The organism is Trueperella sp. LYQ143 (assembly GCF_046599595.1).
Taxonomy (GTDB): Bacteria; Actinomycetota; Actinomycetes; order Actinomycetales; family Actinomycetaceae; genus Trueperella.
Genome location: NZ_JBKIWR010000013.1, coordinates 57,672 through 105,031, shown reverse-complemented (window position 1 = coordinate 105,031; position 47,360 = coordinate 57,672). Strand labels below are relative to the sequence as shown.

At 54.3% G+C, this 47,360-nt stretch carries 45 protein-coding genes (1 of these 45 only partly in view); 7 read left to right on the top strand and 38 right to left on the bottom strand.

The features are described 5' to 3' along the window. Nucleotides 1–468: 468 nt before the first annotated feature. Both tyrS and argH read right to left on the bottom strand, forming a co-directional pair. Entirely contained in the window at nt 469–1,773 is a 1,305-nt protein-coding gene (tyrS, locus tag ACLHIL_RS06195; protein WP_411297089.1) for a tyrosine--tRNA ligase, read from the bottom strand. A gap of 198 nt (nt 1,774–1,971) precedes the next feature. Next, the gene (gene argH / locus ACLHIL_RS06190; protein WP_411297088.1) at nt 1,972–3,420 is read right to left on the bottom strand and encodes an argininosuccinate lyase; all 1,449 of its coding nucleotides are present in this window, start codon (nt 3,418–3,420) and stop codon (nt 1,972–1,974) included. Nucleotides 3,421–3,645: 225 nt separating this feature from the next. Between argH and argF the strand changes: the two genes are divergently transcribed. Then, nucleotides 3,646–4,668 carry an ornithine carbamoyltransferase gene (gene argF, locus ACLHIL_RS06185; protein ID WP_411297087.1) on the top strand — a complete coding sequence of 341 codons (1,023 nt, stop codon included), beginning with the start codon at nt 3,646–3,648 and terminating at the stop codon, nt 4,666–4,668. 5 nt (nt 4,669–4,673) lie between these two features. Continuing rightward, nucleotides 4,674–5,912 (top strand): MFS transporter, encoded by a 1,239-nt coding sequence (locus ACLHIL_RS06180; RefSeq protein ID WP_411297086.1) that lies wholly within the window; start codon nt 4,674–4,676, stop codon nt 5,910–5,912. Here ACLHIL_RS06180 and ACLHIL_RS06175 read toward each other — a convergent pair. The 9 genes from ACLHIL_RS06175 to pheS all read right to left on the bottom strand — a co-directional run bounded on the left by ACLHIL_RS06175 (nt 5,884) and on the right by pheS (nt 16,662). Next, on the bottom strand, nt 5,884–6,621 hold the full coding sequence (locus ACLHIL_RS06175) for a nitroreductase family protein (protein ID WP_411297085.1): 738 nt from the start codon (nt 6,619–6,621) through the stop codon (nt 5,884–5,886). The two genes, ACLHIL_RS06180 and ACLHIL_RS06175, sit on opposite strands and share 29 nt — an antisense overlap. Before the next feature lie 2 nt (nt 6,622–6,623). Further along, nucleotides 6,624–7,859 carry an argininosuccinate synthase gene (locus tag ACLHIL_RS06170; protein ID WP_411297084.1) on the bottom strand — a complete coding sequence of 412 codons (1,236 nt, stop codon included), beginning with the start codon at nt 7,857–7,859 and terminating at the stop codon, nt 6,624–6,626. Further along, nucleotides 7,852–8,385, bottom strand: a complete 534-nt coding sequence (locus ACLHIL_RS06165; RefSeq protein ID WP_411297083.1) for an arginine repressor — start codon at nt 8,383–8,385, stop codon at nt 7,852–7,854. The genes ACLHIL_RS06170 and ACLHIL_RS06165 overlap by 8 nt, the downstream gene beginning before the upstream one ends. Next, nucleotides 8,376–9,662 carry an acetylornithine transaminase gene (locus ACLHIL_RS06160; protein WP_411297082.1) on the bottom strand — a complete coding sequence of 429 codons (1,287 nt, stop codon included), beginning with the start codon at nt 9,660–9,662 and terminating at the stop codon, nt 8,376–8,378. Before ACLHIL_RS06160 ends, ACLHIL_RS06165 begins: the two co-directional genes overlap by 10 nt. Then, nucleotides 9,659–10,669, bottom strand: a complete 1,011-nt coding sequence (gene argB / locus ACLHIL_RS06155; RefSeq protein ID WP_411297081.1) for an acetylglutamate kinase — start codon at nt 10,667–10,669, stop codon at nt 9,659–9,661. The genes ACLHIL_RS06160 and argB overlap by 4 nt, the downstream gene beginning before the upstream one ends. Next, nucleotides 10,666–11,826 (bottom strand): bifunctional glutamate N-acetyltransferase/amino-acid acetyltransferase ArgJ, encoded by a 1,161-nt coding sequence (gene argJ / locus ACLHIL_RS06150; RefSeq protein ID WP_411297091.1) that lies wholly within the window; start codon nt 11,824–11,826, stop codon nt 10,666–10,668. Before argJ ends, argB begins: the two co-directional genes overlap by 4 nt. 38 nt (nt 11,827–11,864) lie before the next feature. Beyond that, nucleotides 11,865–12,911, bottom strand: coding sequence for an N-acetyl-gamma-glutamyl-phosphate reductase (gene argC, locus ACLHIL_RS06145; RefSeq protein ID WP_411297080.1), 1,047 nt, complete (start codon nt 12,909–12,911; stop codon nt 11,865–11,867). 82 nt (nt 12,912–12,993) lie between these two features. Then, complete coding sequence (gene pheT / locus ACLHIL_RS06140; RefSeq protein ID WP_411297079.1) at nt 12,994–15,576, bottom strand: phenylalanine--tRNA ligase subunit beta; 2,583 nt, start codon at nt 15,574–15,576, stop codon at nt 12,994–12,996. After that, entirely contained in the window at nt 15,577–16,662 is a 1,086-nt protein-coding gene (pheS, locus tag ACLHIL_RS06135; RefSeq protein WP_411297078.1) for a phenylalanine--tRNA ligase subunit alpha, read from the bottom strand. It lies immediately after the preceding gene. Nucleotides 16,663–16,761: 99 nt separating this feature from the next. Here pheS and ACLHIL_RS06130 point away from each other — a divergent pair, with 99 nt between their 5' ends. Then, nucleotides 16,762–17,604, top strand: coding sequence for a PfkB family carbohydrate kinase (locus ACLHIL_RS06130; protein ID WP_411297077.1), 843 nt, complete (start codon nt 16,762–16,764; stop codon nt 17,602–17,604). Nucleotides 17,605–17,672: 68 nt separating this feature from the next. Beyond that, nucleotides 17,673–18,098 carry a hypothetical protein gene (locus ACLHIL_RS06125; RefSeq protein WP_411297076.1) on the top strand — a complete coding sequence of 142 codons (426 nt, stop codon included), beginning with the start codon at nt 17,673–17,675 and terminating at the stop codon, nt 18,096–18,098. Nucleotides 18,099–18,586: 488 nt separating this feature from the next. Here the strand turns inward: ACLHIL_RS06125 and ACLHIL_RS06120 are convergent, their stop codons facing one another. The 27 genes from ACLHIL_RS06120 to hrcA all read right to left on the bottom strand — a co-directional run bounded on the left by ACLHIL_RS06120 (nt 18,587) and on the right by hrcA (nt 44,410). Continuing rightward, nucleotides 18,587–19,684 (bottom strand): NADH:flavin oxidoreductase/NADH oxidase, encoded by a 1,098-nt coding sequence (locus ACLHIL_RS06120; RefSeq protein WP_411297075.1) that lies wholly within the window; start codon nt 19,682–19,684, stop codon nt 18,587–18,589. Nucleotides 19,685–19,783: 99 nt separating this feature from the next. Next, nucleotides 19,784–21,445, bottom strand: a complete 1,662-nt coding sequence (locus ACLHIL_RS06115) for an NAD(P)-binding protein (RefSeq protein ID WP_411297074.1) — start codon at nt 21,443–21,445, stop codon at nt 19,784–19,786. Further along, nucleotides 21,445–22,599: a thiamine pyrophosphate-dependent enzyme gene (locus ACLHIL_RS06110; protein WP_411297073.1), complete on the bottom strand. Its 1,155-nt coding sequence runs from the start codon at nt 22,597–22,599 to the stop codon at nt 21,445–21,447. Before ACLHIL_RS06110 ends, ACLHIL_RS06115 begins: the two co-directional genes overlap by 1 nt. Nucleotides 22,600–22,601: 2 nt before the next feature. Beyond that, nucleotides 22,602–23,861 (bottom strand): pyruvate ferredoxin oxidoreductase, encoded by a 1,260-nt coding sequence (porA, locus tag ACLHIL_RS06105; RefSeq protein ID WP_411297072.1) that lies wholly within the window; start codon nt 23,859–23,861, stop codon nt 22,602–22,604. Further along, nucleotides 23,845–24,432 (bottom strand): 2-oxoacid:acceptor oxidoreductase family protein, encoded by a 588-nt coding sequence (locus tag ACLHIL_RS06100; RefSeq protein WP_411297071.1) that lies wholly within the window; start codon nt 24,430–24,432, stop codon nt 23,845–23,847. Before ACLHIL_RS06100 ends, porA begins: the two co-directional genes overlap by 17 nt. Before the next feature lie 281 nt (nt 24,433–24,713). After that, nucleotides 24,714–25,637 (bottom strand): TrmH family RNA methyltransferase, encoded by a 924-nt coding sequence (locus ACLHIL_RS06095; RefSeq protein WP_411297070.1) that lies wholly within the window; start codon nt 25,635–25,637, stop codon nt 24,714–24,716. Between the two features lie 29 nt (nt 25,638–25,666). Next, nucleotides 25,667–26,242 (bottom strand): dTDP-4-dehydrorhamnose 3,5-epimerase family protein, encoded by a 576-nt coding sequence (locus ACLHIL_RS06090; protein WP_411297069.1) that lies wholly within the window; start codon nt 26,240–26,242, stop codon nt 25,667–25,669. 189 nt (nt 26,243–26,431) lie between these two features. After that, the gene (gene rplT, locus ACLHIL_RS06085) at nt 26,432–26,812 is read right to left on the bottom strand and encodes a 50S ribosomal protein L20 (RefSeq protein WP_411297068.1); all 381 of its coding nucleotides are present in this window, start codon (nt 26,810–26,812) and stop codon (nt 26,432–26,434) included. Between the two features lie 18 nt (nt 26,813–26,830). Next, nucleotides 26,831–27,025: a 50S ribosomal protein L35 gene (gene rpmI, locus ACLHIL_RS06080; RefSeq protein ID WP_411297067.1), complete on the bottom strand. Its 195-nt coding sequence runs from the start codon at nt 27,023–27,025 to the stop codon at nt 26,831–26,833. Between the two features lie 57 nt (nt 27,026–27,082). After that, complete coding sequence (infC, locus tag ACLHIL_RS06075; protein WP_411297066.1) at nt 27,083–27,748, bottom strand: translation initiation factor IF-3; 666 nt, start codon at nt 27,746–27,748, stop codon at nt 27,083–27,085. A gap of 258 nt (nt 27,749–28,006) precedes the next feature. Next, complete coding sequence (locus ACLHIL_RS06070) at nt 28,007–28,738, bottom strand: SseB family protein (RefSeq protein WP_411297065.1); 732 nt, start codon at nt 28,736–28,738, stop codon at nt 28,007–28,009. A gap of 87 nt (nt 28,739–28,825) precedes the next feature. Next, nucleotides 28,826–29,590, bottom strand: coding sequence for a bifunctional 1-(5-phosphoribosyl)-5-((5-phosphoribosylamino)methylideneamino)imidazole-4-carboxamide isomerase/phosphoribosylanthranilate isomerase PriA (gene priA / locus ACLHIL_RS06065; protein WP_411297064.1), 765 nt, complete (start codon nt 29,588–29,590; stop codon nt 28,826–28,828). Beyond that, complete coding sequence (locus ACLHIL_RS06060) at nt 29,587–30,387, bottom strand: hypothetical protein (protein ID WP_411297063.1); 801 nt, start codon at nt 30,385–30,387, stop codon at nt 29,587–29,589. The genes priA and ACLHIL_RS06060 overlap by 4 nt, the downstream gene beginning before the upstream one ends. Continuing rightward, nucleotides 30,384–30,983 (bottom strand): imidazoleglycerol-phosphate dehydratase HisB, encoded by a 600-nt coding sequence (hisB, locus tag ACLHIL_RS06055; protein WP_411297062.1) that lies wholly within the window; start codon nt 30,981–30,983, stop codon nt 30,384–30,386. The genes ACLHIL_RS06060 and hisB overlap by 4 nt, the downstream gene beginning before the upstream one ends. Beyond that, the gene (locus ACLHIL_RS06050) at nt 30,980–32,083 is read right to left on the bottom strand and encodes a histidinol-phosphate transaminase (RefSeq protein WP_411297061.1); all 1,104 of its coding nucleotides are present in this window, start codon (nt 32,081–32,083) and stop codon (nt 30,980–30,982) included. The genes hisB and ACLHIL_RS06050 overlap by 4 nt, the downstream gene beginning before the upstream one ends. Next, nucleotides 32,080–33,456 carry a histidinol dehydrogenase gene (gene hisD / locus ACLHIL_RS06045; protein ID WP_411297060.1) on the bottom strand — a complete coding sequence of 459 codons (1,377 nt, stop codon included), beginning with the start codon at nt 33,454–33,456 and terminating at the stop codon, nt 32,080–32,082. Before hisD ends, ACLHIL_RS06050 begins: the two co-directional genes overlap by 4 nt. 262 nt (nt 33,457–33,718) lie before the next feature. Further along, nucleotides 33,719–34,456, bottom strand: a complete 738-nt coding sequence (gene uppS / locus ACLHIL_RS06040; RefSeq protein WP_411297059.1) for a polyprenyl diphosphate synthase — start codon at nt 34,454–34,456, stop codon at nt 33,719–33,721. After that, nucleotides 34,456–35,190, bottom strand: coding sequence for a DNA repair protein RecO (recO, locus tag ACLHIL_RS06035; RefSeq protein WP_411297058.1), 735 nt, complete (start codon nt 35,188–35,190; stop codon nt 34,456–34,458). The genes uppS and recO overlap by 1 nt, the downstream gene beginning before the upstream one ends. Before the next feature lie 309 nt (nt 35,191–35,499). After that, a complete protein-coding gene (gene leuA, locus ACLHIL_RS06030; RefSeq protein WP_411297090.1) occupies nt 35,500–37,227 on the bottom strand; it encodes a 2-isopropylmalate synthase in 1,728 nt (575 codons plus the stop codon). Between the two features lie 197 nt (nt 37,228–37,424). Then, entirely contained in the window at nt 37,425–37,637 is a 213-nt protein-coding gene (locus tag ACLHIL_RS06025) for a hypothetical protein (protein ID WP_411297057.1), read from the bottom strand. A gap of 70 nt (nt 37,638–37,707) precedes the next feature. Next, nucleotides 37,708–38,658, bottom strand: a complete 951-nt coding sequence (gene era, locus ACLHIL_RS06020; RefSeq protein ID WP_411297056.1) for a GTPase Era — start codon at nt 38,656–38,658, stop codon at nt 37,708–37,710. Next, nucleotides 38,651–39,919 (bottom strand): hemolysin family protein, encoded by a 1,269-nt coding sequence (locus ACLHIL_RS06015; RefSeq protein ID WP_411297055.1) that lies wholly within the window; start codon nt 39,917–39,919, stop codon nt 38,651–38,653. The genes era and ACLHIL_RS06015 overlap by 8 nt, the downstream gene beginning before the upstream one ends. After that, entirely contained in the window at nt 39,916–40,428 is a 513-nt protein-coding gene (gene ybeY, locus ACLHIL_RS06010; protein WP_411297054.1) for an rRNA maturation RNase YbeY, read from the bottom strand. The genes ACLHIL_RS06015 and ybeY overlap by 4 nt, the downstream gene beginning before the upstream one ends. Nucleotides 40,429–40,430: 2 nt before the next feature. Next, nucleotides 40,431–41,381 carry a PhoH family protein gene (locus ACLHIL_RS06005; protein ID WP_411297053.1) on the bottom strand — a complete coding sequence of 317 codons (951 nt, stop codon included), beginning with the start codon at nt 41,379–41,381 and terminating at the stop codon, nt 40,431–40,433. Nucleotides 41,382–41,391: 10 nt separating this feature from the next. Next, nucleotides 41,392–42,141 (bottom strand): 16S rRNA (uracil(1498)-N(3))-methyltransferase, encoded by a 750-nt coding sequence (locus ACLHIL_RS06000; RefSeq protein WP_411297052.1) that lies wholly within the window; start codon nt 42,139–42,141, stop codon nt 41,392–41,394. Next, nucleotides 42,138–43,271: a molecular chaperone DnaJ gene (gene dnaJ / locus ACLHIL_RS05995; protein WP_411297051.1), complete on the bottom strand. Its 1,134-nt coding sequence runs from the start codon at nt 43,269–43,271 to the stop codon at nt 42,138–42,140. The genes ACLHIL_RS06000 and dnaJ overlap by 4 nt, the downstream gene beginning before the upstream one ends. 122 nt (nt 43,272–43,393) lie before the next feature. After that, on the bottom strand, nt 43,394–44,410 hold the full coding sequence (gene hrcA / locus ACLHIL_RS05990; RefSeq protein ID WP_411297050.1) for a heat-inducible transcriptional repressor HrcA: 1,017 nt from the start codon (nt 44,408–44,410) through the stop codon (nt 43,394–43,396). A gap of 45 nt (nt 44,411–44,455) precedes the next feature. Between hrcA and ACLHIL_RS05985 the strand changes: the two genes are divergently transcribed. The 3 genes from ACLHIL_RS05985 to ACLHIL_RS05975 form a co-directional block, all read left to right on the top strand. Continuing rightward, nucleotides 44,456–45,547 (top strand): DUF3097 family protein, encoded by a 1,092-nt coding sequence (locus ACLHIL_RS05985; RefSeq protein WP_411297049.1) that lies wholly within the window; start codon nt 44,456–44,458, stop codon nt 45,545–45,547. 656 nt (nt 45,548–46,203) lie between these two features. Further along, on the top strand, nt 46,204–46,968 hold the full coding sequence (locus tag ACLHIL_RS05980) for a glucose 1-dehydrogenase (protein WP_411297048.1): 765 nt from the start codon (nt 46,204–46,206) through the stop codon (nt 46,966–46,968). A 29-nt stretch (nt 46,969–46,997) separates the two neighbouring features. Further along, nucleotides 46,998–47,360, top strand: the 5' portion of a protein-coding gene (locus tag ACLHIL_RS05975; RefSeq protein WP_411297047.1) for an L-idonate 5-dehydrogenase. 663 nt of this gene lie beyond the right edge of the window; 363 of the gene's 1,026 nt are visible here — the first part of the coding sequence; it begins with the start codon at nt 46,998–47,000; the stop codon falls past the right edge of the window.

Here is a 47,360-nt window from a genome sequence, read left to right as displayed (position 1 = left end):
GTCCTGAGCCAGGATCAAACTCTCCACAAAAAACCAGAGAGCAAACCAGCTCAAAAAACCAGAAACATCTGGCACAAAAACCCAGCCAGCACCAAACAAAACATCCAGCACCAACCAGAAAACAAAACATAAAAAACTAGCACACTATTGAGATATCAAACAACACATCTGCATCCGAAGAACTGCCCCGAGGACCGAACTCCGAAGAGACCATGGACTTTCTAGTTTAGCGTCCATATCACCGCTTGCCAACACTCACGTGTTTTGCGCGCAACTATCACCCAAGAGGTTCATCTTTGGATTTCGTCGCACCAGCGGCAACAGATAAATACTTTATGCGATTAGCTATCCAAGGTCAAACTCTGCTGTAGTGTTGCTGGTCACAGCCACTTTTTGGCTATATAGTGCGACTTTTTAATCACCACAGTAAACCCGCAACAATGCAGCAAAGCCTTACATCACGAAAACCTACGCCGTTACTTCCGTACCCGAAGCCTCACCTACCGCTGTGTTCCCCGATATGGTGACAACAGCGAGATTCTTGCGCCCCTTGCGCAACAAAACGTAGCGATCAGCTAACACATCAGAAGGCTGCAATACCCGTTCTTCGTCCTCAACGACCACATTGTTGATGTAAACCCCGCCAGAAGCAATGGTTCGCCGTGCAGCACCGCGCCCCTTTTCCAAACCAAGAGCCACCAAGACATCCACAACCGGCATACCTAATTCGCCACAAGCCGCCGGTAACTCCGCAATCGCATCGGCCAAGGTTTGCCCATCCAGCTCCCGTGGCTCCGCTTTACCAAACAGTACCTGCGAAGCCTGCTGCACCCGCTGCGCCGCCTGCTCCCCATGAACCCACGTCGTTACGGCTGTCGCCAAAGCTCGCTGCGCCTGACGTGCATGCGGCCGCTCAATGACTTCCTGCTCTAGCTCCTCAATTTCTTCCCGAGAAAGGAATGTAAAGACCTTGAGCATAGAGATAACGTCTTCATCGGCTGTGTTCAGCCAGAACTGGTAGAACTTGTACGGGCTGAGCATCTGGGGATTAAGCCAGACTGCTCCCCCTTCCGTCTTTCCAAATTTCGTTCCATCAGATTTGGTAATCAACGGATTAGTCAAAACACTGACCGAAGCACCCTCAACCTTATGGATCAGATCCATTCCGCCAACAAGATTTCCCCACTGATCATTACCGCCGGTCTCCAAACGACAGTTATACCGACGAAACAGCTCGAGATAATCATTAGCCTGAATAATCTGATAAGAAAACTCGGTAAACGAGATGCCATCTTCGGAGGCGAGTCGCCGCGCCACAATATCCTTCGAAAGCATCGTGCCCATCCGGAAGTGACGACCCAGATCTCGCAGAAGATCAATCGCCGACAGCTCACCCGTCCAGTCCAAATTATTGACGGTACGTGCCGCATTCTCACCCGAAAAATCCAACAATCCCTCAAGCTGCTCGCGAAGCGCCTGCGTCCACTTCGCGACTTGCTCTTTGGGATTCAGGCTACGCTCTCCACTTTCACGCGGATCTCCGATAAGCCCTGTTGCTCCGCCGACTAACACCAAAGGGTGATGCCCTGCCATCTGTAAATGCCGCATAACTTTCACCGCGACCAAATGCCCATGATGGAGGGAAGGACCCGTCGGATCAAAACCGCAATAGAACGTCACTGGACCCGAATCAAGCATCTGACGTAACTGCTCAATATCCGAGTGTTGCGCGATTAGCCCACGCCACCGCAACTCTTCCAGAACATCAACCACGGTAGATCCTTTCAATATCCAACATTCCGTTGAGTAGAACGTTTCACTATGACGTTAACATCAGCCATACAATCGCCGGCATGCCGGCCACTAGATGAAATATAACAGTATCCCGCACGCCACATCCACATCCGCGAAATAGCTACAGCGCAATAGCTCGCCGTGCTGATGGCGTGAAATCCTTACAGGTTACCTCCACTACTGAGCCACAATTCGCGAATCAGTAAACTGGCGCCCCTGCCTACATTTCTCCGCCAAATATGCGCGCTGTGCTGCCACCTGTTGCGGAGCCGTGCCGCCACGGGCGCAACGAGCTCGAACGGATCCCTCCACCGTCAGCACCTCTCGGACACCGGCAGTGAGCCGCGGATCAATGGCAGCAAAATCCTCATCGGATAACTCCCACAGCTCGATACCGCGCTGTTCGCACTGCGCAACACACGCCCCAGAGATCTCATGTGCCTGGCGGAATGGCACTCCCTGACGTACTAGCCACTCGGCAATATCCGTCGCGAGAGAAAAGCCTTGCGGAGCCAGCTCAGCCAAGCGCTCATAGTTGAGCCGCATCGTCGCAATCATGCCGCTAACTGCCGGAAGCAGCACGTCTAAGGTGTCGATCTGATCGAATACTGGCTCTTTATCTTCTTGCAAATCGCGATCATAGGCCAACGGTAAGCCCTTCAACATCGCCAATAGCCCAGTTAAATCCCCAATTAAACGCCCAGCTTTACCTCGCGCTAACTCCGCAACATCCGGGTTCTTTTTCTGCGGCATGATTGACGAACCAGTGGAAAAGGCATCGTCGAGAGTGACAAAAGAAAATTCCTTCGTATTCCAGATAATAATTTCTTCACTCAACCGCGACAGGTCAATCCCAATTTGCGCAAAGACGTAGGCACATTCGGCAACTACATCCCGGGCTGCCGTCGCATCAATAGAATTCCATGCAGCCTGCGCAAAACCTAAATCTGCAGCAATTGCTTCTGGATCCATTCCTAAGGTATTACCTGCTAAAGCACCCGACCCATACGGGCTGACGGCTAATCGCCGATCTGCATCCACTAGCCGCTGGACATCACGGATTAGCGGCCAGGCATGAGCTAGCAAATGATGAGCAACTAATACTGGCTGTGCATGTTGCAAATGGGTTCTCCCCGGCATGATCGCCTCGCCTGCGCTCTGTGCCTGACCGACCAGCGCATCTACTAAATCCAGAACCTTTGCCCCGATAATTCGTAGCTGATCACGCAGGTACATGCGAATGAGCGTGGCAATCTGATCGTTGCGTGAGCGTCCAGCACGCAATTTTCCACCAAGATATGCCCCAGCGCGTTCTATGAGGCCGCGTTCGAGAGCAGTGTGTACATCCTCGTCCTGCGGATCAGGCGCAAACCTTCCACTAGCCACATCCTCATCTAATACTTCAAGCGCGTGCAACATCTGCGCAAGCTCATCTTCGCTTAGCAAACCGGCGCTATGTAAGGCACGCGCATGTGCCCGAGAACCGGCAATATCATAGCGAGCTAAACGCCAGTCAAAATGCGTAGACCGCGACAGCTCCCGCAAAGCCTCTGCTGGCGCTCCAGAAAATCGACCACCCCACAGTGCCAACGGAGCTTCACCCGATACGTTCTCCATCTTCGCCATGACGAGACACCCTTCATCGTCGCTAGTGCACACATAAACAATGGCACATATATCTTCCTGGCTATGATTGTGCCAAAGCTGAAACCCCGCTTCCAAGCTCACGGCAGAAGCCAGAGGGATACATGAGAAAAAGCACGTATCTCGCGACGTCCGCTGGCAGTAAACTTCCTCATTCATGGCACAAGATCATCCCAATACCGCAGATCAGAGGATTACGATAAAGATATGAGTAATCTGTATGGTCGATCTGTCATTAAAGAAGCTGACTTCACTACCGATGAGTGGCTTTCCCTCATTACGCTTGCCCATCAGGTCAAAACAGAGCGAATTCATGGGCGGGAACGGCCTCGTCTCACGGGAAAAGTTATCGCGCTTATTTTTGAAAAGACGTCAACCCGTACTCGAACCGCATTTGAAGTTGCCGCCTTTCACCAAGGCGCTCACGTCACCATGCTTGATCCGAGCAGCTCACAGCTTGGACACAAAGAATCTATTGCTGACACTGCCCAGGTTCTAAGCCGTTTTTATGATGCTATTGAATACCGTGGCGGTGTTCACCGCGAATTAGAAACCCTCGCCGCATACGCCCACGTGCCGGTATATAACGGGCTGACGAATGATTGGCATCCTACGCAAATGCTGGCTGATGCGTTAACGATCCGCGAACATCTCACCTCAGATTTCACCAAGGTTACTCATGCATATATCGGCGACGCACGGTTCAATACTGGCCGTTCCATTCTCGTCTCTAGCGCTATGCTCGGCATGGACGTGCGAATCATTGCCCCTGAGGCATATCAGCCTGATCTGACCGCTCAAAAAATTGCCGCGGATTTCGCCGAACACACCGGCGCTCGAATCACAATAACTGACGATATAAACGCAGTACGCGGCGCTGACGTCATCTCCACCGACGTCTGGTTATCAATGGGTGAATCTCATAGCGCATGGGCAGAACGTATCGAGGCGCTTAGCCCCTATCAGGTCAATGCCAGCCTCATGGCTCGCACCGATAATCCGCGAACCATTTTCATGCACTGTCTACCGGCGTTCCATGACCTCAACACCTCGGTAGGACGCACCATCCACGCCGCCACTGGGCGGAGCGAGCTTGAAGTTACTGACGAGGTATTCTCTTCGCCAGCGTCAGTCGTTTTTGACCAAGCCGAAAACCGCTTGCACACTATCAAAGCAATTCTTATTGCCACGTTATGCGATGACCTAAATATCGACGCTAGCGAGGTTTAAGCCCTATGCCATCCCCGTCTAGTAACCGCAATCCACTGATACGCCTGATTTTGCCGATCTATGCCCCAGCGCTCATTTTCGCTATTGGCAATGGCACAATCATGCCGGTTCTTACCCTGGCTGCCCTCAGCGTCGGCTTCGATAAATCTGGGTCATCAGCCGTAATGGGTCTGCTTGGGTTTGCTGGTATCGCGATGTCTCCCCCAATCGGACGAATCATCGCCCATATCGGGGATCGAGCCGCCCTTATCTGCGGGTCAGTTATCTCGCTGGCCTCACTCAGTGGGTTTTTGTGGAGTCTGCACTACCACAGCCATCCGGCTACTCGAACCGTATTTGTGGTCGCAACGATTCTTCTTGCACTGGGAGCTAATACGTGGTCGCTCGCACGGCAAGCCTATGTTGCCGAAGCTGTGCCGGTGCACTGGCGGGCACGCGGCCTATCAACGTTAGGTGGCATGACCCGTATTGGAGTATTAGTTGGCCCGTTACTTGCCACTGGCTTATTGGCTATATGGGCCCTAGATTCCATTTTTATCGTCAATATCGTGCTCGTCGTCCTGGCTGCCCTCCTCGTTATCGGATATGTGCTCCCCGAGCCGACCGCCACGCTCCACACGCCCAGCGAAAACCACACCGAGGGAGAAATTCACCGCTCCCGATTATCGACAGCTATTCTCGGCGTCGCCCTGAACTGTTTGACGGTTCTGCGGGCAAATCGCACTGTCATAGTGCCGCTATGGGGAACAGCCCAAGGGTATGAACCACATTTTATTACTGGCACATTTGCCGTCACCGCACTGGTAGACACAATCATGTTTGTCGTCTCTGGCGCAGTTATGGACCGACGTGGACGCCACTGGGCGCTCATACCGTCCTTTATCTTCATGCCAATAGGAATCATCGTGATGTTGTGCTGGAACACCCCGATTGGTTTCGTGGTTGGCGCCGCTATCTTAGGATTCGGTAACGGTTTTGGCGCAGGTATCGTCATGACGGTAGGTGCAGATCTATGCCCGCCGGAACATCGCGCTGAATTCCTCGGGCTGTGGCAAGCCATCGTCGCTATCGGGGCAGCCTGTGGTCCCTTTATTATCTCTGGCCTCACACGCCTGTTCACCTTAAGTGTCGGCCTGTGGGCGACGGTAGGGATCGGAATCTTTGGGCTGATCTGGACCATCGTTTTCCTCGAATCTGCCTACCGCCGCCTTGGAGTTAACCTGCGAGGTCAAAGCCTTGACTGATGGCCGCTGCTATCGTGCGATTAGCCTGCAGCGGCGAAGCAATCCTATGCACGACCTGTTGCGTGAAGGGATCAGACGGGCTACCTGAATCTCGCAGATCATAGTAGGTGCGCATGCGTTCGTCATAGTCTGCCAAAGCTGTAACCCAGGACTGCGGCTGACGGTACTCGTCAACCATCATCCGCAAAGAAGCGTCCATTCGCGGCTTGCATTGCGGATCTTGCGCCGGATAGCCGAAAGTCAACCCCACCACGGGGAACGTCAGTTTCGGCATACCCAGCAACCTGACCACAGCCAAAGGATCGTTTTGAACGTTACCGAGGTAATTCGTTCCCAATCCAAGCTCTTCTGCAGCATTGACCACGTTCTGAGCCATCAAGCAGGCATCCGTGAAGCCTTCGACGAACACATCCGCTCGACACGCAGCCTGCGGATCGCCACCACATTCCTGCAAAATGCCGGCACTGCGATGCGCGTCAACAATGAACAAGAAATACTCCGGAGCGCGTGCCACGTATTCTTGCTTACCTATCCGAGCTAGTTCCTGCCGTTTATGCATATCTCGCACTCGGATAATGCCTGCATGTTGCAACCCACGTGAACTAGCTGTTCGCATCGCTACTTTTCCAAGTAGCTCAACAACCTCCTCGGAAACGGGCTGATCCCTAAACTCTCGAATAGTGCGATGCCCGAGTTGATCTTCAATCATCGCTACGACAACTTCAGTTTCGGCATCGCTTCGCCCTTTCCAAAGGTGACGTCGCGAGCAGCGGCGAGTTTCGTCGTCAGTCCGGTTAACTCGATGAAACCTTTCGCGTGAGACTGATCGAAGGAATCGCCAGCGTCATAGGTCGCAAGGTTGAAATCATACAAAGAGGTCTGTGACCGCCGACCCGTCACCGTCGCCCGCCCACCATGCAAAGTCATGCGAATATCTCCGGAAACATACTGCTGGGTATCTCGAATAAAGGCATCTAAGGAACGCTTCAGCGGCGAGAACCACTGCCCCTCATATACCAGCTCCGTCCAACGCAGCCCCACACGCTCCTTAAAGCGCGCCTGCTCCCGATCCAGCGTGACCCGCTCTAGCTCTCGATGCGCAGTCATCAAGGCCATCGCACCCGGGGCTTCATAAATTTCTCGGGATTTAATACCCACCATGCGGTCTTCTACGATGTCGATTCGGCCGATACCTTGTGCTCCAGCCCGACGGTTCATCTCCTGGATTGCCTGCAACGGAGTTACCGTTACGCCATCAATCGCCACCGGAATTCCCTCGTCAAAGGTCACGATAACCTCATCGGGCATCGGGCCATACATGGGATCGTCGGTATAGGTGTAGACATCTTTCGTTGGAGCGTTCCACAAATCCTCAAGGTATCCCGTTTCTACAGCGCGCCCCCAAACGTTCTGATCGATCGAGAACGGATTTGCTTTCGTCGTTTCAATTGGAAGATTGTGCTTATTGGCGTAGTCAATGGCGAATTCACGGGTCAATGCCAGATCACGCACTGGCGATAAACACGTCAGATCCGGGGCAAGCGAGGTGATACCTACCTCGAAACGCACTTGGTCGTTACCTTTTCCGGTGCAGCCGTGTGCAACAACGCTGGCGTCGAATTCGCGTGCTGCCGTCACCAGATGCTTGACGATCAGTGGCCGAGATAGGGCGCTAACCAGCGGGTATGCGTCCATATATAAACCGTTAGCTTGCAGATCCAACATGCAATAATCACGAGCAAATTCTTCACGCGCGTCTGCGACATAGGCTTCAACAGCACCGCAATCGAGGGCCCGCTGGCGAATAACGTCCAGATCTTCTCCCCCTTGGCCGACATCCACCGCAACCGTGACGACCTCTGCGCCCGTTTGCTCCCCAATCCATCCAATCGCTACCGAGGTATCTAATCCTCCGGAATATGCCAGTACTACCCGCTCTTTACTCATTGACGTCCTCCGTCGTTACTCGTTGTGCTTTCTTCTGTGTCGTCATAGTTATTAATTCATTGGTCAGCTCGGTGGCACGTTCTGCGCTATGCACAATGACGAGCACTGTGTCATCCCCAGCAATGCACCCTAATACCCCATCAAATCGAGCATTATCCAGGGCTGAAGCGAGAAGCTGTGCCGCCCCTGGCGGAGTGCGCAAAACGATCTGGTTGGCTGCGCACTGTGCTGAAACAAGCACCTCTCGTGCCCATCGGGAAAATCCCGTTTCGCCGGCGTTTTCTACTGCCATCTCGCCAGCACTGGCCCCAATGCGATAGATCCGTCGGCCAGACGTCGTCACAATCTTTTGGGCATGGAGCTGCTCCAAATCACGTGACAGCGTTGCCTGCGTAACCTCAAATCCGCAATCACGCAACATCGTGCGCAAAGCATCTTGGGAAGAAACGGCCTGCGAGGCGACGATCTGCCGGATTTTGTCCTGGCGTGCTGCCCGCGTGGCTAATTGCGGCGTCTCTAGCTGCATATATGCGATACCTCCAATAATGTATCCAGGAACGGCATGAGTTCTTCCCTGGTAATAGTCAGTGGTGGCGCCAACCGCAACGTGGTGGCATTGGCAGCATTGACGATAAAACCACGCTCCAGTAACGCCCGCTGATAGCTCGGCGCATCTGGCACGTCAATCCCGATCAATAACCCAGCACCACGCACCGGAAAACCACGTAGTGATAGCTCCTGCATTAACCACGTGCCGTTATCCGCAACTCGCCGCAAAAGCGGTCTGATCTCGCTGATAACCGTTTGTGCCACCGCAGCGGCCAACGGGTTTCCTCCGAAGGTTGAGCCATGCATACCCGGCGTTATGAGCTGTGCTGCCCGACCAATTCCAATTGCTGCACCAATCGGGAAACCGCCGCCTAATCCTTTAGCCAGGGTAATAATATCTGCCTGTACGACGTCACTATGAGCATACCAACGCCCAGTTCGCCCCATCCCTGTTTGCACCTCGTCAACGATCAACAAGGCGTTATGGGCATCGGCAAGCCGACGAGCACAGGTAAGTAGCTGCGGATCAAGCGGGTAAACGCCTGCTTCCCCTTGTATCGGTTCGAGAATGATTGCCGCCGTGGAATCGTCGCACAGTGCCGATAACGCCTCAACTTGCGGCGCAGCAAAACGCACATTACTGAGTAGCGGGGCAAAGGGCTGACGAATCTGGGGTTTGTACGTCACCGATAGGGAACCGAGCGTACGCCCATGAAAACTGCCTTCCAATGCCACAATATTTCCACCGGCTTTGTGCAGCATGGCCATCTTAAGGGCGGCTTCATTGGCTTCTGTTCCAGAATTACACAGGAAAATCCGTGCCCGTGCCCCGTCGTATCCTTCAGCTGTAAGTGTTTCCTGTAGGGCATGTGCCACCTGAATTTGTGCCGGAGTGGCAAAATAATTCGAGGTGTGCATGAGCCGCTGGGCTTGTTCACTAACTGTTTGCACAATTGCCGAATGCGCATATCCCAGAGCATTGACGGCAATTCCCGCCAACAGATCACAGTATCGACGCCCCTGCTCATCCCACACGAACACCCCTGAGCCGTGCGTCAAGACCCGCTGCGGCGTGCCAAAAGCATCCATAAGCGTATTCCGATACGCGCCCAAACTATCTGCGCTATCACCTGCTTTGTGATTAGGAGACTCATCGAAACAGGGGCTATTTGGCACGGAATACCCCGATGTGTTATCCATTGCGGCTATTCGAGCTTTACCCACATCTGAATGCTCGCGCGCTACCCCGCTCATGCGCGTTTCTCCGGCTGCGCTGAGCTTTCTTCGCTGCCGTCGCTACCGCCAACACCTGCAGTAGCCGCAGCGGTTGCGGGCTGCTCATTATCAGCATGTTCTACCGCGACGTTATGCGTCACTTGGGTACCAATGCCCGCGTCGGTAAAGATCTCCAACAACATGGAATGGGATAAACGACCGTCAATAATATGTGCTTTCGGCACACCGCCATCAACTGCTGCTAAGGCCGCCATCATCTTTGGTTTCATGCCCGCATCCAAATGAGGAATCAATGTGCGAAGCTCATCGGGATGGATCTCTGAGATTAACGTATCCGTATCCGGCCATGACCGATATAGGCCTTCAACGTCTGTCAATATCACCAGTTTATGAGCGCCAAGCGCCACGGCTAAAGCCCCCGCCACGCTGTCAGCATTCACATTGAGAACGTCTTCGGGCGCATCGGCATTCAAAGCAATAGAGGAAATGACGGGAATGCGGCGGGCCGCTAATAAGTGCTCAATTGCAGCGGTGTTGACCTGGGCAATATCTCCCACATAACCAATATCTACTGGCTCCCCGGCTATCGTGGCATAGTGTTTATGCGCGGCGAGCAGCCCCGCGTCTTCTCCAGAAATACCGACGGCATGCGAGCCATCGAGATTGAGCAGAGTCACCAATTCGCGCTGTACTTGCCCAGTGAGGACCATGCGCACAATATCCATAGTGGCTCTATCGGTAACGCGCAGACCTCCACGAAATTGCGGTTCAATACCCAGTTGACGCAACATTTCGTTAATGTGCGGGCCACCGCCATGCACGACGATAGGCTGCAGCCCAACATAATGTAAAAACATCACGTCTTTGGCGAAGGCTCTCTTGAGCTCTTCACTCGTCATCGCGTTCCCACCGTATTTAATGACGATTCGAGAACCGGAAAACTCTCGAATCCACGGCAGCGCTTCAATCAGCGTCGCGGCTTTTTCTTGTGCGCCATCTAGGCGTTGGATCAGGGAATTATTCATGAGGAATACGCTGAGTTCTCTTCGACGTAGGCATGGGTGAGATCATTGGTCCACAACTGCCCGCAATGTTCTCCGGCGTGTAAATCAATGACGATTTCGACGTCGCGTTGGGACGCCAGGTCCACCAGATCGCGCGGGGCATGGGCAGCGCCGTTACGGCATACCTGCACGCCGTTAAACCAGACGTCAAGGCGTTGCGGATCAAAGGGAGCAACATCTTCAGGGACGGTTCCCACCTGGGAAATGACCCTCCCCCAATTCGGATCATTACCGAATATAGCGGCTTTGACGAGATTCGATCGGGAAACCGCCCGAGCTACCGCCTGAGCAGCACTGCGGCTAGAAGCGGAATTAACCTGAATGTGAATATCGTGGGAGGCACCTTCAGCATCGGCAATGAGTTGCCGAGCAAGTGACTGGCACACTGCCGTCAGTTCATCAATAAATTCTGCTGCGGATCCAGGGGCTTTTCCGGAGGCACCTGAGGACATCAGGATGACTGTGTCATTTGTTGACATTGCCCCGTCAGAATCAATGCAGTTGAAAGATTGTGCGACTGCGGCAGATAGCGCACGCCGAGCTAACGGCCTATCAATAACCGCATCAGTAGTGATGACGCACAACATGGTGGCCAGTGCCGGGGCCAACATTCCAGCGCCTTTAGCCATGCCACCGATCGTATATGCTCCCGTCACACCTGCTTGTTTTGGGCGGGTATCGGTGGTCATAATTGCGCGGGCTGCCGCCTGACCGCCAGTTGGCGATAGGGAGCACATGGCCTGCTGCACGCCAGATAACACTCGTGGCATGGGAAGATATTCCCCGATCATCCCCGTTGAACACACACCGATCTGAGCTACCGGACACTCTAAAAGATCAGCCACGCACTGCGCCGTACTCTGCGTATCTCGATAGCCTCGCTCCCCAGTTGCCGCATTTGCGCCTCCCGAGTTGAGGACGACAGCACGCAATTCATCATGCGCGCAATCTTTCATCCACTGCACGGGTGCGGCGTACACCCTATTTGAGGTTAATACGCAGGATGAAATACGCTGCGGACCGTCATTGACGATTACCGCCAGATCCAGGGCTCCGGAGGTTTTAATCCCTGCAGCTATGCCGGCAGCTCGAAAACCACGCGCCGCCGTGACCCCAATTCCCATATCGATATGGCGATTCTGCTGTGAAAACACCATTATGGCGCCACCCCTACTGTACTTAGCCCCGTCGTTTCCGCATATCCCAATGCGAGATTCATTGACTGGATTGCTGCCCCGGCAGTGCCTTTAACAAGGTTGTCGATTGCACATATCGCAGTGATACGCCGGCCATCGCGATCCAGCTCAGCATGAATATATGCAGTATTTGATCCACGAACCATTGCCGTCGTCGGCCAGGAATCACTCCAATGCCAAAATGGTTCTTCAGCCAAAGCAGCGCGATACACCTGGAGCACCGAAGCTGCTGTCGTCATTTTTGCTAGCGGAATGGAAACAGTGGCAAGAATCCCGCGGGACATCGGGGCCAATATCGGAGTCATGGATAACGTTGGGTCCAACGCCCCAGCAATACGGAAATTTTGCTGGATTTCTGGGATATGCCGATGCGCACCAGCGACGGAATACGGCCTGGCACATTCTGCCGCCTCAGCAGCTAATAAGTGCGGTTTTGGAGTTTTCCCCGCGCCGGAGTATCCGACACACAGTGCCGCAACAACATCATTGCCTACCGCTATACCCGAGGAAATCGCTGGTAGAGCAGCGAGGGTAATAGCCGTTGCATTACAGCCGGGAGCCGCAATCCGGCGAGCTTGCCCCAATAGCTCGCGTTGACTTGGCCCCTCGCTCCGAATCAGCTCTGGCATACCGTAAACCCACGGTTCGGCGGCCGGCCCGTCATAATAGGCAGCCCAATCAGCTGGATCAATGAGACGATGATCTGCGCCGAGATCAATGAGGAGCACATCTGGGTTAATGCGTTCAATATCTCGGGCTAGCTGCGCCGAAGCCCCATGCGGCAACCCCAAAAACACCACATCATGCTGAGCAAGACGCTCAGCATCCAGCGGATATAGCGGCATATCTGCAAGCGGCAAAAGATGCGGTTGATACTCCCCGAGCGTCCCAGTTGATGTGTGTGCACACACTGTAGCAAGACGAACCTGCGGGTGAGATAACAGGAGACGGGCAACTTCACCGCCGGCATAGCCGGTAGCGCCCGCAATAGCAGCCAGGTAAGTCATATGCATAACTATACACTTGGCTGTATTGAATTAATAGAGCGCTACACAGTGAAGACAGCCACGCCTGCCTGGAATCTCCTATCTAGCCTCGTAACTGTGCATCACATTCGCGAGCTACACCCTGAATAATATGCTCACGTATGCGCGTTGTATCAGCCGGAGTCAAAGTCTGCTCACCACGCAACCGCACCGCGAAAGCCAATGACTTCTTACCCGCAGGGATCTGATCGCCGGTGTAGACGTCAAATAGTCGCACCTGCTCAACCACATCGCCTCCAGCCCGCTCAATGGCTTCACGCACCCGAGCTGCAGGTAACGTCTCATCCACCACAAAAGCCATATCTTCTTTCGCTGCCGGACTCGTCCGAACCGGAACAATACGACGAGGCTCACCCGAACGCGCCGCAACCAATGCGTCTGCATCACATTCAAAAGCAATCGAACGCGACGGCAGCTCCCAGGCACTACACACCCGCGGATCCAGCTCACCGGCATAGCCAACTGCACTATCGCCCACAAACAATTGCGCACACCGCCCAGGGTGGAACGGCGAGTAACTCGCCTGCTTAGCAGAGACCTCCACCCCAATTGTGCGACCGATAGCGACAACAGCCTCAATCGCGTCGCGCCAATCCCAAAGCTGCCTCGGCATTCCCGCTACTGGCTGGCTCACCTCAGGAACAGCTACACCAGCAACATGGTACGGCTGACGTGGCAGAGCACTAGCAATATTCGCCAGTTCATGCGCAGCGGGGCGTGCACCCGCAGACGGAATCTCCGCCTGCACAACATCACCAGGGCGAGTCACCGCACCAGCCTCAAAAATCGCCACCTCAGGATTACCCCGAGCCACATTCATTCGAGCCGTAGCCAGTAACGAATCCAAGATAGAGGTACGCAGATAGGGAGCATCTTCTTGTAATGGATTCGCCAAGCGCATCGCCCGTCGGCGCGGATCATCCTCCGCAATCTGCTGGGCATCAAAGGCTGCAGAGGCGATAAAGGGATAACTCAACACCTCAACCCAGCCAGATTCGGCCAAGGTTCGCCCCATATCCCGCCGATCACGCTGACGCTGTGTTAACCCTGAACCGGCTGGTGCAGGAGGCAAAACCGCGTCAATCTCGTCATACCCCACCAGACGAGCAATCTCCTCTACTAAGTGCGCCCCACCTACCAAATCAGTTCGCCAACTCGGCGGCGTAACGCGCCGTTCAGTATCAGATACCGCCTCAACCTCGCAGCCGATTTCGCTCAGAATCTCGTCAATGCGTTGTGCAGACAACTCCAAACCAGTCAGCCGCGCCACCTCAGTGATCGCGAAATCCACAGGCTGGGCCGAGGTCACCTCATTAAATTCGAAATTTGCCTCATCAGCAACGCCGCCGCCATATTCAACAAGCAAATCCACAACACGTTGGGCAGCCACCGGAGCGATCATGGGGTCAACCCCGCGCTCAAACCGCTTTGACGCTTCCGACGGCAATTTATGCCGACGTGCCATACGCGCAACCGACACCGCATCAAAGTGCGCTGCCTCCACCAAGATATTAACCGTGCTCTCACTAATCTCGGTTGCCGCCCCGCCCATCGTCCCAGCTAAGCCCACAGCCCGAGCGCCATGCCCACCAAAACTATCGGCAATCACCAGATCCTGCGGATGGAGCTCACGATCAACGCCATCAAGCGTAACCAAACGTTCACCCGACTGCGCCCGCCGCACCACAATCGGCGCAACTACCGCATCGAGATCATAAGCATGTAGCGGCTGGCCAAGATCAAGCATGACGTAATTCGTTGCGTCAACCGCCAAAGAAATCGGACGCATACCCGCCGCGCTCAAACGCTCCTGCATCCAGCGTGGCGAGGCGACATGCGGATCAACCCCACGGACGATCCGAGTGACAAAACGATCACACCCGATATTCCCATGAATCGGCTGCTCATCGCAGACCTCGATCGGAAAACCCGTATTCGTTACCGGCGGCAACGGCATACTCAGAGAATCTGGCAGACCCCGATCAGTGAATTGCGCTCCGGTGGAATGGGCATATTCACGTGCCACGCCCCGCATCGAGAAACAGTAGCCTCGATCTGGGGTGACATTGATTTCCAGAACCTCACCCGTCAACCCGAGATAGCCTAGGACGTCTTCACCAACCGCCGGAATCCCCTCAGCCTGCGCCTCGTCTTCGTCATGTGCCAAGACGATAATCCCAGAATGATCCTCCCCCAGGCCAAGCTCTCGTCGCGAACAGATCATGCCATCAGAGATGTGCCCATAGGTTTTCCGAGAAGCAATCGCAAAGCCACCAGGAAGCACCGCACCCGGCAAAGAAACAACCACATAATCACCCACCACGAAATTATGCGCCCCACAAATAATTCCGCGAGAAGGTAGCTCTGAGGGCTCTTTCCCTTCTCCAGGCGCATCGTTATGAGCACCGACGTCAACGCGGCAATAGTTGATAAGTTTGCCGTTTGATTGTTCTTTTTTGTCTAAAGTCAGCACCCGCCCAACGACAATAGGGCCAGTAACATCGGGCCGGTGAATCGCTTCTTCTTCCAGGCCAACTTTCACCAAATCCGCTGCCAAGGTTTGCGCAGTCAACTCCGGATCAACGGCAACGTGTTCTGCGAGCCAATCAAGTGGAATGCGTGGCATTTAGTTACCCTTTCCCGTCGGACCAAACTGTGTAGAGAAACGAACATCGCCTTCAACGAGATCTCGAATATCGGCAATCTGGTTGCGCAGCATGAGAGTTCGTTCGATTCCCATACCGAAAGCAAAACCTGTGTATTCCTGAGGATCAATACCAGCGTTGCGCAGCACCTCTGGGTTCACCATTCCGCACCCGCCCCATTCGATCCAGCCTGGTCCGTCTTTCTTCTGCGGAAACCACAAATCCAACTCCGCACTCGGTTCGGTAAAGGGGAAGAACGACGGACGCAGCCGAGCCTTAGCTTGCGGGCCAAACATCTGCTTGGCGAAATGATCGAGAGTCCCTTTCAAATGTGCCATCGTTAACCCGCGATCAACAGCTAATCCCTCAATTTGATGGAACACTGGCGTATGCGTGGCATCTAAGGCATCGGTACGAAAAACCTTGCCTGGGCACACAATATAGATGGGCACTCCACGCTCACACATCACTCGAGATTGAACCGGCGAGGTATGCGTGCGCAACACAAGCGATTGGGTGGTGGCAATATCGCGTGGCTCATGTGAACCGACGTGTTCCACTGAACTGACGTAGAAAGTATCTTGCATCTGGCGTGCCGGATGATCTGGCCCGAAGTTCAAAGCATCAAAGTTAAACCACTCATGTTCTAGCTCTGGCCCATCAGCGACTTCCCAGCCCATAGACGTGAAAATATCGCAGATATCTTCCATTAGCACCGGCAAGGGGTGGCGGGCGCCAAGTGGATAACGCCGAGTTGGAGTGGTGACGTCAACCGTTTCTTCCCGCAGTACTCTCGCCTGATCGGCAGCCTCAAGGCGCTCAGTTGCTTCAGCTAAGGCGCTCTGAATTGCCTGGCGCGCTGCCCCCATAAGTTTTCCGGCTGTCGGGCGATCGGCTTTATCTAAGGATTTTATTTGCATATTGGCAGCCGTAATAGGAGCGTTATCCCCGCTGTGGGCTAATCGGGCTGCTTTCAATTCTGCCAATGACCCGGCCGCAGCAAATGCCGCCTGCGCGGCAGCAACGGCCTGAGCAATACCGGCCTCATCAAGTGGACTGAGACTCATGATTCCCTTTCTTCAGGTATTCCGCGCTCTAGTGTAGTCCGATTGCACGCTTTCGGCGATGCTGGACCATTATTCAACCCACTTCGTACACTGGTACACATGTGCGTTCTTATGTGTGGATTAACGACGATTGATATTTCACATTATGGCTCGCGCCCGCCACGGCCAAATGAGAAAGTAGCAGCCCGCTCAAGCGCGGTTGACGTCGGCGGGCCAGCCGCAAATGCGGCTCGTGTTGCCGCGTGTCTTGGCGTTCCCACCCGCCTAGCGACGTGCTTGGGCGATGGAGTATTGGCTGATCTTGCTCGCAATATCCTTACCCAATATCACGTACACGTCCTCGACATACCAGGGGATGATCCGCTGCCAATATCCAGTATTTTTGTTGATGATAGCGGTCAACGAACCGTTTCGTCTGCGAACAATGCTGGTCGCACCATCGCCCCGATTGACGATGAACAACTCGATATGTGGCTAACAGATGTCAGCGCTGTGTGCGTTGACGCTCACCTACTCGATATTCAGGTTCCGCTGGCTCGCCAGGCACAGCGCCGTGGTATCCCCGTCGTTTTTGATGGAGGTTCCGACAAGCCAGGCACCTCGCGCCTGCTACCGTATATCTCCCACGCTATTGTTTCGGCCGATTTCAGCTTCTCTAACCTCAATCCCGCCGATTATGCTCTGGCAGCACAGTCTCACGGCGATGGTCCGATACAGGCATATTATGCAGGGCAGCTCACTGAGATCTCTGTTCCTCGCGTGAGCGTGCGCGATACCTTAGGAGCAGGTGACGTATTGCATGGTGCTTTCACTGCTTTACTTCCCCGCCACGATGCTTTAACAGCGCTACGCCAGGCAGCCAGTTATGCAAGCGAATCAACGACCCTGCTAGGATTACCCTCCTGGTTACACACGCTCAGAGCGAAGCATAATAAAGATTGACAGCCATGTTCGGCTCTTAGCCGATACAATAGCTATTACACAGACTGCATACAAAAGAAAGGTCTTCCATGACGGATAACACGACACATAACGAGTTCTCCGAGCAACCGGCAGAATCCTCAGGTTTCATTACCAAGCTGGTCGGTGTCGCGAAGAGCGCGCTATCGACCGCCAAGGAGAAGATCACTTCGGAAGAAACTCAAGAGAAGCTGGCGGCTGCAAAAGAAAAGGCTGGCGAGTTCGCGCACGAAGCCTGCCAAAAGGCAGAAGAAGTCGCCCAGACGGTCAAGCATAAGGTCGAAGAGGTTGCCCAGGACGCCAAGCAGCAGATCCAAGGCAAAGGCAAGGTTGAATCCGCTGTTGAGGATGCCGGTCAAGCCATCAAGCAGGGTGCAGAAAAGGGCGAGCTCAAAGCAGAACATGTCGGCGAAGATCTGCGTGAGGGCGCAGAGAAAGTTGGCGAAAAGATCAAGGATGCCCTTGACGGGGAATAGTAACAACTAACCCACTGGAATATTCCGCGCCGTGCGGTCAGTGGTAGGTCTAAATACAGATAGTGGTGGTGTCTCGCTGGTAGCGGGGCACCACCACTACGTTAGGGGCTGTAATATTTGACCACTATATAAGCGAATCCTCACGCCCTGAGATGGTATCGCCGCCAGATGTTAGCTAGGTAGTATCGCCAGGTGTTATGCGTTGAACGCTCAGCTCTGCTATTGCTGCCGTCAGGCATGAACTCTTCTGCTGTTCTGCTCTTTGCCTTAAAATCCGAAAATCTGAACTATGACGAGATTTTGCCCTAAAAAGTCATGCCGTACTCGACGGTAAGCAATGCACATTAAATATATGGCCTTTTAGTTCGCGCGTCAGTACACTCTCTTTCGCACCTGCAAGGCGTGGATGACCTTCCCCGCGAGCTATCAGTTTCACGCAAAATTCCCGGCTCCCACCTTGATTAGTAGGGACGCTTCTCGGGTGTATCTCAGCGTTCAGGCACACCTCGCACATATTGATTCGGCCATTGCATAGGAGTATCAATCTCTCGCGCCCAGTGCCGTGCAATATACGGATCATGCAAAGCTACTCGACCTACATAGACGACATCCGCTTCCTCATCAAGCACAATAACTCGGGCTTGCTGAGCGTTCGCAATAAGCCCAGCAACCCCAACGAGGGCACCCGTCTCTTCACGAATACGACGGGCAAAAGGAACCTGATACCCCGGACCCGTTGGAATCTTCACCGGAACATTACCGCCCGTAGAGATACTCCAAAAATCTACCTCCGGCATAGAGCCAACCAGCTCAATCGAATCCGTTACTCGCCAACCGTACCCGCCCTCGCGATTTTCAAAGAGCTCCGCTAGCCAATCCGTTGCTGATAGCCGGACAATAATCGGCATATCCCCTACCGCGGCACGTACCGCAGAAACAATCTCGCGCAGGATAAGGCTACGCCCCGCCGCATCGCCGCCCCAGCGGTCCGTTCGATGATTAGAAATGGGTGAAAGGAACTGATGAATGAGATACCCATGCGCAGCGTGAATCTCAACCGCCTCGAATCCAGCTTGCTGCGCAAGCCGTGCCGCAGCGGCAAACTGCCCAATAATCTCTAAAATTTCTGCGTCATCCAACACCCTGGGGGTAGGTAACGTCTCGTCAAAGGGTACGTCACTGGGCCCAACAACCGACCAGCCGCCTGCGCTGTGCGGCACATAACCTCCACCTTGCCAAGGCGGAGGAGTTGAGGCTTTACGCCCGGCATGCTGAAGCTGGATTGCCGGAACTGCCCCATGCGCACGAATCGCTTGTGCTAAGCGTGTAAAGGCAGGAAGAGCCTCGGGGCGATCCAGCAAGAGACAGTTTGGCGAGATACGACCCTCCGGGCACACTGCCGTTGCCTCTACCGTCACTACACCAAAGCCCCCGACTGCTCGCGAGGCGTAATGCTGCACATGCCACTCATTCGGTAACCCACGCTGCAATCCGCTGCTTTGCGCCGAATACTGGCACATCGGAGGCAACCATAAGCGGTTACGCACCGTCAGCCCGCGTAGCTCAATAGGATCAAAAAGATCCATCTCCTGCCTCCTTGATTTAGGTTAAGCGATAACCGCGGAACATCGAGCTTTCCGCGGTTATCGCTTAACGTGCATAGAGCATTTTTATCGAGATGCCCCTTAGATTTCTTCCGGAATCATCGAAATCGCACCGCAGGGGCATTCTTCAGCACACACTCCGCATCCCTTGCAGTAATCGTACTTGAACTCATAGACCCCCGAAGCGATCTTCGTTACTGCATTATCTGGGCACACTCCGAAGCAGTTATCGCATCCGAAGCAGTTACCACAGCTCATGCACCGACGGGCTTCAAAGATGGCCGATTCTTCATCCAAACCAATAACCACTTCGTCAAAAGTTGACGATCGACGCGCGCCCTCCAGACGATGCCGAATTTTTGCTGGCGCATCCGAGTAATACCACGTCTCCATTCGATCCAAAGTGGCATCGCCGTGTTTCGCCTCTGGCTCATACGTCCCGCCACGTAACCACGCATCGATATACCGTGCAGCTTTCTTCCCGTGACCGATGGCAACCGTGACGTTCTTTTCTGCTGGAACCATATCGCCACCAGCAAACACACCGGGCCTCCCCGTCATCATCTGCGGGGAAACTTTGACAACGCCCTGTTCAATCTCGATTCCTTCTACGCCTTCGAGCAATGACAAATCAGACTGCTGACCCAATGCCATAATGAGCGAATCAGCAGCGAGCTCCTCAAACTCTCCGGTTGGTTGCGGGAAGCCGTTTTCGTCCAGGCGCATCTTTTCAATCGTGATTTTGCCTTCATCCACATGATCGACGGTGGATAGCCAGCGCATCTTGATTCCTTCTTCTTCAGCCTCTTGGACTTCAGAATCGTGGGCCGGCATCCGATCTCGCGTCCGGCGGTAGAGAATGACGGATTCCGTCGCCCCTAATCGCTTAGCCGTTCGGGCAGCATCCACTGCGGTGTTTCCACCACCGTAAACCACGACGCGCCGCCCCAACATGGGCTGGAATTCCCCTGATTCTGCCGCGCCTTCAGACTCAATATCACGCAGCACATCCACCGCGTCCATAATGTGCGAGGCTGCACCAGCAGGAACATTAATATTCTTCCCGATTTGCGCACCTACTGCCGTGAAAACCGCATCGAATTCTTTGAGGGCTTCCTCAACATTATCGACCCGCGTATTTTGTTCAAAAGTGACGCCCAAATCAGCAATGCGCTGGATCTCTGCATCGAGAATATGCCGAGGCAGACGATAGGACGGGATACCGTAGCGCATCATGCCACCTGGTTTTTCTCCTAAGTCGCGCACCGTCACACTGTGCCCCAGGAGTGCTAAGTGATACGCAGCAGAAAGCCCTGAGGGGCCCGAACCGACCACCAAGACTTTCTTTCCGGACGGCTCGGCGTGAATATCGACCTGCCATCCTTCGTCAATTGCCTTATCCCCTAAGAAACGCTCCACTGAGTTAATGCCCACCGCTTCATCAACCTGACCGCGATTACAGGCCGTCTCGCAGGTGTGGTAACACACGCGCCCCATCGTCGCGGGAAGCGGATTATTAACCATAATCTCCCGCCATGCGGCCTCGTAGTCGCCCTCCTCAGTGTGGTACAACCACTTCTGGATATTCTCACCGGCCGGGCACTGTTTATTACATGGAGGCAGGAGGTCAACATAAATCGGACGCTCGGAGCGCCACGAACCCGTGCGGTTCTCCAGCGACGATCCGACATCAAGGGTAATAGCAAAGGGGCGCATTTCCTCAGAACCATGCGTCGTCGTCATTATTTTTCCTCCTGGTATGAGGTGAGATTCGCTGCAGGATCGGCAGAATCAGCCGATACTGCCGGTGAAGCAGATGATTCCGCAAGATCAGGCTTGACGAATTCGTCTAAAGATTCCTCGTCGATCAAGTTATAACGACGGATATTGCGATCAGCGAGCTGTTGAATTCGCTCTATGACGGACGGATCCGCGCCTTTCTTGAACAAGTGCGCGAAGCGTTTTTGCAGCTTGAGGTATTCCTCAACTTTAACCGGACGACGGATCTTGGATACGGACGTGATCTCCCCATGCTCTGCCTCATACACCGGGAATAGGCCGGACTGAGTTGCCAGACGCGCGATCTTAATGGTGATATTCGAGGCCGTTCCCCAGCCGAGCGGGCAGGGAACGAAAACGTGAATATAGCGCGCCCCGTGGAAGGTCATTGCCTTATTGACTTTGTATTCCAAATCGCGCAGGTCTGCGACAGTTGCTGTTGCCACGTAGGGAATCTCATGAGCCATAGCAATACGAGGTAGATCTTTACCTTGCCCCCAATTATTGCCGGGCTCAGGGCCAACTGGCTGCGTTGTTGCCGTGCGGGCTGCCGGAGGGGTTGCCCCAGAACGCTGAACACCTGTGTTCATATACGCTTCGTTGTCGTAGCAGATATAGAGCACATCGTCATTGCGCTCAAACATGCCCGACAATGCGCCGAATCCAATATCTACCGTTCCCCCGTCGCCGCCTTGCGCAACGACGCGAACATCATGCTTGCCTAATGCTTTCAAACCAGCTTGCGCGCCGGTGGCAACTGCCGGGGCATTCCCAAATAGAGAATGCATCCAGGGCAGATTCCATGAGGTCTCTGGGTAGGGAGTGGAAAACACTTCCAAACAGCCGGTGGCGTTGATCGCGATCACTTGGTTATTCGTCGCTGCCATCGCCGCGTCAAGGGCATAGCGTGCGCCCAGGGCTTCACCGCATCCTTGGCAGGCTCGATGCCCTGAGGTCAAGGAATTAAAACGGTTCGTACCTGACTGCACGGACTTATAGCCGTCCTCAACCAGACGATTACCCACCGCGAAAGATCCAACCTGGTAGAACTTCACTGATTCACGCGATGGGATAGCCGTCTGCCGATATTCCGGCATGGGCAAATCTACAGTCGTCATTTTTATCCCTCCACGTTTCCAGCAAGTCGTTCAGCGTAGTCACGCAACATATTCTCGGGAATAGATCCAGAACGCCGGATACTTGCCTCACGATCAAGCTCTCGCTGTACTAGGTCTAGATCAAGGTCAAGGAAGGTGGTATCAGCTACCTCGTCAACCACAGCCTTATCTAGGTATGCATTGAGCGAGGAAATCGTAATATCGCGACCTCCCAGACCAGCAATTAACTCATGGCAGACAAACTGCGTACCGCGTAACGCAGCTCGGCAATGAGATGAGACGATTCCGCCGATACCGACGGAGAATGCCTTTTCTAAAACGATAACGCGCTTGCGCCCGGATAGTATCTCGCGGATCTTTGCCGAGGGGAACGGGCGGAATGCGACCAGAGATAGCACTCCGATCTTTTCTCCTCGTGCCCGACGCAGATCCACGACATCACGCAGCGTTCCCGTGATCGAACCGAGGCAGACAATGATCGTCTCGGCGTCATCGCACTGGTACTCGTGTACTAAACCGCCGGAATCTCGCCCGAAAATCTCTGCAAATTCGCGCTGAACTTGCGGGATAAGCTCAAGAGCGTCAAGCTGCTTGTGATGTGCCAAGTAGCGCACTTCAGTAAAGGCTTCTGGCCCTACCATTGCTCCAATAGAGATCGGCTCAGCAGGATCGAGGACCTGGCGCGGCTCATAGGGCGGCAGGAACGCATCCACGGCCTCTTGATCCGGTACATCCACCTGTTCTACCGCATGCGTCAAAATGAAACCGTCCATACATACCATCACCGGCAGGGATAGTTCCTCCGCAATACGGAATGCTTGGACATGTAGATCAGCAGCTTCTTGATTATCTTTGGCATATAGCTGCAACCACCCCGAATCGCGCTGGGACATTGCGTCGGTATGGTCATTCCAGATATTAATAGGTGAACCGATAGCACGGTTGGCAACCGTCATCACAATCGGTAATCCCAATCCAGAGGCGTTATATACCGCTTCAACCATATACAGCAGACCCTGTGAAGCCGTAGCCGTATATGAACGGGCACCGACAGCAGATGCGCCAATAACCGCCGACATAGCCGAATACTCAGATTCCACATTGACGTATTCGCAGTTTTTTAAGCTCCCACTTTTGACTAATGCCGACAGGGCCTCAACGATATGGGTTTGTGGAGAGATCGGATATGCAGCGACGACGCCCGGCCGACACGCAGCAACTGCTTGAGCGACCGACTGTGATCCCTCAATTTGTTTCAACATGGAGCGCAGCCCTCTTTTCCTTAACAAGTTCGTATGCTTCTTCGGCGGCAGCCACATTCATCTCGCCTACTCGCCCGGGGAATCTCTGCATAATTGCAGCATTGACTGATTCCATTCGATACAGACCACTGATTGCCGCAGCCGCGCCGAGAAGCACAGCATTGGGGACCGTTCTGCCGGTATGTTTTCGAGCGATATCAGCCGCCGGAATAGTCATGAAATGCCCTACTGGCATATCGGATTGCCGCTGTGCCAATCCCAATTCTGCACTGTGTTTTGCGGAATTAATGAGAACGAAGCCATCAGGTTTCAATCCGGCAAAAACATCAATAATGCTCAGCAAGGTGGGATCTTGAACAATCAGCAGATCTGGCTCAAGAACTGGTTCTCGAGTGCGGATTTCTTCATCACGTACCCGGCAGTAAGAGACAACTGGCGCGCCAGTGCGCTCAGATCCAAATGACGGGAAGGCTTGAGCGTGGCGGCCCTCCGCAAAAGCTGCCATCGCAACTAGGTCTGCAGCCGTGACGACGCCTTGCCCGCCACGACCGTGAATACGTATTTCAACCATAGTTTAAGGGTAGTTCGGAGGTCCTAGAATTGCTCGCCAGAATGCGAAAGACCTGCTTCGCGTAATTCTGCCAAAGGATAGTTTCTCCGTTATCTCACCCTTGCCTGCTGACCACTTCCCCGTATAAAACATCGGATTTCCGGTTTTCCACATCTCATATCTACCCATTAGGCATGTCAATATTAGATGCGCTACGAGCAGTGGACACGACATAAAATCTGCGAACTAGCTACAGATGAGGAACATATCGCCGCGTATTCAGCACCGACGAAACCACACGATTAATTAGTGGAATATCCCCGCTGAGCACATGCGGAGGCATACAGGCATAAACTCGTTGCCACTGCCGCATTAAGAGATTCAGTATGCCCCCACATCGGGATACTCACCACATAATCTGCCCAGCTACGCTGTTCTTGGCTCACCCCATGCGCCTCATTACCCACCAGCCACACAGTCGGACGGCGCAGATCATAGCCGCAGGCATCTGCCATATCGCAATTCACCTCTGCTGGCGCGCTGGCCTGAACCGAGCCGACTCCCGGATCATTACCCGAAGCCACCTGCGCATGAACGATCTGGGGTTGGTACAGGTGATGATCCCCGCGGGCGTCGGCACATAAAATCATCATCCCTGCCTCGCGCGCCGCCTGCACTATTTCCGAGGCAGAGTATCCACTCAGGATTGGCAGATGGAAAACCGATCCTACAGAGGAGCGCACGACTTTCGGATTGAATATATCGACGCTCGTTTTTGCCGTAATCACCGCGTCGGCACCCACCGCGTCGGCAGATCGAATCACCGTTCCCAGATTACCTGGATCTGCTGATTCGAGACATAACACCACCAAGCGCGGTTTCGTGGCAAAAAAATCTGCTACGGGAATCTGATCCGCCTGATTGATTACCGCCAACCAGCCTTGAGTATTGGGGGAAAGTTTCTCCATCACCGTATCCGGCACCAGGTGGACGTAGCGCACCCGCTCATCCGCTAATTTCTCCAGGTGCGGATCAGCATCCAGGGCAGCCTGCGTCACGTAAAGATCACGGATGAGCTCCGGCGCCCACTGCACGGCTTCCCGCACTGCCTGCGGCCCTTCAACAAGCGCTTGACGATAACGTACCCGCTGAGTATGCCGCGCCAATCCAGCAACCTTTTTCAGTTGGCCGGTCATCGTCGTGATGGAATCCCGACGAGAAAGCACTATCCCTTGCCCCTCTAAATCGCTGTTTATTATTGGGCTGCTGCGCGTTGTTCGATGAGCTGCGCGAGGGTTGGGGCGTTAAGATCTTTCTCGGAGATCATGGCACGATTTTCCGTATCAACCGGAATTGGCCAGGCGATATGTAATTCTGGATCCAAGGGAGCAAGTGCGCTACCTGGCATGCCGGGCTTCCATTCCCGATCAAAGAGATACAGGTACTCCGTATCTCCGGGAGCCACCGCTTGGAAACCATTGCACACACCCTGCGGTACGAGCACCATCACCCCTGGTGTAATATCTACCGTCACAACCGCACCAAAGCTCGGGGAACCCTCGCGAATATCAACATAGGCGCCAAATACGCGACCCGAGACGACCGTCACCAGTTTCGTCATTGCCTCTGCATGCAGACCTCGCAGACCACCTTGATGGGTCAACGTGTTGTTCGCCTGTTCGAAGTTATCGACGATACCGTTTTCCGCTAACCAGGAACGACGGATAAGCTCACGAATCGTCCCGCGTTCATCAGTAACACATTTCGGGGTGATGACGAGCAAACCCTCAATATCGGTGTGAGTAATGGTTGCTTCTCGGATCTCTACCATGAAAACTCCTTCTCTCCGCAGGTCATGCTACACCAATTTAGCCCGATATAGCAGCGCTAAGCGCGCACCGAGCCCAATAAAATCTGCTTTCTCTTTTACAACTGCGACCTATACGTCTGCGGAATAGGTATATAGCGTTCGACCCCCTCTAACGGGAGGGGGTCGACATACGTATGCGCTTCAGGATGATTAGGCAACCGGAGCGTTAACGTCCTCCGGCAGAGCTGCACGAGCAGCGTCAACCAGAGCGGCAAAGGCTGCAGCGTCGTTGACGGCTAATTCCGCAAGCATACGGCGATCAACGTCAATACCCGCAATCTTCAGCCCTTGCATGAAACGGGAATACGACATCCCATTTGCCCGAGCAGCAGCATTAATACGAGTAATCCACAGCTTGCGGAACTCGTTCTTACGCACCTTGCGATCGCGATAGCTGTACACGAATGAGTGCGTGACTTGCTCCTTGGCCTTGCGGTAGAGGCGAGAACGCTGACCGCGGTAGCCCTTGGCGCGCTCAAGCGTAGTACGACGCTTCTTCTTGGAGTTAATTGCATTCTTAACGCGTGCCATTAGGTTTTCTCCTCGCTACTACTTGCCAAGCAAACGCTTGACGGACTTGACATCTGCCTTGGCGATCGGCTGATCGGCGGACAGACGACGGGTACGACGGGTTGACTTGTGCTCAAGCAGGTGGCGCTTACCCGCCTGCTCACGCATGAGCTTGCCCGAACCCGTGGTACGGAAACGCTTCTTGGAACCCGAATGGGTCTTCATCTTAGGCATGTGTTCCTCCTGCTGCGCGTGCAGCGACTCTTGCTCCTTAACAGAGCGGTACTAGGTCTATTCGGCGCCTTCTACGCCCTCGCGTGCTGCTTCAGCTTGCGCTTGACGTGCTGCCGCTTCTTCAGCCTTGCGCTGTTCACGCTGAGCTTCACGACGGCGACGCTGATCTGACTTCGTTTGCGACTTGCGTCGAATAGGCGCGAGCACCATCACCATATTCCGGCCATCAACGCGCGGGGCTGATTCTACTGTCGAGTTTTCTTCAGCATCCCGAGAAATCCGCTCCATCAACCGAACACCAAGTTCCGGACGGAGCTGTTCGCGCCCTTTGAAACGCAACTGGATCTTTACCTTATCCCCCGCATCGAGGAACTTCTTGATCCGGTTGACTTTCGTCTCGTAATCATGCTGTTCAATTTTGAGACTCAAACGGATCTCTTTTAGCTGCGTATTTTGCTGGTTACGACGTGCCTCACGAGCCTTCTGCGCGGCTTCATACTTGTATTTGCCATAATCCATCAATTTAGCGACGGGCGGTTTGGCATTCGGGGCAACTTCTACCAGATCGAGCTTGGCTTCTTGAGCAAGACGCAGGGCATCACTGACGCGCACAACGCCTACTTGCTCACCGCCTGGCCCGACGAGACGCACCTCGGACACGGTGATGCGATCGTTGATTCTTGGCTCGTTGATAACGGCTCCTCTTTCTCCTACGACGTGCAATGCGCACGGAGTCCAGAGGGCATGGCACAGCAATGAATAGTGCCTGACCTACTAACCCGAGCCCTTTCGCAGGCCTCTAGGTGGGAAATCTCCGCTTGCATACTGGCATGACGCCAGTTGGTCGGTTAACGACTATACCAGAGGAGGCACTCGACAGCCACGATGCACAGCGCCCAACCCAGTCATATCGTCGGTGATGTTGCCCACCTTCTCCGTTTTTGCGCAGTTCTCGCCGCGCGTAACTACTTTTATCTGCGACTACGCTCCAGCAAAGACCGGACGCATTTCCACAACGTCAAGCCGCGCACGAACATACGGATCAGCCATCATTGCTTCACTGACTTTTTCCGCGATACTCACGACCTGCGCCCGATCACATAGCGCAATCACATACAGCATCACTACTGCACTACCGCCCGCCCCTGGCTCAATAGATATTGACTCCAAGCCACGAACATACCCGCCTAATCCCGCCATAATTCGTTCCACAATATGCGGATCGTCCCACGGCGCTTGCCAGACCTCACCCGTCATCAATGCCATAACCGCGCTGCGCCCAATCCAGGTCGCCTCCGGCTCTCCCGGATCCAAAACCAGCACACCATCCGAACGGGTAATCGCTGCCGCTGCAACCTGAGCGATGTCAACGGGAACTGGCCGCGCCGTCGGATATTGCCGAGTCAACGCTGCCGCATGCGAAAACACTGGAATAGCACGGCGCCCTCCGGGGAAATCCACCATTATTAGCGCTTCTGGCGGGCATTCTAACGGGTTTGAAGAGCTGCGGTCATGTGCGGCAACACTGCCATCGGTATTGCGCCCCGGATGTGGATGGGGATCAATCGGAACGAGTACTCGACGTAGGGCCGAGACGATAGCGCTCATCCGCAAATGTTCGGGAGCAGCTAGCGCCTCACCCAGTTCTGCAGGCATCGAGCCGTCGTCACCAGCAAAGGGATTAGGTTGCAGCAACCGATCCAGATCCGGCATCAGTTCTCCTTCCCCACAGAGTATTTATCCAATGTTCGCTAAGCGCAGTCACCTTAACACGCTCCTGACGCGCTTGATGAACAGTCATTATTTAGCTGACGCAGGCTGGCCACCAGCAATCTCAAGAGCGTGAGCCAAGCTAAAGTTACCTGCGTATAACGCTTTACCGATGATTACTCCCTCAAGCCCCTGCGGGGTTAACGCCCGCAAAGTGGCAATATCCGCCAACTGTGAGACGCCGCCGGAGGCCACAACCGGCCGATCTGTTGCCGCGCAGACGTGGCGCAGTAATTCACAATTCGGGCCGGTTAACGTCCCATCGCGATTCACGTCAGTAACGACATAGCGGGCACACCCTTCCTCATTCAGACGGGCCAGCACATCCCACAGATCGCCACCATCACGAGTCCAGCCGCGAGCGGAAAGTCTCTGCCCACGCACATCTAAACCAACCGCAATGCGATCACCGTAGGTTTCAATAGCGTGTTTAGTCCAGCCGGGATCTTCCAAAGCGGCCGTCCCCAGATTGACGCGCGTCGCTCCTGCGTCTAAAGCTCGCGCCAAAGAGGCCTCATCGCGAATACCTCCGGAAAGTTCAATGGCGACATGTGGATATTCGCGTACAATCTGCGCTAAGAGTGGAGCATTAGAGCCACGCCCAAAAGCCGCGTCTAAATCCACAAGGTGAATCCACCGCGCTCCTTGCTCAATAAAACCCGCGACTGCTTCGCGCGGATCACCAAAGACCTCTTCCGTGCCTGCTTGCCCTTGATGCAGACGCACTGCCTGACCATTGACAACATCAACCGCAGGCAGCAACTCTAATGCGGGAAGATCGGCAAGATCACTCATTTTTCCTCCGGTTCTCGCTGCGAAGTTTCATCATTTTCATTCCCGTGCGCAAACATATTCGGGTCGTGGGCGCTATCCGTATCCTCGCCCTGCGGCGTATTGCCTGCCTGCACAATCCCATTGACCTGCTGCAAGGTCAACGTGCGGGTATCAATCCCCTCTGGTTGGGCACTGCCAATGATGAGCTCTTCAATATACGGATCAAGGACGGATAACAGCACCCCGGCCGGCATCTCCTCGTCACTATGCCCAGCGAGATACCGCTGAGCACGCACCATGCCGGACACCCCGGACTCGCCTCCAACATCATCGCCAAGATCAGCGCTGAATAACACCACTCCGTAACGAGAGAGTTGAGAGAGCACACAGGCAGCCTGCTGGGCATGTTCATTGCCATCTAGTTCGCTATTGCCCGCTAAAGCTCGATCGCTGTTTACCGTGCTGCTATCTCCGTGCGATATACCCTGACTATTTGCCTCCGTATCCCCATCCGGGTCGGCACCTGATAGGTGTTGCTGTGCGGGAGCGTTCTGCGTCGAATCCTTCTGATCCGCATGCCCGTCAACGCCATCGCGGTCATACGGCGGAGTATCATCCTTGCCCTGGCTTAAATCTGGCCCCAGCAGCTCCGCAATATCCCAGTCATCAAAATGATCCCGCTCCTGTTCGCCGACGACACACACCCCTGATTGGGTCTGCACCACATGCGCATCAATATGATGAATACGCAAAATACCAGCAACAATATCCGCTTGCTCAAACGGCGTTAGGACGAGGTAACGCAGACGCGAACTCATAGTAAACCTTTCGTCGAAGGTATCCCGCCCACTCGCGGATCTGGCTCAACGGCACCGCGCAAAGCTCGCGCTACCGCCTTGAACTGCGCTTCCACAATATGATGCGGATCGCGCCCGCCAAGCACATCAACATGTAAGCATATCTGCGCATGATACGCCAAAGATTCCCACACATGCCGCGTTAAAGCACCAGTAAAATGCCCACCAATCAGGTGATATTCCTGCCCCTGAGGTTCACCGCGATGTACGACGTAGGGCCGCCCAGAAACGTCAACTACTGCCCGAGCTAAGGCGTCGTCTAAAGGCACAGTCGCATCAGCAAAACGACGGATGCCCCGCTTATCTCCCAACGCTTGTGCAAGTGCTTGCCCGAGGCAAATCGCCGTATCTTCAACGGTATGGTGGGCGTCAATATGCGTATCACCGTCAGCGCGAATATCCATATCAATAAGCGAATGCTTAGCTAATGCCGTCAACATGTGATCGTAGAAAGGCACCCCAGTAACGATATGCGCCTGCCCTGTTCCATCTAGATCAATGCTGAGACGAATCGTTGACTCTGATGTTTGCCGAACGATAGTTGCACTACGACTCATCCGATAACCTCCTCAAGCGCCTGCAGAAAAACATCATTTTCCTGTGGCGTTCCAATGCTAGCGCGCAAATACCCCGTCGGACCGACCTCGCGGATCAGAACCCCGCGCTCAAGAAGCTGCTGCCACACATCATGGCGATCAGCAAAGCTGCCAAACAAAACAAAATTTGCATCCGATTGTGGCACATTCAAACCGAGGGAGCGCATACGCCCCGTCAGGCGATCCCGTTCCCGACGCAAAACGGCGATCTGCTCCATCAACGGATCTCGATGTTCTAGAACAGCACAGGCCGCCGCCTGCGTTAATGCCGACAGATGATAGGGCAAGCGAACCACGCGAATAACGTCAATCACCTCTGGACGCGCTGCCATATATCCCAAACGCAATCCCGCTGCCCCAAAGGCCTTCGACATCGTTCGCGTCACAATCAGATGAGAGCAGGAACTAATCAGTTCCACTGCAGAAGAAACGCCATCTCGCCGAAACTCACCGTAGGCTTCATCAACAACAACCATTGCTGGCGATTCTGGCTCTGGGCCATGCTGCGCCGCAAGAGTAAGAATGGCGTCTAATTCCTCGCGCTGCAGGGCCGTCCCAGTGGGGTTATTGGGTGAGGATATTAAAATGACTGCCGGGCGAGCCTCAACCATCCGTTCCTCAATCGCGGCAAGGTCTAAGGTGTAATCTGCCCGACGCGGGACCTCACACCAAGTGGAATACACATTGCGGGTGTATTCGCGATACATGGAATATGAGGGCGTAAAACTCATCACTGTGCGCCCTGGGCCAGCGAAGGCTGTCAAAATCTGGGACATGATTTCATTCGACCCATTAGCCGCCCAGATCTCGCCGCGATGTAAGGTCACTCCGGTATCCGCAGCAAGATAGTCACTCAAAGCCGAACGTAGCCGACGCGCCTCCCGATCTGGATAGCGGTTGAGCTGCCGTGAGGCTCGCTCACAGGCAGCAGTAATTGCGGCAATAAGGCGCGGGTGAGGCGGAAAAGGATTCTCGTTAACATTTAGTGCCACTGGAACGTTAAGCTGCGGAGCACCATAAGGGCGTTGCCCAGCAAACTCGGGACGCACTGGCAGTTTCATCCTGCGTTCTCCTCACCTGATCTCATACGTATGCGTATTGCTTGGGCATGTGCCGGTAAATCTTCGGCGTATGCCAGAGCGCAAATATCGTGGCTCACGTGCCCGAGCGCAGGTGCCGAATAGTCAATCACCTGAACGGGTTTAAGGTAGGTCATGACGTTGAGCCCGGCAGTAAAACGGGCCGTTCCTCCGGTAGGTAAGACGTGATTTGAACCAGCCAAATAATCCCCTAGCGGAACTGGAGAGTGTTCACCGAGGAAAATCGCTCCGGCATTTCGTATATGGGGCACTACTTCTCTGGGCGATTGAGTATGGATCTCCAGGTGTTCTGCCGCATAGGCATTAGCCACGGCAATTGCCGCCTGAAGATCATCGACAAGAACTATCGCTGATTGTGACCCGTTAAGCGCGCACTCCACCCGCTGGTGATGCTCGGTTTGGGAAAGCTGATGTTCTATATGGGAGATGCATCTGTTCGCGAGCTCTTCACTAGGAGTAATCAATACGCAGGCTGCAGCCGGATCGTGTTCTGCTTGCGAAATAAGATCTGCGGCCACATATTCTGCATTAGCTGAATCGTCAGCGATAATGGCAATCTCCGTCGGACCTGCTTCCGCATCAATCCCGACGCGCCCCTGCACAGCACGTTTTGCTGCTGCAACATAAATATTGCCCGGCCCGGTAATGACATCAACCGGCTCACAGCCTGAATCCGCAACAGCGGCAGCCAAGGGAGCATCTCGAACAGTGCGCGGTGCAGGAGTCGGGTCATACCCGTAGGCAAACATGGCAATAGCTTGCGCCCCACCGACGGCATATACCTCGCGAATATCGAGCAATTTACTGGCTGCCAAGATCGTCGGATGCGGATACCCACCGTATGCTGCCTGAGGTGGCGAGGCTAGAGCGAGAGATTCCACTCCAGCGGTGCGAGCAGCCATAGCGTTGTGGATGACTGACGAGGGATACACAGCCAATCCACCCGGAGCATATAGCCCAACGCGATGAACGGGAATCCATCGCTGACGAATATATCCCCCAGGAACAATCTCGATCTCTCGCTCTGTCGGGCACTGAGCCAGATGCCCGGCAGATAAATGTTCAATTGCGTGTTCCATAGCGTGACGCACCGGCTCAGAAAGGCGATCGAGCGCCGCGTCAATAACCGGCTGAGGGACGCGCAATTGTGGCGGGCGTACCCCGTCAAAACGTTCACACAGATCGCTGATTGCCGCAGCTCCGCCCGTGCGTACCTGATCTATGACGGGAAGAACACTAGCTAAAGCGGCTGCCACATCAACGCGAGCGCGTGGCAAATGCTGTGCGAGCACTGATCGAGTTAACGTCACACCACGAAGATCACACTGCTGCATACCTCAAGTTTACAAAGGATTAGTATCTAAGGATCAGGGCGCCCATCTGGCGGAATATACCTGAAGAGAAAATCCGCCCGTATCCAGCACTTCCGTTTCGCATTTCGCCTCTTCATCGGCAGGTAGGGCAGTATTTGCGCTCTTTTCTCCGGCAAAGGCTCAGATCATGCGGGCTGTGCTCGGTGGCATGTACCGATAAGCTGCGTCGTTACTATTCCATACCGCTGGGAGATCCCATAGCCGCCTCTATTAAGGCAGGTAGCTACTCCTCACCGAGCACCGTATCGCAAGCCGCCCCGAATCTTCGATCCCGATGTCCATATCGGCGCAGACACTCCCATAGGTCATTTCGGGTGAAATCCGGCCAGGGCTGATCGACAAACATGAACTCGGCATAGGAGGATTGCCAGATCAAAAAATTCGAGATTCGCTGTTCGCCGCCCGTGCGAATGAAAAGATCCACATCTGGCAACTGTGGATGATAAAGGTAACTCGCAACAAGATCTTCGGTAATACGCTCTGGTGCGATCTGACCAGCGGCAACATCGTGCGCGATACGGGACATCGCGTCGGCAATCTCTGCACGGCCGCCATAGTTAACGCATAAATTTACTGTTAGACGGGTGTTATCCGCAGTTGCTCGTCGGGCATCAAGTAGCTCATTGACAACTGATCGCCACAATCTCGCGTGGCGCCCAGACCAGATAATCTTGACTCCCATCTCCTTTAATTCTTCTCGCCGACGGTGTATGACATCGCGAGAGTATGCCATTAAAAAAGCAACCTCGCGCGGGGAACGCCGCCAGTTCTCAGTGGAAAAGGCATAGACCGAGAGCACTTCAATACCGGCCTCCACCGCGCCAGCGACCACATCCATAAAGGAGCGCTCTCCTGCCCGATGCCCTTCCGTTCGTGGTAATCCACGGGCATTAGCCCATCGGCCATTACCATCCATGACAATCGCCAGGTGGCGTACTCCGTGATCTTTAGGTGCGTCCATCACTTCTCCTGGGCCATCTGAACGTGTCGTAGTGATTTTACCGTGCTTTCGACATGCCATTGGACGAAAGCTGCCACTATCCCCTGAGCTGCTCGCCGTGCTGACGAGCTGGAACGATCAGCAATTGCCCAATCCCCTTCCTGCAATGCGCCAAGCAACTGCCAGGTTTCAACGGAAGGCAACATCGCACCGGCTGGGCGGCACTGATCACATACTGCACCACCTGAGGGAACATGTAATGCCTGATGCGGACCTGGAAGACCACATCGCGCACATTCAAAAATCGCTAACTGCCAGCCAGAAATCGCCATTGAGCGCAGCATATATGAGTTGAGTGTAATATCTGGCAGATGTGCGCCCACTGCTGCCGCATGAATCGCGCCATGCAACAAATCAAATTGCTCCGGATCGGGATCTTCGCCGGTGAGCCGATCTGCGACGTCAAGCATGGCCGTTGCCGCAGTGAAGCGCTCGTAGTTAGCCACCAGGTAGCGCCCATAGGTGTTGACGGATTCCACTTGGCTGACAATATCGAGCGAACGACCATGATATAGCTGAATATCGATGACACTAAAGGGCTCAACGCGAGCGCCAAAACGCGATTTTGTTTTCCGGACGCCCTTGGCGACAGCTCGGACCTTCCCGTTATCGCGGGTGAGCATCGTGATGATTCGATCTGCTTCTCCCAGATCGAAACTCCGCAGCACAATAGCTCTATCTCGGTAGGTCTTCACATTCCGTATTCTGGCAAAGTCCAGCATATAAACAGGGAATTGGGCGATGGTGTGCCTCACCCATCTATGCCTCCCACTAGCATGGCGTGCCCTTACCCCTCGCTACTATCAATCACGCAGATAGCGATAGACGGGGATAACCATAAATGTACGCGGCTTCAAGATGGACGTATCCGTCTGCCTGTATCAGCGATCTACAGCCCTATCTACTGCTATCGCCCCATTACCCTGCCTGCTTAACGCGGGCAAGAACTCCTACACGCCAGCGCTCCTGCTTTGCCCGTATAGAGGCGCACCGGCGGGTATTGTTTAACGCAAGGCCCGATTGACCGCCGAGATAATTGCTTTGAATGACGCAGTCATCGTGGAAGGGTCAATTCCAACTCCCCATACGACCTGATTAGCCACTTCACATTCAACGTAGGAAACCGCCGTTGCGTCGCCGCCCTCTGCTAAGGCATGTTCCGCATAATCGCGCACATCCACGTCGATGCCAATGGTGCCCAAGGCGCTAGTGAAGGCATCAATCGGACCATTACCTGTGGCGGCAATAGTGCGATCCACAGCAGATCCATCGGCGTTTCGTTCCGTGAGGGTGACCGTCAATACCGTGTGATGCCCCTCATCATGGGTGGTCGCCGTTGTTCCGCGCAAGACATAACGCCCCCAAGGGCTCAATCCAGTTGCTGCAGTGTAGGGCAAGTATTCATCAGCAAAAATACGCCACAGCTCTTCCGCTGTCACTTCCCCACCTTGAGTATCGGTATGGCGTTGCACCAAAGAAGACACCTCAACCTGCAGGCGACGCGGCAACTCCAGATGACGGGTGGATGACAAGAGATAGGCGACGCCTCCCTTACCCGATTGCGAGTTGACCCGCACAATTGCTTCATAGGTACGCCCGACGTCTTTCGGATCAATCGGCAAATACGGGACCTCCCACACTACTGCCGATTCGTCCCCACCGGCGGCGGCCACATTCCGCGCTCGGGCCGTGAATCCCTTTTTAATAGCGTCCTGGTGGGAACCAGAAAAGGAGGTGTAGACCAGATCTCCGCCGTAGGGCCATCGAGCCGGCACCGCCATTCCGGTACATTTCTCCACCGTCGTTCGGATCTCATCCAGATGGCGCAAATCAAGCTGCGGATCAATACCAGAGGAAAACAAATTGAGCGCAACCGTCAATAGATCGACGTTCCCGGTTCGCTCCCCTTGGCCAAATAGGCAGCCTTCCACCCGATCAATACCAGCGAGCATAGCTAACTCTGTGGTGGCCACGCCCGTCCCGCGATCATTGTGATTATGTGCAGAGAGCACAATATATTCGCGCCGAGATAGGTTGCGCGACATCCATTCGATCTGATCGGCATAGACGTTTGGTGTACAACGTTCAACAGTGGTGGGCAGATTCAAAATCATTTCCCGATCCGGCCCTGGCTCCCACACGTCCATTACGGATTCGCACACCTCAAGCGCAAAATCGAGCTCCGTATCAACAAAAACTTCCGGCGAGTATTCAAAACCGACGATTTCCTCGTCAAAGCATTTCTCCATATAGGAGATCACATCTTGAGCGCCGCTGACAGCAAGCTGGCGAATCGTTTCCCGATCTGCCTGAAAGACAACATTTCGAAAGACGGGCGCCGTCGCGTTATACAGATGGACCGTGGCACGCGGCAACCCGCGCAAAGCATCGACCGTGCGATGAATAATATCGGAACGGGATTGCGTAAGCACCGAGATCGTCACATCATCAGGAACCGCATCGTCTGCCACGAGCGAGCGAACGAAATCGTAATCCGCCTTAGAGGCCGCAGGAAATCCGACCTCGATCTCTTTTAATCCCAGCTCAACGAGCAGATCAAACATTGCGCGCTTTTGTGCTGGCTGCATGGGGTCAATAAGCGCCTGATTACCGTCACGCAGATCTGTGGATAGCCACCGTGGCGCACGGGTGATCCGGTTGTTTGGCCAGGTTCGATCCGGGAGCGATACAGGATTGACATCCAAAAAATGCCGGTACTTCGCTATAGGCATTGGGGAGGCGCACTGCCGCGATCCGATTCCTTGTGTTTTCACGTCTTCATCTTCCTATCCACTACGATCCAACGACACATTAGCCGACGCCGACGAAGCGAACCCGCGGGGAGGGTGTCAGCTATGGGCCTCACCGCGGCAGCTAAGGATCTGAAGATAGCGCGTCATAGGTTTTAGGCTAGCTTATCTCTGCGCCGTCATGGGATAGCGTCCACACATCGAACATGGCGAACAGCCCGTTGCGAATCCTGATTTTCTTCTTTTTCTTTCGCACCCGCCGAGCACTGCCCAACGATACTCGGCATCTTATTCTCGCACGTATCCAACCGTGCGCTCTCCTGCCCGCAAACGCGCACAAAGTTTTCGCCTAACACGCAGTACCTATTGACGCGCCTCGCCCCAATAAACATGTAAAGAGGCTATCGGACACGCGCTAGAGGCTCCGAGGCGATTACAGGCCGATATATCTGCCAATATCACCTAGAAGCCTAACCGGCCCAATAGTTTAGGATCGCGCTGCCATTCCTTCGCCACTTTGACGTAAATATCCAGATAAACTGGCTGACCGAGCAACTGTGCAATATTTTTACGAGCGCTACGCCCAACCTGCTTCAGGCGCGATCCGCCCTTACCAATCACAATACCTTTTTGCGAAGATCGCTCCACATACAGCAATGCGCGAACGACCACCCGCCCGTGAGGATATTTCTCGGTTGGCTCTTCATACAGCATTTCGTCAACCACAACGGCGATCGAATGTGGGAGTTCTTCGCGTACCCCGACGAGGGCAGCTTCCCGAATAAGCTCTGCGATTCGTTCTTCGGTGGATTCATCAGTGATGGTATCACGCGGATATAACGGCGGGCTGAGCGGCATATGCGAGATCAACACCTCAACGAGATCGTCAATCTGCACACCACGCACCGCACTGACCGGAACAATATCAGCAAAGGTAGCTAGCTGGGTAAGCTCAATGATTTTATCGCCAATCGCGCTGTGGGCGACTTTATCCGTCTTTGTAATAGCGGCAATTATTGGGGCGCGCGTCTTCGCAATGAGTTCCAGCAAAAAGCGATCACCTGGACCGATTTTTTCATCTGCCGGAAAGCACATGACAACAGCGTCCACATCGCTGAGAGCTTCACCGACCATATCGTTAAGACGTTCCCCGAGTAAGGTACGCGGGCGATGTAAACCTGGGGTGTCAATAATGACGACCTGCCCGCCAGGGCGCTGAATAAGCCCACGGATAGCTCGGCGAGTTGTTTCCGGCTGGTCAGCAGTAATGGCGATCTTCGTTCCCACTGCCGCGTTCGTCAACGTGGATTTTCCCGCGTTAGGCCGACCCACAATCGCCACAAAACCCGCCCGAAAATCCTCAGGAGCAGCAAACGGATCCAGTGTTTCCTCAGCAGTTACCTCATTATTCACGTTCCGTATCGTCCTCTCGTGAATGTCGGCGCACGATAATAGTCGCCAAACGTTTGCGTCGTCCTTCAAAACGTTCCGCTGACATCTCCAAGCCACTCACATCCGCATGTGAGCCGCTAATAGGGATTCGACCTAGCGCCTTTGCAAACAACCCACCCGCAGTATCAACGTCATTATCGTCGATTTCCATATCATATAGATCAGCCAGCTCATCAAGCGGCATTCGCGCAGGGATCCGATAGACCCCCGGTTCAATCTCATCGACTTCCGGAAGCGCCCGATCATGCTCATCTACCATCTCGCCGACCAGTTCTTCCAGCACGTCCTCAATCGTGACTAACCCGGCAATCCCGCCGTACTCATCCACCGCAAAGGCAATGTGGTTGGAATTTGCCTGCATGAACTCTAAAAGGTTGTCGGCCAACATTGTCTCGGGAACAAACTGTGGCTCACGCATAATATCTGCCACCGTCACGCCCTCAGTATCCGTCCGGCGATGAATCCGACGAATAGCGTCCTTGAGATAAACAACGCCAAGCAGATCGTCACTTGATTCACCAATGACGGGAATACGTGAATATCCGGAACGGCTAAATAGCGAAATCGCCTTATCTAGCGGCTGATCGGCAGCAATGCTAATCATATCCGTGCGCGGCACCATCACCTCGCGCACAATCGTCTCTGATAGCTCAAATACGGACTGCAACATAGAGCGCTCGTCGTCGTCAAGCGCGTCAGATTCCGACACGCGCTCCACCATGACTTTCAACTCGTCCTCATGCAGATTTTCCCGCTCTTCTTCATCATCGGGTTCGCTGTGTTCAACAAATAGTGAGCCAATACGGGTGAGCATCCAGACCATGCGACCCGATAGCCGCAAGGTCCGCACCGGATGTTTGGAACCGATATGAGCTGGAAGAACAAGCGCGATGGTAACGAGAATAGCAATCGTCAGCCCAATAGCCAGTGGCCAAACAAGCCATGCCCGATGGATATAGTCTGAAATCAAGACCAATACTCCAGTACCGAGGATGACGATACACAGCGTTCGCAATACCGAAACTGCTGCATACGCAGCCGCCCGCCGCTCATAAATCCGAGCCAAATAACGCCCCGCCATCCCTAGATCAACGGCATGACGAACCCGTGGCCGCGTAATAGCATTTAATGCCTGCAAAATTAGTGCCGTTATTTCCGTCCCGACGAGGGCCAGTACCGTCACACAAATAACAAGGGCAAGGGGAGCTTCTGATTCAATCATTCATCATCCACCGTTGGAGCAATATCATCGATATCGCCAGAGCCTTCCGGACGCGGTTTACGCGCTAAGAAGGTCAGCAATAATCGGCGCTGTAAGTCAAACATCTGAGTCTTTTCCTCCTCTTCAACGTGGTCATACCCCAGGAGGTGCAAAATCCCGTGCGTAACGAGTAGCAGGATCTCTTCCATCGTGGCATGGCCAGAGCGCACGGCCTGACGGGCAGCCACCGCTGGGCATACCGCAATATCTCCGAGCATACCGGGCTTAGGATCCATCCCAATGGGAGTAGGGCGTAGCTCATCCATTGGGAAAGAGAGCACATCCGTCGGACCAGGCAAATCCATCCACTGCATGTGCAGATCCGCCATTGTTTCCTCGTCAACTAACAAGATGCATAAATCCGCCTGCGGGTGAATCCGCATCTCTGCAAGCACCCAGCTCGCCAGCTCAGAGACTTCGCGAACCTCGACTGCTGGCTCAAAGCCTGATTCGTCGTTGACTTCAATCATGACTACTCCTGTGCCTCGTAGCGCGCGTACGCATCAATAATGTCAGCAACTAAGCGATGCCGAACAACATCAGCCGAACCGAGCTCCACAAAAGAAATATCATCCACATCGCGCAAGATATGCCGAATCAACCGCAAGCCTGACGTGGCAGAACGAGGCAGATCAACCTGTGTTAGATCCCCAGTGACAATCATCTTCGACTGATAGCCCAAACGAGTCAGAAACATTTTTAGCTGCTCAGGCGTCGTATTTTGGGCTTCATCCAAAATAATAAAAGCATTGTTGAGTGTTCGACCCCGCATGTATGCCAAAGGGGCCACCTCAATCGTGCCGGCCGCAAGTAGCTTGAGGATCATATCGGGGTCAACCATGTCGTACAGCGCGTCATACAACGGGCGCATGTACGGATCAACCTTGTCGGTTAACGATCCGGGCAAATATCCGAGAGATTCCCCTGCTTCCACGACCGGACGAGTCAGGATAATCCGGGAAACTTCTTGACGTTGTAACGCGACAACTGCTTTAGCCATCGCCAAATAAGTTTTACCCGTACCAGCCGGACCAATTCCAAAGACAATCGTATTGGTATCGATTGCATCCACATATGCCTTTTGACCGAGCGTTTTCGGGCGAATCGTTTTTCCACGGTTCGTCACAATATCAGCGCTGAGTAAATCCGTCGGGCGGGCCAAACCAGAACGCACAATCGTCAATGCCCGTTCTACCGCATCGACAGTTAAATGCTCCCCCGCACCGGCAACCGCGACGAGTTCGCTGATGAGATCGGCAGCAACATCCAGATCTGCACCCTCACCCGTAAGCGTAATCTCTCGCCCGCGCACGTGAATATCGGTGGGAGCAAGCCCTTTCTCTAAAGCCCGAAGCACCTCATCGCGGTGCCCCAGCAAGTTAATCATCGGAATACGATCAGGAACAGTTAACGTCGTTTGCATCACGCTAAGCCTATCGAACTTGTGCCCGCAACACAGCGCATGCCCACGCGCCAGCCGTTGCCGATCGCAGGACGTGTTCCCCAAGCAAGACGCACTGAGCACCCGAATCCATCAGCACTGCACATTCATCGTCACTGATTCCCCCTTCGGGGCCAATAATGAGAACAATGTGCTCAGCAGCGCGATCTATCACTGACGTTAAATGCTCACAGGCTGACTCGTGGCACACATAGATGGCCGTATCGGAGGATTGCGCACGAATATCGGCAATCCAGCGAGCCAGCTCTTTACTCGTCATCACCGGATCAACATGAGGGAGGTAAGAACGCCTGGACTGTTTCGCTGCTGCTTGCGCAATAGCCTGCCAACGTTCCTGCCCTTTTATCGCTTTGCTCCCCTTCCATTGCACAATGGAGCGCATTGCAGCCCAAGGGCGGAACGCATCAGCGCCAAATTCCGTACACATCTGTACTGCCTGCTCGTCACGCCCACCTTTGGCAAGGGCTTGTACCACAGTGATCTTCGGGCTATGAGCCGTATCCTGCCGGTATTCGAGCACCACTCCGCTCACTTCATGCGGCGCAACCGCGCTTACCTGAAGGGTCAGACGGCCCCCATCCCCATCCACAACGTCAATCTCTTCCCCACTGCGAGTTCTTCGGACGGTTGCCGCATGATGTGCCTCCGCACCCGTGAGCGTGTAGGTATGACCGGGCGAACACACCGGCAGGTTCGGATCGAGATATACCGGGCGGGTCATCGACCAGTGAAGCGGTCCTTCAACCGCGCAAAGACGGACTGCGGCTCGCTGACCAAACCGCCCACATCATCAGTGTGTTCACCGCGCAATTCCGCCAGCTCGTTCAGCAATTCGCGTTGGCGAGCGTCCAGCTTATCCGGCGTACGCACCTGAATATGTACTTGTAGATCACCACGGGTAGAGCGGTGTAGCTTGCCGACTCCGTATCCGCGGATAGTTTCCACAGAACCAGACTGCGTCCCTGCAGCGATATGCAGTTGTGTCGGTCCGTCCAAGGTGTCGATTGTTAAACTCGTGCCCAAAGCCGCCGCACTCATGGGGATCTCACACAAGCAGCGCAGATCATCTCCAACCCGTGTGAATACTGGATCTTTGTGTACGCGAACCTCAGCAAAGAGATCGCCGGCCGGACCACCAGCTAATCCGGCATCACCGCGTCCAGGCAAGCGAATCCGCATACCGTCTTCCACTCCCGCAGGCACCGAGACGCTCAGCGACTGGGTGGCTCGAATACGACCCTCACCCGAACATTCGGAACACGGGGTGACGATGACCGTCCCGTAGCCTTGACACCGCCCACAGGTGCTCTGTGCGAGCACCTCCCCGATAATCGAGTGGGTAACCCGAGAGACGCTACCCGTTCCCCCGCAATCTGTGCAGGGTACGGGCTGGGTGCCAGGCTCCGTCATCTGCCCGTGACAGGTTGGGCATTCCACAATCCCCTCGTGTGTGAGGGTCTTTTTTGCGCCGAATACCACGTCGCGAAGCTCTAATTCCAAGACGACGAGCGCATCCGAACCGCGACGGGTGCGGGAAACTGGACCGCGCGCTGAACTCCCCCCGAAAAAGGTCTGGAAAATATCCTGGTACGAGCCGAATCCTCCGCCTGCGAATCCGCCACCGGCAAAACCGTGCCCGTCTATCGCTTCTTCCCCACCGAGATCGTAGCGTTGCCGTTTTTCCTCATCTGATAGCACCTGGTAGGCGCGATTGACCTCTTTGAAGAGTTCAGCAGACTCGGCACCGGCCTCATCAGGGTGAAGCTCGCGCGCCTTCTTCCGGTAGGCTTTTTTGATTTCCGCTTGCGTCGCATTGCGCGACACCCCAAGAATCTCGTAAAAATCTGCCACGTCGTCCCTATCAGATCAGTTCTTCGTTCTCGTTTTCTTCGTCATCATATTTTGTGCCAGCGCTGTGCATTCCCGCCGCGCAACGCCCACTGTTACAGCTATTGTTCCCCCGTGCTGCGCGGTTATCCGTCAGTTAATGCATGGGATAGGTAGGTTGCCACGGCATATACCGAGGACATTGTTGCCGGATAATCCATGCGCGTCGGGCCAATTATGCCTAACCGAGCAACTGTTTGGTTATCTGCTCCGACGTAATCGGTAGACACAACAGAAGTCTGCGCAAAGACATCCGATTCGTTCTCGTGACCAATGCCCACATGCAATCCCGCATGTTTATGTGCCAACATGCGCAAGAGGATTACGTGTTCTTCGATAGCGTCGAGGATCGGGAAAATCGTATGCTCAAAATCTTCCTTATTTCGCGTGAGGTTCGCCGTGCCAGCCACGATCACGCGATCTTCTGATTCGGCCTGCATCGCCTGCTCTATATGCCATCCGATGATCTGTGCTTCTTCACGTAATGCCGGATTTACCCGAGCATAGGCTCGATCGAGTCCGGCGTGTAGCTCCGTGCCGGAAAGATTCGTTAATTCTTCGTTGAAGGCCTGACGCAATGCGGTAATATCCGCTTCACATAGCCGTGCTGTTGTCGTCACTAACCGCTGTTCGATGCGGCCAGTATCAGTAATGATTGCCACCAAAATTCGCCGTTCATGCAGGTGCACAATCTCGATATGGCGCAAAGCCGCTCGTTGCAAAGCTGGGTATTGCACTACCGCCATTTGATCGGTGATTGAGGCCAACAGCCGAACTGCCCGCGCGATGACGTCATCGAGGTCAACAGCTTGGGATAACATTCGCTCAATGGCAGCGCGTTCGGCTCGGGATAAGGGTTTGATCTCCGATAGCGAATCCACAAAATGCCGGTATCCCGCGTCGGTCGGCACTCGCCCAGCCGATGTGTGAGGCTGAACGATCAGGCCTTCTTCTTCCAAGGCCGCCATATCGTTGCGGATTGTTGCTGGTGAAACGCCCACGTTATAGTGTTCCACTACCCGACGAGAGCCAACTGGTTCGCCAGTTTTCACATAATCTTCGACAATCGCGTTGAGCACTAATTGCCGGCGTTCGTTCGACATGCGTGCTCCTTTCGCTTTGTGCCGACGGTATATCTCCTGCTGGGTATGCCAGTTATGCTCGCGATTTTCGCGCTCGCTTGCCATGCAGCTCACTATCAACCACAACGCGCCGCTGACATATCGAGCCACCTGTATTACCAGCGTTATCTCAGCTTGCACCACAGCGGTCACTGTTTATCTGCGATAGCACTCGCCCTACCCGAGTGCCAATTCTACGCGGCGTCCCCCAATAATCCCAATATCACAGTTACGCTATTGGCTATGCCTCATACCTCGTCTTATTCTGATCGCTACGGCAATGACGTTTTAGCCCGCGATTCTGGCCAGCCGCTTTCCACGCATCTTCCGGCAGAAGTCGGCATGGTTGTCGAAGATGCGACGACGGGTTACGTCGGCGAGGTGATGGCCGTGCGCAAAGTGAGTGGTCAGTGGCTTGTCGAATTGGAAGATCGCACATTGCGCCGAAAATCATTCCCTCTCGGTGCGGGTTTCCTCATTGAAGGCCATCCCGTCATCCTTGATCCTCCGCCTACACAGCCTGTTTCTGCCCCAGCGCGCATGGTCACTGCCTCAGGATCTTTTCACGTCGAATTCGATGCCCGCGTAGCGCAACCCTCTCGAATCTGGGTAGAGGGAAAACATGACGCAGATCTGGTCAGTTACATTTGGGGAACGGATTTAGCCTATGAGGGAATCATGATTGAGGAACTCTTTGGCGCAGATAATCTCCCCGCTATTATGGACGTCTTTCAGCCCAGTTGGAATCGCAGGGCCGGCATCATGCTTGACCACATGGTCACTGGCTCCAAAGAGGATCGTATCGCCCGCCAAGTCAGCAATCGTTCTGGCGTTCTCGTCCTGGGGCATCCATACGTCGATATTTGGCATGCGATTAAACCGCAACGCCTAGGGCTACAGGCCTGGCCTGATGTTCCTCGCACCGAAGATTTTAAGCTCGGAACATTACGGCGTATCGGCTGGCCCTGTGAGGATGCAGAAGATGTTGGTATGGCTTGGGCCAGGATGAAGGAAGCTGTACGAGATTACCGCGATCTCGAACCGGCCTTTCTTGGGCGGATGGAAGAACTCATTGATTTCGTAACGGATCCGTCACTAGGTCACGGCGCAGCTTCGTAGCTGGAGAAGCCTCACCACGAACCGTCACTACCTTTTCTTTTTCTCCTCTCCCTCGCGTTCTTTTCCCTCCCTTGCAGAAAAGGCATTCATCCGTTATCTGGCGTGTAATGACGCCTCGGCAGTTATGTATCCGCATTGGGTGAGCTCACTTACTACCATTTAGCATCAGTTCTGACGCATAATCACAACGGCGCAGCGCTATTTTCCTTTGAGGTGCAAACCGTTTCCCTTTTGGTGAGTATTGGTTTTCGATACCGACGAAATTCTCGTGCTGATCCCCCATGCACGGCAGCATGCGCACACAAGAAACTCGACAGCCGCCCAGATATGTGTCGGGTATTAAGGTATGTCAAGAAAACTGTGGGCACGTAAAACCGGAATGTTCTGCCCTATATGGCACCGGCACATCAGATACCGACCGACATATCGCAGCTCAGACACACTTGAGTACGTGCCGCGGCACTGCCCTCAGAGGCGCAACTGCCATCGCCTTCCACTGCACACCTTGTTAGCCCGCATGCCTGCCAGACCACGCAGATAATGCCCCCGCAATTGAGGCGGAATACGCCCACGAGAAACCTCAGCACCGCAGAACCGGATAAGATATGACCATGCCCGCCAGGGCGATCAACGTCGATCTTCAAGGAGCGCGAAATATGTCATCGCTATTCGATATTGCTGGTAAAACAGCATTCGTTACAGGTTCTTCCCGCGGTTTAGGCCGTGCCTTAGCCATCGGGTTAGCACAACACGGAGCGAATCTCATTGTGCATGGTCGCGATCGCGAAGCCCTATCTGAGGTGAAACAGGAAATCGAGGCATACGGCGTCAAAGCCGAGATCGTCAGTTTCGATGTGACAGATAAAGATGCTGTGCGTGCTGGCGTGGCAGAGCTCATTTCCTCTTACGGAGTGCCCGATATTTTAGTAAATAATGCGGGCGTCCAGCGGCGTGCGCCATTTAATGAATTCGATCCCCACGATTGGGATGACGTTATTGCCACCAATTTGACCTCCGTGTTCTACGTTTCTCAACAAATTTCCCGAGCGATGGCTGAGCGCGGCTCGGGAAAAATCATCAATATCGGGTCGGTACAATCCATGTTGGCCCGTCAGACCATCGCCCCATACTCCGCTTCAAAAGGCGGTATTGCCATGTTGACCCGAGGAATGGCCGCAGACCTTGCGCGATTCAATATCCAGGTCAACTGCATCTCCCCCGGATATTTCGCCACAGAAATGAACCGCAACCTCTGGGAAGATCCCGATTTTAATGCGTGGTGCGTCAACCGCACCCCCGCCCAGCGGTGGGGCAAGTTTGACGAACTCGTCGGCACATTAATCTACCTTGCCTCAGATGCCTCAAGCTTTGTTTCTGGTCAAAATATCTTCGTCGATGGCGGCATGACCTCCGTCGTCTAACGCGCAATTTCTTTTAGGAAAGGACTCTCATGCGAGCATTTGTCATTCAGGGCGCGCAAGACGCTCAGGTTACCGATGTCCCCACCCCCACTCCCGCCGAGGGGAAGGTTCTCGTGCGGGTAGCTTATGTGGGAATTTGTGGTTCAGATCTGCATTACTACTTCGAGGGCGCAAATGGCGATTTTACTGTGCGCGAGCCATTTATCCCTGGTCACGAATTGTCAGGCACTATCGCTGCCGATCCCTCCGGGCGCTATCCGGTAGGCACTCCGGTTACCGTTCATCCAGCCCGCTTCGGCACCGAAGATCCCCGCTACGGACGCCACCTGTGGAATAACGGCTCATACCTTGGTTCGGCGTCAACATGGCCACATACCCAGGGTGCAATGAGC

What these genes read in the sequence shown, in the direction of transcription:
- ACLHIL_RS06090 (WP_411297069.1), bottom strand. Translation starts at nt 26,242, where the DNA reads ATGGTAGAGATCCGAGAAGCAACCATTACTCACACCGATATTGAGGGT.
- ACLHIL_RS06025 (WP_411297057.1), bottom strand. Translation starts at nt 37,637, where the DNA reads ATGTTTATTGGGGCGAGGCGCGTCAATAGGTACTGCGTGTTAGGCGAA.
- ACLHIL_RS06180 (WP_411297086.1), top strand. Translation starts at nt 4,674, where the DNA reads ATGCCATCCCCGTCTAGTAACCGCAATCCACTGATACGCCTGATTTTG.
- ACLHIL_RS06110 (WP_411297073.1), bottom strand. Translation starts at nt 22,599, where the DNA reads ATGACGACTGTAGATTTGCCCATGCCGGAATATCGGCAGACGGCTATC.
- ACLHIL_RS06165 (WP_411297083.1), bottom strand. Translation starts at nt 8,385, where the DNA reads ATGCAGCTAGAGACGCCGCAATTAGCCACGCGGGCAGCACGCCAGGAC.
- porA (WP_411297072.1), bottom strand. Translation starts at nt 23,861, where the DNA reads ATGTTGAAACAAATTGAGGGATCACAGTCGGTCGCTCAAGCAGTTGCT.
- pheT (WP_411297079.1), bottom strand. Translation starts at nt 15,576, where the DNA reads ATGCCACGCATTCCACTTGATTGGCTCGCAGAACACGTTGCCGTTGAT.
- argF (WP_411297087.1), top strand. Translation starts at nt 3,646, where the DNA reads ATGAGTAATCTGTATGGTCGATCTGTCATTAAAGAAGCTGACTTCACT.
- ACLHIL_RS06115 (WP_411297074.1), bottom strand. Translation starts at nt 21,445, where the DNA reads ATGACGACGACGCATGGTTCTGAGGAAATGCGCCCCTTTGCTATTACC.
- ACLHIL_RS06070 (WP_411297065.1), bottom strand. Translation starts at nt 28,738, where the DNA reads ATGCCGGATCTGGATCGGTTGCTGCAACCTAATCCCTTTGCTGGTGAC.
- ACLHIL_RS06005 (WP_411297053.1), bottom strand. Translation starts at nt 41,381, where the DNA reads ATGCAAACGACGTTAACTGTTCCTGATCGTATTCCGATGATTAACTTG.
- argB (WP_411297081.1), bottom strand. Translation starts at nt 10,669, where the DNA reads ATGAATAATTCCCTGATCCAACGCCTAGATGGCGCACAAGAAAAAGCC.
- ACLHIL_RS06120 (WP_411297075.1), bottom strand. Translation starts at nt 19,684, where the DNA reads ATGGATCTTTTTGATCCTATTGAGCTACGCGGGCTGACGGTGCGTAAC.
- ACLHIL_RS06100 (WP_411297071.1), bottom strand. Translation starts at nt 24,432, where the DNA reads ATGGTTGAAATACGTATTCACGGTCGTGGCGGGCAAGGCGTCGTCACG.
- argH (WP_411297088.1), bottom strand. Translation starts at nt 3,420, where the DNA reads ATGGCGAAGATGGAGAACGTATCGGGTGAAGCTCCGTTGGCACTGTGG.
- ACLHIL_RS05985 (WP_411297049.1), top strand. Translation starts at nt 44,456, where the DNA reads ATGCCAGTTATGCTCGCGATTTTCGCGCTCGCTTGCCATGCAGCTCAC.
- pheS (WP_411297078.1), bottom strand. Translation starts at nt 16,662, where the DNA reads ATGAGTCTCAGTCCACTTGATGAGGCCGGTATTGCTCAGGCCGTTGCT.
- ACLHIL_RS06125 (WP_411297076.1), top strand. Translation starts at nt 17,673, where the DNA reads ATGACGGATAACACGACACATAACGAGTTCTCCGAGCAACCGGCAGAA.
- ACLHIL_RS06000 (WP_411297052.1), bottom strand. Translation starts at nt 42,141, where the DNA reads ATGACCCGCCCGGTATATCTCGATCCGAACCTGCCGGTGTGTTCGCCC.
- leuA (WP_411297090.1), bottom strand. Translation starts at nt 37,227, where the DNA reads ATGCCTATAGCGAAGTACCGGCATTTTTTGGATGTCAATCCTGTATCG.
- ACLHIL_RS06130 (WP_411297077.1), top strand. Translation starts at nt 16,762, where the DNA reads ATGTGCGTTCTTATGTGTGGATTAACGACGATTGATATTTCACATTAT.
- ACLHIL_RS06015 (WP_411297055.1), bottom strand. Translation starts at nt 39,919, where the DNA reads ATGATTGAATCAGAAGCTCCCCTTGCCCTTGTTATTTGTGTGACGGTA.
- ACLHIL_RS06175 (WP_411297085.1), bottom strand. Translation starts at nt 6,621, where the DNA reads ATGATTGAAGATCAACTCGGGCATCGCACTATTCGAGAGTTTAGGGAT.
- ybeY (WP_411297054.1), bottom strand. Translation starts at nt 40,428, where the DNA reads ATGATTGAAGTCAACGACGAATCAGGCTTTGAGCCAGCAGTCGAGGTT.
- ACLHIL_RS05980 (WP_411297048.1), top strand. Translation starts at nt 46,204, where the DNA reads ATGTCATCGCTATTCGATATTGCTGGTAAAACAGCATTCGTTACAGGT.
- ACLHIL_RS06050 (WP_411297061.1), bottom strand. Translation starts at nt 32,083, where the DNA reads ATGAAACTGCCAGTGCGTCCCGAGTTTGCTGGGCAACGCCCTTATGGT.
- argC (WP_411297080.1), bottom strand. Translation starts at nt 12,911, where the DNA reads ATGACTTACCTGGCTGCTATTGCGGGCGCTACCGGCTATGCCGGCGGT.
- rpmI (WP_411297067.1), bottom strand. Translation starts at nt 27,025, where the DNA reads ATGCCTAAGATGAAGACCCATTCGGGTTCCAAGAAGCGTTTCCGTACC.
- uppS (WP_411297059.1), bottom strand. Translation starts at nt 34,456, where the DNA reads ATGGACGCACCTAAAGATCACGGAGTACGCCACCTGGCGATTGTCATG.
- hisD (WP_411297060.1), bottom strand. Translation starts at nt 33,456, where the DNA reads ATGCAGCAGTGTGATCTTCGTGGTGTGACGTTAACTCGATCAGTGCTC.
- ACLHIL_RS06170 (WP_411297084.1), bottom strand. Translation starts at nt 7,859, where the DNA reads ATGAGTAAAGAGCGGGTAGTACTGGCATATTCCGGAGGATTAGATACC.
- hrcA (WP_411297050.1), bottom strand. Translation starts at nt 44,410, where the DNA reads ATGTCGAACGAACGCCGGCAATTAGTGCTCAACGCGATTGTCGAAGAT.
- priA (WP_411297064.1), bottom strand. Translation starts at nt 29,590, where the DNA reads ATGAGTGATCTTGCCGATCTTCCCGCATTAGAGTTGCTGCCTGCGGTT.
- rplT (WP_411297068.1), bottom strand. Translation starts at nt 26,812, where the DNA reads ATGGCACGCGTTAAGAATGCAATTAACTCCAAGAAGAAGCGTCGTACT.
- hisB (WP_411297062.1), bottom strand. Translation starts at nt 30,983, where the DNA reads ATGAGTCGTAGTGCAACTATCGTTCGGCAAACATCAGAGTCAACGATT.
- ACLHIL_RS06060 (WP_411297063.1), bottom strand. Translation starts at nt 30,387, where the DNA reads ATGAGTTCGCGTCTGCGTTACCTCGTCCTAACGCCGTTTGAGCAAGCG.
- ACLHIL_RS06160 (WP_411297082.1), bottom strand. Translation starts at nt 9,662, where the DNA reads ATGAGCGGGGTAGCGCGCGAGCATTCAGATGTGGGTAAAGCTCGAATA.